We start from the raw sequence: 57,671 nt of genomic DNA on the forward strand, positions 1-57,671 counted from the left end.
CCATGATAAACAAGGAAAATTGACGGGTTATGATATCGATGTAACTAAAGCAGTTGCGAAAGAAATGGGTTACAAAGTCAAATTCAAAGAAACACAATGGGATTCAATGTTTGCTGGATTAGATTCAGGACGTTTTGATGTCATTGCAAACCAAGTAGGTATTAACAAAGACAGAGAGAAAAAATATAAATTCTCTAAACCTTATACTTACTCTAAAGGTGTGTTGGTAGTAGGCGAAAAGAATACTGACATTAAAAGTTTCGACGATGTTAAAGGCAAAAAAATGGCACAAACATTCACTTCTAACTTTGGCGAATTAGCTAAGAAAAAAGGTGCTGAACTTGTTAAAGTAGACGGCTTCAACCAAGCAATGGACTTGATTCAATCTAACCGTGCCGACGGTACATTCAACGATAACTTGTCATACTTAGACTATAAAAAACAAAAACCTAATGCGAAAATCAAAGTGATTGAAGGCAATGCAGAGAAAAGTCAATCTGCGTTCACTGTCTCTAAGAAAACAGATGATAAAACAATCAAAGATGTGAACAAAGCATTAGAAAAATTAGAGAAAAACGGCGAATTAGAAAAAATCGGTAAGAAATGGTTTGGTCAAGATGTTTCTAAACCTTAATGCGATTCTATTAAACGATCAGCAGCAGCACGCATTTGATGCTGCGAAACAAGCATTCTTGCCGATGTTAGAAGGTTTGGTCAAGTATTCCATTCCTATTACACTCGTCACTTTTGTATTAGGTTTGCTGATAGCGCTATTTACAGCTTTAATGCGCATATCAACCAGCAAAGTATTGCGCGGTATTGCACGTGTATATGTTTCGATTATCCGAGGCACACCGATGATCGTACAATTATTCATTATCTTCTATGGTTTGCCGGAACTCGGCAGATTGGTAACGAATAATCCCGATACCCAGTGGACATTACCGTCCGCAATTGCCGCAATCATAGGCCTTTCATTAAATGTCGGTGCCTATGCTTCTGAAATTATCCGAGGCGGTATTTTATCTATTCCAAAAGGACAGACTGAAGCAGCGTATTCTATTGGAATGAATTACAGCCAAACAATCAAACGTATTATTTTGCCTCAAGCTATCAGAGTGTCAGTACCTGCTTTAGGGAACACATTCTTAAGCTTGCTGAAAGATACATCGTTGCTTGGCTTTATCCTTGTTGCTGAGATGTTCAGAAAAGCCCAAGAAGTTGCATCAACAACATATGAATATTTAACAATTTATATTCTTGTTGCCTTAATGTACTGGGTTGTATGCTTTATCATTTCAGTGATTCAGTCATACTATGAAGCTTACTTAGAAAGAGGGTATCGTTCATGATTGAATTAAAGAATGTGAAAAAGTCATTCGGTGACAAAGAAGTTATCAAAGGTGTCGACCTTCATGTAGCAGAAGGCGAAGTCGTTACATTAATCGGGCGTTCTGGTTCAGGCAAGACGACATTGCTTCGTATGATGAATGCTTTAGAGCTGCCGACAGAAGGTCAAGTCTATGTCAACGGCGAAACGTATACGAATAATGATAAGAAGTCGCAAATTCGTGTGCGCAAACAATCAGGAATGGTATTCCAAAACTATAATTTATTCCCGCATAAGACAGCAATCGAAAATGTGATGGAAGGTCTTATAGTTGTAAAGAAATTATCAAAAGGCGAAGCAAGAAAACGTGCTGAACATCTCCTTGAAAAAGTAGGATTAACACACGTTAAGGATCAGCATCCTGGTGCTTTATCCGGTGGTCAGCAACAGCGTGTTGCGATTGCAAGAGCTTTAGCCATGAATCCTAAAGTGATGCTTTTTGATGAACCGACTTCAGCACTTGATCCGGAACTAGTCGTTGAAGTATTGCGTGTAATTAAAGAACTCGCAAAAGAGGGAATGACGATGGTCATCGTGACGCATGAAATGCGTTTTGCGAAAGAAGTATCAGATAAGACGGTCTTTATTAATGAAGGTGTGATTGGTGAAGCCGGTAAGCCTTCAGAGCTTTTCAATCATCCTAAAACACCTGAGTTGCAGAGATTTTTAAATGTGATTCAAGAACAATAAATACTATGAAGTCTTCGGTTAGCAGATAATCGAAGGCTTTTTTATGCTTTTGTTCATCAACTATTGGCAACGCAGTATGTTAGCGTGTATGATGTAGCTTGAGAGTACAAAATGAAGTGATTATAAAAGAAAGTTAGGATTCGATTCGCATCATCAACTATTAAACTCATGAATCGAGGCGTGTATCAATGAAAAAATGGTTCATACTTATCAGTATCATCTTATTAGCTGTAATTGTACAAGGATGTTCGCAAAAAGATCCTGAATTAGAAGGCAAAGGCAGCAAAATTAAAATTATAGAATTTGCGGATTATAAGTGTCCGTATTGCAAGAAGGTAGATAATCAAATCATGCCGAAGCTGCAAAAAGAATATATTGATAAAGGCAAAGCAGAATATCAAATGGTCAACCTTGCATTTTTAGGCAAAGACTCTATTATCGGTTCTCGTGCAGGACATGCGGTACAAATCTATGCACCGAAACAATACCTTGCCTTCCAACATAAAATCTTTAATCAGCAGCCAGATACAAAAGACCATAAAAAGCCATGGATCAATGAAAAGCTGCTAGACAGTTTGATTGATGAATTAGATATATCAGATGAAACGAAAGCAAAGATTAAAAAAGATTATAAAACGAAAGACAGCAAGTCGTATAAAGCCGCAAAACAAGACCAGAAATTTGCGAAAGAGAAAAAGATAGATACGGTCCCTGTCGTTTATATCGATGGCCAAGTAGTAAAAGATCCGTACCATATAAAAGACTATAAAACATTATTAGATGAAAAATAACAAGCAACAGACTGTGCACTGCGTGATAAACGTAGCAGCACAGTCTTTTTTCATGCTTCAACGTTGCATGCTTCTTGTGTTTGATGTAGGTAAGTGATAAAATACCTTGGTACAAAACGTAACAATAACGATTTACAAATATAGATTGAGAGAGATAAAGAAAGGAAGTAATAAGCTATGCAACATTATCGTGTGGCAATTATCGGAGCGGGAGCAGCAGGGATTGGAATGGCCATTGCGTTCCAACAAATCGGCTTAGATGACAATGATATGACAATCATTGATAAAGGCAAGGTTGGACAATCCTTCTTAAATTGGCCGAAGTCTACAAGAACAATTACACCTTCATTTACGACAAATGGATTTGGTATGCCGGATATTAATGCGGTCTCTACTGAGACATCTCCAGCTTATACATTTAATGAAGAACATGTTTCAGGCGCAACATATGCGGATTATTTACAAACGGTCGCACAGCACTACGAATTGCCTGTACAAGAAAATACAGCAGTAGAGAAAATCGACTTTGTGGATGGACATTATGAAATCAATACAGACCAAGGATTGATTACGAGCGAGTATGTCTTTATCGCAACAGGGGACTTCTCATTTGCGCGCAAGCCTTTCAAATATGGTCAACACTACAGCGACGTAGAAGACTTTACTCAAATGCCGGGTGATGAATATGTCATTATCGGCGGTAACGAAAGTGCGTTTGATGCTGCAATCTGTATGGCAGAACAAGGTAAACAAGTTAAAATCTATACGCACTCAACAGGTTTAGATGATAAACATGCAGATCCAAGTATCCGATTATCTCCTTATACGCAGCAGCGTCTGCGCAAAATCGTTGAAAACGGCGCAGAAATCGAATTGAATGTCGGCTACACAGCTTCTAAAGTCACTTACTCTGATATGGATAAAAAGTATGTCGTGCAATTCAACAACGGCAAACAAGCAACATCTAAAAACGAACCGATTCTTGCGACTGGATTTGATGCGACGACGAATCCTCTAGTCCAACAGCTCTTCAGTACACATGATGGTGAAATCGAACTTACAGAAGATGATGAATCTACACGTTACCCGAATGTGTTCATGATTGGACCGACAGTACGTCATGCGGATGCAATTTTATGCTATATCTATAAATTCCGTGCACGCTTTGCGGTATTAGCCGCAACAGTTTTAGAACGCGAAGCATTAGAAATTAATGAAGAAGCGGTAGAAGTGTACAAAGACAACAAAATGTTCCTTGATGATTACAGCTGTTGCGAAGTGGACTGCTCATGCTAGAAGTTAAATTCAATTTAGCAACAGGGCAGTATACTTCGATTCCTGACACACAGCATACATTGAAATTAACAGGTTTCAACAAATTAACAACTGCGCAGCAATTTTTGCTGCGCCAGTTTATTCTTAAGCAGCAAGTCAACGCTTCACCGTATCACGCTGTAACATCTGATTCGAAAACGACACAATCAGATATAAGAAAATTAAAAGCTTACGTAGAAGAAAGCCGTCAGCACCAGCCTAAGTTTCACGATACACTTTTAGGCTGGCTGATTATTTTCTTAATGTTTGCGCTGCCGATTTTTTTGGCGTATCACTTCTCAGATTGGCTTCAAAGCAATTATGTATCATTTTGGATTGAAATGATGATGCATCGTGCCCATACTTCTATTCATTGGATTGACCAAGTCCTTTATGGAGATTACGGTGTATTATCGCTTGGTATTTATTCACTCGTTTGGGCATTGCCGGTTGTCGTGATGATAGGGATTTCAACGGCAGTTATTGATCAAACACAGCTCAAACAGTTTGTTGTATGGTCGATTGAACCGACGATGCGCAAAGTAGGCTTAGACGGTCAAGATATTATTCCGGTACTTGAAGGCTTCGGTTGTAATGCGGCTGCGATTACACAAGCCAACAGTCAGTGCAGTGCATGTACAAAAGAAAATTGTATGAGTATTATCAGCTTCGGCTCATCGTGCAGTTATCAAATCGGCGCAACGTTATCGATTTTCAGTGCAGCACAACACTCATGGCTGTTTGTACCCTATCTGCTGTTAGTATTTATCGGAGGTATTATCCATAATAAATTATGGTATCGCAACAAGACACAATTTCATGTTACGCCTCCGATTTACCGTAATAAACTGCAATGGCCGAAACTAAAACCCTTGTTACAACAGATCTGGGGTACGATTGAAATGTTCTTACTCCAAGCTTTACCTATCTTTATCGGTATTTGTATTGTTGTCAGCTTGTTATCACTGACACCGATACTGAAAATCATTGCTTTGGTCTTTACACCATTGCTTTATCTGCTTCATATTCCAGATAGTATGGCACCAGGTATTTTATTCTCAATGATTCGTAAAGACGGCATGCTGCTGTTCAACTTCGGCAATGGAGCTGTCTTGCAATCATTAACACCTGCAAGCTTGCTTGTATTAGTCTTCTTCAGTTCAACATTCTCATCATGTATGGTTACAGTATCTATGATGGCGAAACATTTAGGACTGAAAAAGAGCGGTGCCCTTATCGGCAGACAAATGGCCACATCAATCGGTTTGACTTTAGTAATTGCGTTGCTCGCAGGTGTCTTAATTTAAACAAGTACTATAATCTTTGATAAGAAAGAGGCGTAGTAATGGATATAATTATTATCGGAGGCTTTTTAGGCGGCGGTAAAACAACGACTTTAAATCACTTGATTCAAAAGGCTTTAAATCAATCTATGCAGCCGGCAGTCATTATGAATGATTTTGGACAGGCAAGTGTCGACAGCTACTTAGTCGATCAATCTGTGCCGATGGATGAGATGATAGATGGATGTATCTGCTGTGCGATGAAAGCAGATGTTTCTAAACAGCTGCATCAGCTTTATTTACAATATCAGCCAGATGTTGTGTTCGTAGAATGCAGCGGTGTTGCAGAAACACAATCTGTGATTGACGCATGTTTAACACCTGTATTGGCACCGATTTCTAACATAGCAAGTGTCATCGGTGTGGTAGATGCATCGCTGTATCATCGCATTGACAACTATCCAGGGGACATGCAGAAGTTGTATTATGATCAACTGACGTATTGTTCGCATTTATGGGTGAATAAAATCGACTTGTGCGAACCGGATCAAATTGCAGAGATATTGTCTGATTTGAATGTCTTGAATGATGGTGCTGAAATTTCAGTAGGTACTTATGGACAGTTAGATTCTCAAACATTATTTTCACATCAAGCCGCCTCTATTGTACCGACACAAAAGGATGCGGATGCTTGTGCACATACACCGCACCATCAAGGTATCGGCCATCGTTATTTTGAATGTGTACATACGGTGGAACTAGAGGATTTAGTAAGATGGTTTGAAACATTGCCGCAATCGACTTATCGTGTGAAAGGATTTGTACAGCTGGCTGAACATCCGGATGTCCACTTGGTTCAATATGCGGCAGGACAATTAGAAATAGAACCGATACAGTTGGAAAATCTGGTGGACCGTTATTTAGTGGTCATCGGCAGTGATTTAAATCAAATAGAAACACCCAGCTTTTAACGCTGCACACGCTATCCAATCCGATAGCGTGTTTTTTCATACTTTCGTCACGTATAAATAGAAATGAAACGGGTATTTTAAAAATGGACCAAAGAAATGAACCTAAACGCTTGATATATAAAATATATGTAGTATACTAAGTATACAGATAAAAATTGGAGGTTTGTTTTATGACTAAATTTACTTTTGATGCAGCACATTCTTCTATCGGATTCCAAGTGAAACACTTAATGGTTTCTAAAGTGAAAGGCGGATTCGATTCATTCAACGTTGAATTATCAGGTGACTTAAATGACTTCAGTTCACTTAAAGGTGAAGCTGTAATTGATGTAAAATCAATCAATACTAACCAAGAAGACAGAGATAACCACTTACGTACAAACGATTTCTTCGGTGCAGATGAATATCCGGAAATCAAATTCGTAATCAAAGAAGCTTCTGAAAACAAAGTAACTGGTGATTTAACAATCAAAGGTGAAACACACGAAGAAACTTTCGATGTTGAATACGACGGCGTAAGCAAAAACCCATTAAACGATACAAACGTAGCTGGTTTCACAGTGTCAGGCAAAGTTGACCGTGAAAAATACGGCATGAGCTTTAACCAAAAATTAGAAACAGGCGGCGTATTAATCGGTAAAGATGTTAAATTCGAAGCAGACGTAGAATTTATCGTTGAAGACTAATTAATTATAGATATACTGGAATGCAGCAAGGGCTGTATTCCAGTTTTTTTATGTTTTGTTTTTATTACGGGAATGATTGGCAAATTGACTGGGAATATATACATAATAGAAGTATCCACTTTAACAGACAAAGGAGTCATGAATCATGACAGTAACGAGAAAAGGTAATCAAATCATCGGTACACGTACATTTGAAGCAAGTATTCAAAATGTATTCAATGCCTATACAACTAAAGAAAAGTTTGAACAATGGTTCTTTCCTAAAGGCGGATCATTGAAAGTATATGAATTTAATCCAAAACCAGGCGGAAAGAATTTCTTTAAAATTCAAATGCCTGATGCAGAAAGCTACACCGTTCAGCAATATGATGAAATTGAAGCACCGCATAAAATTATCTATCATGACTATTTTGCGGATGAAAAAGGCAATATCAATCCGGATATGAATGGAATGCGTGTGGAACTGTATCTTACATCTAAAGGCAGTTCGACGACAGAAGTGAAGTCTGTTTCTGTAATGCCTTCAGAAGAAGCGGCTAAACAATTAATGGAAATGGGTGTCGAACAAGGCATGGAAAGTACGCTGGAACAGTTAGAGGAATTGCTGAAAAGGTAGTGGGGGATTCCCTGATTTACGGCTTTTGACATATTTATCGGGGCTTAAAAGTGCTACACTGACTATGTAATCTAAAAGAGGTGAAAAGCATGAACGAACGTTATGTCAAAGTCGTAATTCTTTACGTATTAAGTACATTGATTCCATCTGCAGTCTTTCCGTCAAAATGTTTCTCTAATAGTGCATTGAGATGGTTCTTGCGTACCGTAGCAGGTTGCGGTATCTTCTCAGCTGGATTGAAATGGATGGTTAAACGTAAAGCGCAAAAAAATGCTTAATAGGTCAATGAATACTGCCGGGACAGTGCATATGCTGTTCCGGTTCTTTTTGGTTAATGTTTTGTACTCTCTTTAATTCTAACTGAATTTATCGTTAAGATAAATTTAATTCGATTAACATATATCAACACATTATTAATAAATTGTATAGGGAAAAATTTAAAATAAGGGTATGCATAGACTTAATTTAATAATATACTAGATGTATCTCAATGAGTGGATTGGAGGAAAGTAAGTCTATGGGCATGAAAAATCTTAAAACAGTAGAAGATACATACGCTTCACGCCAAACGATGGACGCAGTAGTCGGCTCGTCTCAAATGAAAGCCGTCATGTTAGAGAAAACGCCAGTGCGTTATTTCTTTAAAGCAATGATGTCAGGTTTCTTATTATCTATTGTCGCAGTCTTTATGCTTGCGATGAAAACACAACATACAGGTTTGAATGAAGGTGCAATCAACTTTATCGGTGCGGTTTCATTCAGTTTAGCCTTAGTATTAATCGTACTTACACAATCAGAACTATTAACAAGTAATTTCATGTATATGACAGCGGGCGCTTATTATAAATCAGTGCCTATCGGTAAAATCATTTGGTTATTCGTCTTTTGTTTTATCGGTAATATTGTGGGCGGATTTGTATTATTCGGTTTAATGAAGTTTACGCATGTAATGACACCGGAAATGATTAAAGCTTTAACAGGTATCGTGGATAAGAAAACAACTTTAGGAACTTGGGAAGGTATTTTAGTAAAAGGGATCTTCGCAAACTTCTTTATCAACATCGGTATCTATGTTTCAATGCAATTCAAAGACGGCTTATCTAAAGCATTCTTTATTGCATGCGGTGTTGTAGTCTTCGTGTTTATGGGATATGAGCACGTTGTATACAATGCGAACTTATTCTCAGGTATGATGTTTTATAATATCGGCGCATTATCTTGGTTAGACGTATTGAAAAATATTGTCTTTGCCTTTATCGGAAACTATATCGGCGGCGGTATTTTCGTAGGTTTGCTTTATGCATTCTTTAACGGTAAACGTAATCGTTATATTGAAGAACAAAAATAAACAGATTTCAGTTTTTACCGAGAAATTATTATTTTGAACAATCAAAACACATAAATAGTTGCATTATGTTAGGGAATCCCCTCAAGATTAAACTAAGGGGATTCCCTATTTTTATTAGAATTTTGTGAATGCATTCACATTAATACAAAAATTAAGGTACAATGCATATAAAGGGGGGAAATGCATATGACACAAACAATTGTCGTTATGCATGGAATGAGACGCGGTAAACAAAACCAATTATTGATGGAGGAGTTAGATAGGGTCGCAAGTCAAATTGACGGTACGTTTGATGTGGCATTTATTGAAAGCGATGAGCTTTCATTGCCTCAAATCATCCGCAAACATTTGTGGGAAGGCGAAACATCATTTGTGATTGTTCCGTTATTGCTGTTTTCGGGTAGACATTATTTACAAGACTTGCCGAAAGTGATGCATGAAATGCAGCTGATGTTTCCAAGTATTACGTATGAAATTCGTCAGCCCCTTTGCGATCATCCGAGCCTGACAAAATGGGTCAATCAGCGTATTGAAGCATGGTCAGATGCCCATACACCAGGCTCCGCTATTATACTTATTGGTCACGGCAGTCCGATTGTGACTGAACCAGACGATGAAATCGATACGTTAGCAGCACAAATTACGACAGAACTGCCGGTTTACACTATGATGTTTTACGGTAATAAACTATATGAAGATTTATTACCGCAAATGAAAGACAATTACGATCAGCTCTATGTGATACCTATTTTCTTCTATAACGGTTTCTTAGTAAACAAAATTAAGAAGAAAATCAATGCTATTAAAGGGGAGTCTGATATCACAATTGCCGATGCGTTGAATTTTGAACCTGAGTTAGACGAGATGTTAATTGATAGATTGAATCAGAAAGAGGCGGTTTAAATGTATTATCCTATACAACTAGACTTATCTAAAAAGCATGCAGTACTTGTAGGCGGCGGCAGAATAGGATATCGCAAGTTTAAACAACTTGCTAAAGCGAATTGCGGAGATGTAACAGTCATTTCTAAATCTTTTTTGCCAGAATTTTTTGAAGAGTCTTACCCTAATATGAAACTCATTACTAAAGACTACGATAAAGAAGACATTGCCGATGCGGATGTTGTCATTATTGCGACAGATTCGCCAGAAATCAATGATCAAATCAAAAAAGATACGACACCGAATCAACTTGTGAATCATACCGGGGATAAAGAACGCTCTGACTTTTTCAACATGAAAGAATTTGATTTTGAAGACTTGTCTATCAGTGTCCGCTCTAATGGCGGAGCTTATAAAAAGGCGAAGAAAGCAGCTCAAGCCATTCAGGAATTTTTAGAGAGAGAATACGGGAGGGAATAGGGATGTCAAAACAAAAATTAGTCATGATCGGTAACGGCATGGCCGGTGTCAGAACTATTGAAGAGATATTAGAACGAAATTCAGATAAATTTGAAATTACGATTATAGGTAAAGAACCATATCCTAACTATAACCGCATTATGTTATCCAACATTTTGCAAAAGAAAATGTCGGTAGATGAAACTATCATGAACCCTTATTCATGGTATGAAGAAAACAACATTACATTAATTACAGGAGAGCGTGCAACAGGCGTTAACCGTGAAAAGCAATTAGTTATGACTGAAAAAGGAAAAGAAATTCCTTATGATGTATGTATTTTTGCGACAGGTTCGAATGCTTTTGTTTTACCGCTTCCAGGCCACGACTTACCAAGTGTCATCGGCTGGCGTACAATTGAAGATACAGAACGTATGATTGAAATTGCGCAAACGAAAAAAGAAGCTATCGTCATCGGCGGCGGCTTGCTTGGTTTAGAATGTGCCAGAGGTTTGCTGGACCAAGGCATGAACGTTACAGTGGTACACTTAGCTGATTGGTTAATGGAAATGCAGCTGGACCGTCAAGCAGGCGAAATGCTGCGTGAAGATTTAGAAAGACAAGGTATGCGCTTTGAATTAGGTGCGAATACTAAAGAAATTCTTGGTGAAACTGACGTTGAAGGTATCCGCTTAGCAGACGGCAAAGAATTACCAGCTGATTTAGTAGTCATGGCTGTAGGGATTCGTCCCTTCGTACAAGAAGCGAAAGACTCTGGTTTAGAGGTTGAACGCGGTATTGTTGTAGATGACTTTATGCGTACTAGCGATGAAAACATCTATGCAGTGGGTGAATGTGCGCAGCATAACGGTAAAGTTTACGGCTTAGTTGCGCCGTTATATGAGCAAGGCAAAGTGTTAGCGGATTACTTAACAGACCGCGAAACAGAAGGCTACAAATGTTCAACAACATTTACTTCATTGAAAGTATCTGGCTGCGACTTATACAGTGCTGGTCAAATTCAAGAAGATGAAGAAGTTGAAGGCGTTGAAATCTACAACAGTCAAGATCATGTCTACAAAAAAATCTTCTTAAAAGGCGAACGTGTTGTAGGTGCAGTATTATATGGCGACACAGATGATGGTACACGTTTCTTCAATATGATGAAAAAACGCGAATCTATCGAAGACTACACACTAGTATCTCTATTAAGCAAAGCAGGCGAAGAAGACGGCTTGTCTGTTGTGGATATGGATAACGAAGAAACTATTTGCGGATGTAACGGTGTGACAAAAGGTACAATCGTCAACGCGATTGTAGAAGATGGATTAACATCTGTAGCAGAAGTCACAAAAGCTACAAAAGCAGGCAACTCTTGCGGTAAGTGTAAACCGCAAATCGGTGAATTATTAGAACATACATTAGGCGGTGCGTTTGTCGCATCTAAACCTGCAGGTATTTGCGAATGTACTGATTTGACACGTGATCAAATCGTAACGCAAATCCGTGCCAAAGTCCTTAAAACATCTAAAGAAGTACGTAATGTACTTGGATGGAAAACAGAAGGCGGTTGTCCGAAGTGCCGTCCTGCTATCAACTACTACTTGAACATGATTTATCCAAATGAACACGAAGATGAAAAAGCATCTCGTTTCGCAAACGAACGTTACCACGCGAACATTCAAAATGACGGTACATTCTCAGTCATCCCGCAAATGCGCGGCGGTGTAACGAACCCTGATCAATTGATCCGTTTAGGTGAAGTTGCGAAGAAATATGATGTACCATTGGTGAAAGTAACTGGTTCGCAGCGTATCGGTTTATACGGTATTAAGAAAGAAGACTTGCCGAAAGTATGGAAAGATTTAGGCATGCGTTCAGCATCTGCTTATGCGAAGAAAACACGTTCTGTTAAGAGCTGTGTAGGTAAAGAATTCTGCCGTTTCGGTACACAATATACAACACGTCTCGGTATTCGTTTGGAGAAAACATTCGAATATATTGATACACCGCATAAATTCAAAATGGGTGTTTCTGGTTGTCCAAGAAGCTGTGTAGAATCAGGCGTTAAAGACTTCGGTGTAATCGGTGTAGAAAACGGATTCCAAATCTATGTCGGCGGCAACGGCGGTACTGAAGTGGTGAAAGGTCAATTCTTAACAACAGTGGAAACTGAAGATGATGTTATCAAACTTTGCGGTGCCTACATGCAGTATTACCGTGAAACAGGTATTTACACTGAACGTACAGCACCTTGGTTAGAAAGAATGGGCTTTGATGTAGTTAAAGACTATGTACTGAACAAAGAAAACCAAGACGCATTATACGAACGTATCATGGAAGCGAAACGTGCAGTTGAACAAGAGCCATGGTCTGAAATTGTGAATGATCGCGAAGATCAAAAAATCTTTGAAGTAGAGAAGGTGTAAGGATGCATACGTTAGAAAAAATTAAAGTAGCGGCGTTAGATGACTTAACACCCTTAATCGGTAAAAAAGTCATTGTTAAAGATAAACAAATCGGATTGTTCCTCACAGAAGACGGTACAATTCATGCCATCAATAATGTGTGTCCGCATAAACAAGGGCCATTATCTGAAGGTACAGTGGCAGGACATACTGTGTTCTGTCCGCTTCACGACTCTCAAATCGACTTGAAAACAGGTCTTGTCCAAGATCCTGACGAAGGTTGTGTTGAAGTCTATACAGTAGAAGTTGAAGATGGAGATGTGTATTTATGGCTGTAAGCACGACCGGTCATGTGTATTTGGTCGGTGCAGGGCCAGGCAATCCTAACCTATTAACACGAAAAGCAGAACATCTGATTCGTACTGCAGATATTGTGTTGTATGACCGTTTAGTCAATCCGTTCATTTTACAACTGGCGGCACCTGGAATTGAAATTGTGGATGTCGGCAAGAAGCCGTACAGCCGCCATATTCAACAAGGTGAAATCAATGACATTATTGTAGAAGCAGCATATAAACATCAAAAGGTCGTACGTTTAAAAGGCGGCGACCCTGCGATATTTGCGCGTGTACAAGAGGAAGTAGAAGTATTGAAATCACATCAGATTCCATGTGAAATTGTGCCGGGGATTACGACTGCCAGTGCAGCTGCTGCAGCATTAGGTATCGGGTTAACCAGCCGCAATATTTCTAAAAGTGTCACGTTTACAATAGGAAGTTTCAAAGATTCTCAAGAACAAGAAATCGATATTGCGTCACTAATCGATGGCGGCACACTTGCAATTTATATGGGCATTAAACGTCTGCATACGATTATCAGCCAAATTTATAAACAAGTCGGCAAAGACTATCCGATTTGCGCAATCTTCAATGTTTCTTATTCGAATCAAGTGGTGATTCAAGGGAAACTTTCGACAATTGAAGATGATGTCAGAGAGGCAGCACCTGACGATGCGCCGGGTATTTTACTCGTTGGAGATGCGATGGCACTTACAGACGGTCCGACGTTTATTGAAACGGATCATCTGCCGGAATACTTCGGCAAACAATGTATTGTCACAGGAGACAGAGAAGCCGCAATCAATAAAGCATTTGAAATTTATGATGCTGGCGGCTATGCGATGATTGATCCGAATACAGGTGATGAATATCACCAAAGCCAGTTGGATTTAATCTATCGCTTTATGCAGATGGATGATATTACTGAAATTATTAAAGCTTAGTTACTGAACCGCTGAGCACACAAGACTAAAATTGAATTCAATATGTATAAAAGGACCGTGTACCTAGGTGAAATCCTAAGTATACGGTCCTTTCGTTCTATCAATAGTGATCTATTATTAAAGCTTGTCTGTTACTCCGCGTTTTCTTTTGTTAATGCGGCTTCTGCGTTTGCTTCTCTTTCTTGCATTTTATGAATATGGCCTTCGCCCCAGCTGCAAAGTGAAGTTAAGATATTGTTTAAGCTTGTGCCGTAGTCAGAGAGTTCATATTCGACTTTCGGCGGAATCTGTTGATACACAATGCGGTTGATAATTTGATCGTGTTCTAATTCTCTTAATTGCTGCGTTAACATTTTCTGTGTGATTTGAGGAATAGCACGTTTTAGTTCTGAGGTACGCATTGTTCCTTCATCTTTTAAATGACATAGAATAACAGGCTTCCATTTGCCTCCGATAACATCAATTGTTGCTTCTACACCGATATTATAATCTTTCATAGTTTCACGTCCTTTTTATAGGTACTTTTTGGTGCCTATAGTACTTTCAGGTACTTATAGCACAATAAAGTACGTACTTCCCAAAAAGAAACTCTGGTTTTATAATCAGATTAACTCAAAAAAAGGAAAGGATTTTGAAGATGAATAAAAATCGATTTGCCATACTTGCTTTAGCGGTTTCAGCCTTTGCCATCGGGATGACAGAATTTATCAGTGTTGGTTTATTACCTCTGATCCAACAAGAATATAATATTACTATCGCATTAGCAGGGTTGACGGTTTCTATGTATGCTATCGGTGTAACAATCGGTGCACCGCTGCTTACGCCATTAACGAATAAAATGAAAAGAAAACATTTGCTTTTGGGGATAATGCTGGTATTTATTATCGCAAATGGTTTAGCAGTTTTTTCAGTAACATTCGGTATGCTTTTGGCGATGCGTATTTTATCAGCGCTGATGCACGGGGTGTTCATGAGTGTAGCTACAGCAATCGCCAGCGACTTGGTTACACCGGATAAACGTTCTAGTGCGATTGCGATGATGTTTACCGGACTTACAGTTGCGACGATTACAGGGGTTCCCTTCGGAACATGGATTGGTCAGCAATTCGGTTGGCAAATGTCATTCATTGCGATAGCCTTCATCGGTTTATTAAGCTTAATCGCAAACTTGATTTTTGTGCCGAGCGACTTGACAGAATATGATCAAGCACCTATGTCGGTACAATTGAAAGTTTTCAAGAATAAATCATTATTAATGGTCTATTTGATTACAGCTTTAGGTTATGGCGGTACGTTTGTAGTTTATACGTATTTAACAACACTATTAACTCAATCTATGGGGTATAGTGATTCTGCAGTTGTGGTTATTTTAATCTTTTACGGTGTGATGGTTGCGATAGGCAATACATTAGGCGGTAAATTGACAAACACACAACCTGTACGTGCATTGATCGGTATCTTTGTGATGCAGGCACTGATTTTATTAATTGTAGGCTTTACAGCGCACTTGCATATTTTAGGACTGTTATCTGTAATGTTGATGGGCTTGTTCGCATTTATGAATGTGCCTGGTTTGCAGTTGATTGTCGTGCTGTTAGCTGAAAAAGATAATCCTGCGACGGTTAACTTTGCATCTAGTATCAATATTTCCGCCTTTAATATCGGTATTACATTAGGCTCAGTCATCGGCGGATATGTATTAGAACAATTCTCTATCGGCGCAACACCATACTTCGGTTTTGCGATGGTAATTATCGCAAGTATCTTCATGTATTGGCTTTACAAACAACCTAAAGTAGAAACAGCAGTTTAATAATAGAAAGAAAACATATTAAGGAGTGTATTGAAAGATGGAAATCAAAACTTTAAATAATAAAAATGAAATGCCTGGATTAGGCTTAGGTGTTTTCCGAGTAGAAAACGATGACACAGCGAAAAATGCGGTGAAACATGCGATTGTCAGCGGTTATAGAAGTATCGATGCCGCATTGATTTACGGTAATGAAGAAATGGTCGGTCTGGGTATCAAAGAAGGTATCAAAGCAGCGGGAATTTCACGCGAAGATTTATTTATTACTTCTAAACTATGGTTGGATGACTTCGGCCGCGATAACGTTGCTGCTGGTTATCAAAAATCATTAGATAATCTTGGCTTAGATTATTTAGATCTTTACTTGATTCACTGGCCAGGTACAGATGAAACATTAATGGTAGAAACTTGGAAAGGCATGGAAGATTTATACAATGCGGGCAAAGTGAAAAATATCGGTGTTTCTAACTTTAATATTGAACACTTAGAAACTTTAAAAGCACAAACTGATATCAAACCTGTGATTAACCAAGTAGAATTCCACCCGTACTTAACTCAAGATGCATTGAGAGATTATTTAAGTGATGAAAATATTCAAATGGAATCTTGGTCTCCATTAATGAACGGCGACATCTTAAAAGATGAAACAGTGAATCGTATTGCGGATGAATTAGGCAAATCACCTGCACAAGTTGTGATTCGCTGGAACATTGAAAACAATGTCATCACTATTCCTAAATCTATTACACCTTCACGTATCGAAGAAAACTTTGATGTCTTCAACTTTGAGTTAACACCAGAACAAGTCAAAGCCATTTCATCATTAAATGAAAATAAACGTATCGGGCCAGATCCGGCAAGTTTCAACGGTTAATAGCATAGTTATTTATAGGGCAGTATCTCACAAAATGGGATACTGCTTTTTTTCGTTTTCATAAAATGTAGGGAATACCCTTAGGCTTATAGGTGAATCCCTAATATCTCTTTGACATTATGAAACGTACAATAAAAGTAAGATGAAAACAGTAACTTTAGAAGTTAACAGCCTAGTACGCAGAGTAATTGAGATGAGAGGATGTTAGACATGGCAAAATTTGGAATGAATTTTTTTAAGCCTACAGAAAAATTTAATGGTAATTGGTCTGTATTAGAAAACAAAAGCAGAGAATGGGAAAAAATGTATCGTGAACGTTGGAGCCACGACAAAGTAGTCAGAACAACACACGGGGTGAACTGTACAGGTTCTTGTTCAAGGAAAGTATTCGTTAAGAATGGCGTGATTACTTGGGAAAACCAACAAATCGACTATCCAAGCTGCGGCCCTGATATGCCAGAGTTTGAACCGCGCGGATGTCCTCGCGGTGCCTCATTCTCATGGTATGAATACAGCCCGCTGCGTGTCCGCTACCCATATATCAGAGGTAAATTATGGGAACTTTGGACAACGGCTTTAGAAGAAAACAACGGAAATATGATTGCGGCATGGGCTTCAATCGTTGAAGATGAAGAAAAAGCGAAGATTTATAAAAATGCCCGCGGTAAAGGCGGACATATACGTGTAGCTTGGAAAGATGTCTTGCAGCTGATTGCAGCACAATTGCTTTACACAATTAAGAAAGACGGTCCTGACCGTATTGCTGGTTTCACACCAATCCCGGCAATGTCGATGCTGAGCTATGCATCAGGTGCACGTTTTATCAACTTATTAGGCGGAGAAATGTTGAGTTTCTATGATTGGTATGCCGATTTACCGCCAGCATCACCGCAAATTTGGGGTGAACAAACAGACGTACCTGAATCAAGTGACTGGTATAACGCAAACTACATTATTATGTGGGGTTCTAACGTACCGTTAACACGTACACCAGATGCCCACTTTATGACTGAAGTACGTTATAAAGGTACAAAAGTAGTATCTGTTGCGCCAGACTATGCAGAAAACGTTAAATTCGCAGATAACTGGTTAGCACCGAACCCTGGTACTGACGCAGCAATCGCACAAGCGATGACACATGTTATTTTACAAAAATATTATGTGGATGAACCTTCTGAAATGTTTATCAACTATGCGAAACAATATACGGATATGGCGTTCTTGATTATGTTCGATGAACATGAGGGTGGATACAAAGCAGGCCGTTTCTTACGTGCCAGTGATTTAGGCATGGAATCTGAAAATAACGAATGGAAACCAGTAATTTTAGATAATGAAACACATGAAATTATCGTTCCGAACGGTACAATGGGTCAACGCTGGGAAGAAGGCAAACAATGGAACTTGAAACTCGAAAATGAAGACGGTTCTAAAATTGATCCGGCATTAACAGTTGCGGACAGTGATTATGAATTAGAACTTATGAAATTCCCTTATTTCGATAATGAGGGAAACGGTATCTTCGAACGTCCGATTGCATCACGAACAGTGACATTAGCTAACGGCAAAACAGTAAAAGTTGCGACTGTATATGACTTAATGACAAGCCAATACGGTATTCGCCGTTTCGGTCATGAATTAGAAGCAAAAGGTTTCGACGATGCTTCTACACACTACACACCAGCATGGCAAGAAGCAGTCGCAGGCATTAAACCGAAAGTAGTCACACAAGTTGCGACTGAATTTGCGCAAAATGCGATTAATACAGGCGGCCGTTCAATGATTATCATGGGTGCCGGTATCAACCACTGGTTCAACTCAGATACGATTTACCGTTCTATTTTGAACTTAGTAATGCTTTGCGGTTGTCAAGGTGTTAACGGCGGAGGCTGGGCACACTATGTAGGACAAGAAAAATGTCGTCCGATTGAAGGCTGGAGCACAATTGCCTTTGCGAAAGACTGGCAAGGTCCGCCGCGTCTTCAAAACGGTACAAGCTGGTTCTACTTCACAACTGACCAATGGAAATATGAAGAATCAGGCGTTGATAAATTAGCATCGCCGTTAGCTGAAAATCTGAAACATCAGCACCCGGCTGATTACAACGTAACTGCTGCACGCTTAGGCTGGCTGCCTTCGTATCCGCAATTCGATACAAACAGTTTGAAATTCGGCGAAGAAGCGAAAGAATCGGGAGAGTTTACGAACGAAGCTATTTTAAAACGAGCTGTAGATTCAGTGAAAAACCGCGAAACGAAATTTGCGATTGAAGATCCGGATTTACGCAAAAACCATCCGAAATCATTATTCATCTGGCGTTCGAACTTATTATCAAGTTCAGCAAAAGGTCAAGAATACTTCATGAAACATATGCTCGGTACAAGCTCAGGATTGCTTGCAGAAGCAAATGAAACAGACAAACCAGAAGAAATGATTTGGCGTGATGAAGTACAAGGTAAATTAGATTTGATTGTAGCTTTAGATTTCCGTATGACATCTACACCATTAAAAGCAGATATCGTTTTACCAGCAGCAACTTGGTATGAAAAACATGACTTATCTTCAACAGATATGCATCCATTCGTACACCCATTCAATCCGGCCATTGATCCGTTATGGGAATCACGTTCTGACTGGGATATCTTCAAATCACTCAGCAAATCAATTTCAGAATTAGCGAAAGTGCATATGCCGGGTACATTCAAAGATGTAGTGACATCACCATTAGCACATGACTCTAAACAAGAAATTGCGACACCTTACGGTAAAGTCAAAGACTGGACTAAAGGCGAAGTAGAAGCGATTCCTGGCAAAACAATGCCTGGCTTCTCAGTAGTAGATCGTGATTACACATTAATCTTTGATAAATATGTGTCTGTCGGACCTTTACTTGAAAACAGCAAGCTAGGCGCACACGGTGTCAGCTTCTCAGTGAAGAAACAATACGAAGAAACAAAAGATATCGTAGGTACATGGAATGACGATACAGTGAAAAACGGCTTGCCGCGTATTGATACAGCAAGACGTGCTGCAGATGTTGTGTTAAACATCTCTTCAGCAACAAACGGTGAATTATCACAAGCGTCTTATAAAGATTTAGAAGAGAAAACTGGTATGCCTTTAACAGATATTTCAAGCGACCGCAGTGCAGAAAAGATTACATTCTTAAATATCACATCACAACCGCGTGAAGTGATTCCGACTGCAGTGTTCTCAGGTTCAAACAAAGGCAATAAACGTTATTCTCCATTCACAACAAATATTGAAAGATTAGTACCGTTCAGAACATTAACTGGACGTCAAAGCTACTATTTAGATCATGAAATCTTCCAGCAATTCGGTGAAAGCTTGCCGGTATACAAACCGACATTGCCGACGATGGTATTCGGTACGAAAGACAAACAAATTATCGGGGGTCAAGATAACTTAGTCTTACGTTATTTAACACCGCATGGTAAATGGAATATCCACTCAACTTACCAAGATAACCAGCACATGCTGACACTATTCAGAGGCGGTCCGGTTGTTTGGCTTTCTAAAGAAGATGCAGAAGTACATGATATCAACGATAACGATTGGTTAGAAGTCTATAACCGAAACGGTGTTGTAACTGCAAGAGCAGTGACATCGCACAGAATGCCGAAAGGAACAATGTTTATGTATCATGCACAAGATAAACATATTCAAACACCGGGTTCTGAAATTACAGGTATGCGCGGCGGTTCGCACAACGCACCGACTCGTATCCACTTGAAACCGACACAACTGGTTGGGGGGTATGCCCAAATCAGTTACAGCTTCAACTATTATGGTCCGATTGGAAACCAAAGAGATGTTTATGTAGCAGTGAGAAAGATGAAGGAGGTAGATTGGCTTGAAGATTAAAGCACAAGTAGCCATGGTATTGAACTTAGACAAATGTATCGGGTGCCACACATGCAGTGTCACTTGTAAGAATACTTGGACCAACCGTCCAGGTGCAGAATACATTTGGTTTAATAACGTAGAAACGAAACCCGGTGTCGGTTATCCGAAACACTGGGAAGACCAAGAACATTATAAAGGTGGATGGACACTGAATAAGAAAGGCAAATTAGACCTTAAAGCGGGCAGCCGCTGGTCTAAGATTGCTTTCGGTAAAATCTTCTACAATCCGGACATGCCTGTCATCAAAGACTACTACGAGCCTTGGACATACAACTACGAACATCTGACAACTGCAAAAGCAGGCAAACATTCTCCAGTTGCGACTGCACACTCAGTGATTTCCGGCGACAAAATGGATTTGCACTGGGGACCGAACTGGGAAGATGATTTAGCCGGCGGACATGTTACAGGACCAGAAGATCCGAACATCCAACGTATCGAAGAGAAAATCCAATTCGACTTCGACCAAACATTCATGATGTATTTACCGCGTTTATGCGAACACTGCTTGAACCCAAGCTGTGTAGCATCATGTCCATCAGGTGCAATGTACAAACGTGATGAAGACGGTATCGTTTTAGTAGACCAAGAAGCATGCCGCGGATGGCGTTACTGTATGACAGGCTGTCCTTACAAAAAAGTTTACTTCAACTGGAAAACAAACAAAGCTGAAAAATGTACATTCTGTTTCCCTCGTGTTGAAGCAGGCTTGCCGACAGTATGTTCTGAAACTTGTACAGGCCGTATGCGTTACTTAGGTGTCATGTTATATGACGCTGACCGTGTACATGAAGTAGCATCGACAGAAAATGAACAAGATTTATATGAAAAACAATGTGAATTGTTCTTAAATCCATATGACGAAGAAGTAATTGAACAAGCGTTGAAAGACGGCGTTTCTATGGAATGGATCGAAGCGGCACAAAACTCACCGGTGTACAAATTAGCGATTGAATATAAATTAGCTTTCCCATTACACCCTGAATACCGTACTTTACCAATGGTTTGGTACTGCCCACCGTTAAGTCCGATCATGAACTACTTCGAAGGTAAAGATTCAATCAAGAACCCAGATGCAATCTTCCCGGCTATCGAAGAGATGCGTTTGCCGATTGAATACCTTGCAAGTCTATTGACTTCAGGAGATACAAAATCTGTGAAAGAAGCCTTGCAGCGTATGGCTATGATGAGAAGTTATATGCGTGCACAAGTTACAGGCAAAGACTTTGATTTAGATCGTTTAGACCGTCTTGGTTTAACAGAACGTCAAACGAAAGATATGTATCGTCTGCTTGCGATTGCAAAATACGAAGATCGTTTCGTGATTCCGACATCGCATAAAGAACAATATATGGACACTTATGCAGCACAAGGCAGCCAAGGCTATGAATTCAGTGATAATCTTTACGGCGGCGGAAGCGGTTGTGAAGGCTGCGGTTCACCAGTCGCAATGAAACCGGGACAAACTGGACAAGAAGCATATAATGAAAGCTTCTATGGAGGGATTTTCCGTGATTAACCTGAAAAACTTTTATCAATTTCAAGAGTCAATTGGTTATTTTGCGCAGCAATTAAACTTCCCTGAAAAGTTGACATTCCATCCTAAGACATTTGATGAAGTTTTCGACAGCCGCCATCCAGCTTATGCTGAGATGGTGGAATATCGAGAACGCATCCAAAGTTACCCGTTGACTGAGATCAAACAACTTTACACAGATACATTTGATTTTAATAAACAAGCACCGCTGTATATGACTTATAACAAATTCGATACGCAGAAAGAACGCGGACAAATGCTCGCAAAGCTGAAAGTCTTATACGAAATGTTCGGACTTCAAATGGTAGACAATGAACTCTCTGACTTCTTGCCTTTAATGCTGGAATTTTTATATGCGGCACAATGGCAGAATGATGAACGTGCAGAAGGCAATATTGAGTTTATTATCATGGTCATTGAAGACGGTACGTATGCGATGCTTAACCAATTAAGAGAAATGGATAGTCCATATGCACCTTTAATTCAAGCATTAAGAAAGACATTAAAATTATGTTTACAACCCAGCGAAGAGGTGACTGCGCATGCTTAATCAATTTTTATGGGTCATTTACCCTTATTTATGTATTGCGATCTTTGTGATCGGCCATATTGCACGTTTTCGTTATGACCAGTTTTCTTGGACCGCAAAATCGAGTGAATTTATTGAAAAGAAACGTTTGAAATGGGGCAGTTTATTGTTCCATTTAGGTATTATTCCTGTTGCTGCAGGGCACTTTGTAGGTTTGGTTATTCCGCCTTCATGGCTTGAAGCATTAGGTGTGACACATGAAACTTATCATTTCGGAGCTGTTTATATCGGCAGTATCTTTGGTATAATGACTTTGATTGGAATGATTTTGCTAACGTCACGCCGTGTATCGGTTAAAAACATCAGACATCTTAGTACGGCTTCAGATATGGTCGTCAACTTCTTCTTGCTAATGCTTGTGTTTATGGGATGTTATGCGACATTAGTCACAAATGCAACAACACCGGATTTTGATTACCGCGCAACGATTTCAGTATGGTTCAGACATTTATTTATGTTTAATCCGGACGCAAATTTAATGACAACCGTTCCATTTTCATTTAAGCTTCATGTATTCTTAGGTTTTGGTATTTTCGCATTATGGCCGTTTACAAGATTGGTTCATGTGTGGAGTGTACCGCTAAGCTATGCGAACCGAAGCTATATTATTTATCGTAAGCATAAAGCTAAGTCTTAGATTGGAGGAGACAACTTGAATAGTGTAATTGCGACAGAATATTTTAATTATCAAGCTGCTTTGAATGATATCAGAGAAGAAGGCCAGTTTGATTTTGCAGCGATTGCCTTGCCTGAAGACAGTTCTCATAGTGCTGTCATTAAGTGGAAGTATGCCTCAGGCAATATCAATAACCGCTATCAACTGATCGTATTACGCCCTGGTAAAGGATTAGCAGGTCTTGTTATCCGTACAGGTTCCAGAATGGTTATTTATGATGTAGATACTGCATTAAGTTCTAATGACAAGTTAGGCTATCCCATTGTACTCAGCGAAGCATTGACTTCGATGGTTGCGATTCCGTTATGGAATAATAATCGTGTCTATGGTGCGTTACTGCTCGGCCAAAGAAACGGCCGTCCATTGCCTGAAGGCAGTGAAGATTTCCGCATTAAAGACAAACTAGGGAGTTTTAGAGATGAGTTCAACGCATAATCAAGAGAAGTTGAAAGAATTATTAACGCAGTATTATTTGAACACTAATGAAAAGATGGTATTTTTAAATAAGAAAGGCCAAGTCATTGCTTTAAATGAAGCTGCTGAAGAAGTCTTTTCCGAAGACAATGATTACAGTCAAATGACGCATGCAATCTGCCGAAGATGCGAAGGTTATTCAAACGAGTTTGACTTAATGTCATGTGAAAACTGCTTCTTAGAAGCGTTGGAAGTCGGCAATGGCAGCTTCCAAGTCTTTATGCGCACCAAAGATGATAAGATTGAACCTTTCACAGCATCTTATGAAGTCATTGATAAAACCAAAGAGATTTATGCATTTACACTGCACAATGTCTCGCCGCAAATCGAACGCCAAGATAGACGCTATCAGCGTCTGATGATGCAAAAAACAATCTCAGCTCAAGAGAATGAGCGCAAGCGTATTTCTCGCGAGCTGCATGATGGTATTGTACAAGAATTGATTAACGTAGATGTGGAATTGCGTTTATTGAAGTACCAGCAAGACAAGGATGAATTGATTGATAACTCTAAACGTATTGAAGGATTGATGTCGCGTTTAATCGATGATGTACGCAACCTATCTGTAGAACTGCGTCCTTCATCACTCGATGATCTGGGATTGGATGCTGCGTTTCGCTCTTACTTCAAACAATTCGAAAAGAATTACGGAATGCATATTGTGTATCATACCGATTTCTCATCGCAGCGTTTTGACAGCGAAATCGAAACCGTCATCTACCGCGTTGTTCAAGAAGCTATGTTTAACGCATTAAAATATGCGCAAGTAGACACAGTTTATATCTCGCTTTATCAAGGCGAAGCATCGATAATAGCTGAAGTCAGTGATCAGGGAATTGGATTTAAATTAGGAGATAAGGCGAAGGGCACAGGACTCGGTCTGTTCGGTATGAATGAACGTGCTGAACTGGTCAATGGTTCTGTCAATATTGATTCGCAAGCAGGACGCGGAACAATTGTAACGTTAGAAGTTCCAATAACTGATAAACGATAGGAGACTTGATGTTGAAAATTGTTATTGCAGATGATTATGCCGTGGTAAGAACCGGCTTCTCTATGATTTTGAACTTTCAAGAGGATATGGAAGTCGTTGCTACCGCAGCTGAGGGTGTTGAAGCATACCAAGAAGTGATGCAGCACCGCCCTGACGTATTAATAATGGATTTAAGTATGCCGCCAGGAGAATCAGGGTTAATTGCAACGAGTAAAATCGTTGAAAGTTTTCCGGAAACTAAGATACTCATCTTAACGATGTATGATGATGATGAGTATCTCTTCCATGTTTTAAGAAACGGAGCAAAAGGTTATATTTTAAAAAATGCTCCGGATGAACAATTGATTTCGGCAGTACGCACCGTTTATCGCGGTGATACTTATATCGACCCTAAGATGACAACATCTTTGGTTAATGAATTTGTAAATAATTCTGATCAAGATGCCAAACGTTCGAATGATCCGTATAGAATTCTTTCTAAACGCGAACTTGAAATCTTGCCGCTGATTGCGAAGGGTTACGGAAATAAAGATATCGCTGAAAAATTATTTGTATCTGTTAAAACAGTAGAGGCGCATAAAACGCATATTATGCAATAGCTGGAATTAAAATCGAAACCGGAATTAGTAGAATATGCCCTTAAGAAAAAATTACTTGATTTCTAAATCAAGGCTTATTGAACTCATCGTGATGATGGGTTCTTTTTTTATGCAAAAATTGTGGCTGTATTGTGAAAAATATAGGTGGAAATGAATAGAAAAGCTGTGTTGTTTAAACGTAAACAAGGGATTAGGGAAATGCCGAGGGATTTAAGGGAATGCCCTTATGTTCAATAATTCACCTAAAGACTAAAATATAAAGTGTAAGCAGTATTCCCAGCTGATAAATAAAATAACTTCGACTCAAAAAATATATCAGTGGGGTACTGCTCTTCTTATTAATTGATATGAAAAATGTTAGGGTGAAAAAAATGAACAAATCAAAAGGTGGTTTACAATTAACTGTCCAAACCTTGAGTTTGGTTGCTGGTTTCATGGTTTGGAGTATTATCGCTCCATTAATGCCGTTAATTTCACAAGATATTAAAATTACCAGCGGACAAATTTCTATTGTACTCGCGATTCCAGTTATTTTAGGATCTGTACTGCGTATTCCATTCGGCTATTTGACGAATATCATCGGTGCCAAATGGGTCTTCTTCTCCAGCTTTATTATTTTGCTCGTTCCAATCTTTTTATTAAGCCAAGCGCAATCTGTAAATATGTTAATGATTGCTGGATTCTTCTTAGGTGTCGGGGGCGCTATTTTCTCAGTAGGTGTTACATCTATTCCTAAATATTTCCCTAAAGAAAAAGTCGGGTTAGCTAACGGTATTTATGGTATGGGTAACCTCGGTACTGCGGTATCTTCTTTCTTAGCACCGCCGATTGCAGGTATGATCGGTTGGCAATCTACAGTAAGACTTTACTTGATTGTAATGGCAGTATTTGCGATTTTAATGTTCTTCTTAGGTGATGCGAAAGAACCTAAAGTTAAAATTCCTCTAATCGCACAAACAAAAGATTTAATGAAAGGCTTGCGTTTATACTACTTAAGCTTATGGTATTTCATCACATTCGGTTCATTCGTCGCATTCGGTATCTTCTTACCGAAATATTTAGTGGACCACTTCGAACTTACATCTGTCGATGCGGGTATCAGAGCAGGGGTCTTCATCGCAATTGCGACGACGCTTAGACCTTTAGGCGGTATTATCGGAGACAAAATCGATGCTGTCAAAGCATTGAAAATCGACTTCATTATTATGATTATCGGCGCTGCGATTTTAGGCTTTGCGGATGATATATTTTTCTTCACAGTCGGTTGTTTGATGATCAGTGCATGTGCGGGTATCGGTAACGGATTAGTCTTTAAATTAGTACCGCATTATTTCCAAAAAGAAGCAGGTGTCGCAAACGGTATTGTGTCTATGATGGGCGGACTTGGAGGTTTCTTCCCGCCATTAGTTATTACTTATGTGACAAGCTTAACAGGTACGAGTCACTTAGCATTTATCTTCCTAGCATTGTTTGGAGTCATTGCGTTAATTACAATGTGGCATTTAAGCAAAAGAAATCGTGCCTTAGTTTAACCCCATAATGGATGAATGAAAATGTAAATATTGAAGACAGCAGCACAATGGATGCAAGATGAGGCATCTGTTGTGCTTTTTCATTCAGTAAATGCAATGAAAAAAGGACTAGTCAATGCGCTAGTCCTAATCTTATTTAATAATGTATGGTTTTGTTTTAGCCGGGAGATTGCGGTCACGGTTGATTTTGCGTGTGGTCATGATCAATGCTGCAAATGCAATACTGACACTTAACATGGAAGAACCGCCGTAGCTTAATAGCGGCAATGTTACACCTGTTAATGGAATGACTCCAGAAACACCGCCGATATTGACGAAAGCTTGAATAAAGATATAGCTGCCGATACCAATACAAATCGATTTGTAGAAGTGGTTCTTCGTGCGGTTCGCATAGATTAAACACTTGGCTACGATAAAGCCGTAGAGTGCTAAAACAAAGAACACACCAATCAATCCCAATTCTTCGGATAAGACTGTAAAGATAAAGTCAGTATGAGGCTCTGGCAAATAACCGAGTTTTGAAATACCATTGCCGAGACCTTTGCCTAAGAATTTGCCGTTGCCGATAGATATTAAGGCATTGGTTAATTGATAGCCTTCACTGTTTTCATACTTGAATGGATTCAAGAAGACGTTAATCCGATTTAAGCGGTAAATGTTTTTCGCATCAAACAATAATGTGTAACTCAAATACATAACAATAGGTATCATCGCAATGCCGAGAATTTGAAGCTTTACTTTATTTTTGATATCAGAGTAAAGCAGTATACAAGCGATAATCGCGACAGTCAGCATCGTACCGCCTAAGTCGCCTTGAAGCAAGACGAGAACTAACCCGAAGCCCAGCAGCAGCAAGGGCGGAATCAAATGCTTAACTTTATAATCCCATCGTGAATTTAAGCGTCTGTCTATAATGTATGAGAAATAAAAGATTGAAGCGAGTTTTAAAAACTCTGAGGATTGAAGGCTGAAGAATCCTAAGCTGAGCCAGTTTTTCGAACCGTTGATTTCTTTACCGATTAATAAAGTTAAAGCGAGTAAGAAGAAGGTACCGAATAATAATACGATTTGAACATTGGATGATTTGAAAAAATCAATTCTGACAAACTGTGCAAAAAAGATGATAATCAAACCGATGAAAAAGTAGATGGCTTGGCGCTTCATAAAATGGTCGCTTGAAACAGGGAGACCGCCGGTCAAAGAGCCTTTTGAAGCAGGCACCATACTTGCACTGTAAACCATGACAATTCCTATTAAGCCGAGCAGGATAAAGGTCACAATCAAACTCAGGTCTACGCCTTTCATAGCAATCCGTGTGGATATGAGAAATTTCTTCACGTTAAGTCACCTCTATGTATATCTGTTTTGTACAAACGTGCAAAATATAAGCATTAAATATCTATTATATAGATTTTGTTAACAAGTATCCACTTTAAACAGGTGGAAATTTAATGAAATATGAAAAACATCAGCCATAAAAAAGAAGCCTTGAGCATAGCCAAGACTTCTAATTTCAAAACTTATCTTCTAACAAGCTTTATTTACTATTTTACGGTATCATAATAACGAATATTGTCTGAAACTTCTTTAAGGTAGAAATTACCTTTAGGTTCAACTTCTAATTCGCGATCATGATCAAATTCTAAATTGTCGAAGCGTTTGAAGAAAGTTTCATATTCTTCAACAGAAAGTGCTTTGCGGTTTTTCAGCATGGCTTGATGTGCTTCTACATCTAACGCATCTTTGAATCCATCTGAAAGTGTAGCAGTATAGAATTCGCCGACTGAACCTGAACCGTAACTGAACAATCCGATGTGATCGCCTGCGTTAAGGTCATGGTTTTCAAGAAGTGAAATCAAGCTGAGATATAATGAGCCTGTATAAATGTTGCCGACATAACGATTGTAATCGGTTGCAGATTTATAGCTGTCATTTAGTCTTGCTTGTGTATCTTCTGACGCTGTATCTGTTAGAATAGAATCAAGTGCTTTTTGACCCATCTTTGTGAAGGGAACATGGAAGCATAGCGCAGCAAAGTCAGACAATGATTTATGATAACGTTTCGCGTATTCGTTCCAGCTTTCTTGGAAAGAGTGGATATAAGCATCTTTAGATAATTTACCGTCAACAAGCGGGTAAATTTCACCAGATGGTCGCCAGAAATCGTAAACGTCTTCTGTAAATGCAACTGAATCATCATGTAATTCGGCGATGCGCGGGTTGTGGCTGATTACCATAGCGACTGCACCAGCACCTTGTGTCGGTTCACCGCCGCTGTTCAGTCCGTAACGCGCTGTATCACTTGCGATGACTAATACTTTTTCATTAGGACGTGGTACTAAATAATCTTTTGCCATTTGAATCGCTGGTGTCGCAGCATAACATGCTTCTTTCATCTCGAGACAACGTGCAAAAGGTTGAATTCCCAACAGATGATGAATTTGTACAGCAGAGGCTTTTGCGGAATCAATTGCAGATTCTGTCGCAACGATCACCATCGTAATATTTTTCTTGTCTTGTTCTGTTATGATAGGTTGAGCAGCGTTAGCACCCATAGACACAATGTCTTGACTGACCGGGCTTACAGCCATTTCAGTCTGGCCGATTCCAATCAGAAACTTGTTTGGGTCTACGTCGCGTGCTTTTGCTAATTCAGCCATATCTACGTAGAAGTTCGGAATATAAAAATTAAGTTGGTCGATACCAATTGTCATAAATAACCAACATCCTTTCTTGATATGTTAAATCACTTTAAATCATATCAAAAGAGAGTACAAAAATACAATTTTAAATTAGTAGCTAGTGATAAAAAAGGAGACTAAATTATGAGCAAAATCGCAATTGTAAGTGCAAAACGTACACCAGTAGGTAAATTCAGAGGGAAATTAAGAGATTATTCTGCAGTACAACTTGGCACCATCGCTCTAGAGGCAGCCATCGATGCTATCCAACTGCCGAAAGATCAAATTGAAAATGTTATTTTCGGTAATGTCTTGCAAGCAGGCAATGGCCAAAACCCTGCACGTCAGATTTTAGTGAATGCAGGTCTGCCTACAACCACTCCTGGAATGACTATTAATGAAGTATGCGGATCTGGTTTGAAAGCTGTAATTCTAGGCAAACAACTGATTCAATTAGGGGAAGCAAAAGTTGTTGCTGTCGGCGGTGTTGAAAGTATGACCAATGCACCGAAACTTGTTTTGCCGGGCCAAGAAAAACCTGTGCCGAGTTTCATGCATGACGGTTTAACAGATGCATTTGAAAATGTACCGATGGGTATTACAGCTGAACGTATTGCTGATCAATATAAAGTGACTCGCGAACAACAAGATGAATTTGCAGTCAAATCACATAAAAAAGCATTTGAAGCATCAGAAGCAGGCAAATATGACCAAGAAATGATTCCGTTAAAAGATGCTGATGGGGAAGAAATGACAACGGATGAAGGTATCCGCGGCAACAGCAATGTGGAAAAACTTGCGACATTGGATACAATCTTCAAAGAAGACGGTACAGTAACAGCAGGCAACGCTTCAAGTATCAATGACGGTGCTTCAGCACTGATTTTAATGGATGCGGACTATGCACGTGAAAACGGCTATGAAATTATGGGTATTTTAGGCGACTATGCAGAAGTAGGCTGTGATCCTGAAATTATGGGTATTGCACCATTCTACGCAGTATCTAAATTGCTTGAGAAAACAGGTCAAACGATTAATGATATCGACTTAGTAGAAATGACTGAAGCTTTCGCAGTACAAAGTATTGCAGTTCAAGATAATCTGCATATTCCGGATGAGAAATTGAATATTTACGGCGGTGCGGTCGCAATCGGACATCCGATTGGTGCTTCAGGTGCGCGTCTGGTAACTTCGCTTGTGCATGAATTGCATCAAGAAAACAAAAAGAACGGTATCGCAACAGCGTGTATCGGCGGCGGCTTAGGTTTAGCATTAGAAGTTGAAAAAGGAGAGTAGTCAGAATGAAAGCATTGGGAAAAGATTTTCGACATTTATCACGTCAAGATAAATTACAACGCTTAGAAGACAACGGCTGGATTTCATCAGAAAGTCATCAAGAATTATTAGACTTGCCGCTGCTTTCAGAAGAAGTTGCGGACAGCTTAATTGAAAATGTAATCACACAAGGCGCATTGCCTGTAGGCTTATTGCCAGAAATCATTGTAGAAGGCAAACACTATGCGGTGCCGATGATGGTAGAAGAACCTTCTGTTGTCGCTGCTGCTAGTTATGGTTCTAAACTTGTGAATAAAACAGGCGGATTCAAAGTCGAATCCAGCGAACGCTTAATGATAGGGCAAATCGTCTTTATGGACGTTAAAGACCCGAAAGCATTAGCTGAGCAATTATTAGATAAAGAGGATCAAATCCATCAAATCGCTGATACAGCGTATCCATCTATTCTTAAACGCGGCGGCGGTTACCGTAAAATCGATGTCGACACATTTGAGAATGAACAGCTTGTTTCATTGAAGGTTTATGTAGATACGAAAGATGCGATGGGTGCGAACATGATGAATACCATCTTAGAAGGCATTTCAGGCTTCTTGAAGGGCGAATGGCCTGAGATTAATGTATTAATGAGCATTTTGTCTAATCACGCTACAGCGTCGGTTGTGCGTGTCTCAGGAGAAATCGATATTGAGGATTTAGCACGCGGAGAAATGAGCGGTGCTGAAATTGCAAGACGCTTAGAAGCGGCTTCTGTATTAGCTTATGTAGATCCATATCGAGCAGTTACACACAATAAAGGTGTAATGAACGGTATTCATGCTGTCGTGCTTGCGACAGGCAATGATACACGCAGTGCAGAAGCGAGTGCACATGCTTATGCATGCAAAGAAGGGCAATACCGCAGTATGACTAAATGGGAATATCTTGAAGACAAAGGCCGTTTGAAAGGCACAATTGAGATTCCTATGACATTAGCAACGGTCGGCGGCGGTACGAAAGTCGTTCCGATTGCACGTCTTTCTCAAGAAATCTTACATGTAGATTCAGCACAAGAATTAGGCGAAGTCGCAGCGGCTGTAGGCCTTGCGCAAAACTTCTCTGCATGCCGCGCATTAGTATCTGAAGGCATTCAAGAAGGCCATATGAGTCTGCAATATAAATCACTTGCGATTGTCGCAGGTGCCAAAGGTGCAGAAATCGAACAAGTTGCGGATGCTTTAAAACAAGCAGAAACAGCAAATATGGCTAAAGCAGAAGCGCTATTAAAAGAATTAAGAGGATAATTATAAAGTCAGAAATATAATATAAAGCTGTAACCATAATAAAAGCAGCGCATCTTGTTAAACAGGATGCGCTGCTTTTACTTGCAACGTAAATCTATTAGTCGATTGAAATGTTTGAACCTGCGATGTCTTGTTCATCTTTTTTCGGCAATGTCACAGTAAGGACACCGTCTTTGTAAGATGCTGTGATACCGTCGCTTTCAATGTTGCTGAAAGAGAATTCACGGCTGACACTGTTTTCGCTGCGTTCTCTTTGGATTACGCGGCCTTCTTCATTTTCAGTGCGGCTTTCAATTGAACGTTTTGCACTGATTTTAAGTGTGCCTTCGTTGTAAGATAAGTTAATGTCCTTTTTATCAAATCCAGGTAAATCTGCTTTTACAATATATTGGTTATCTTTTTCTCTAATATCTGTTTTAACAGGATTGACCGTTGGAATTTGATCTATAAATTGGCGTCCGAATTCTTTAAAAATGTCAGTTGGTTTGCTTTCGAAAGGCATCTAAAATCTCTCCTTTTTCATTTAATAAAATCCCGCTTTCTTGTTCATTACCCTTGATTTTCAGGGATAATCCCAGTGAATCTTATGCGAGTTTCTATGATTCATTATACCAAATAGGAGAGGTGATAGATAATTAGAGGCTTTTCGTGTTATTCTTCAGTAAAGTTGTTAACGATAAATTTCGTAAGGACAGATTTAATTGTTTTAGCATCTTCCCATGAGATGTCTAAATCATTGAAAACTTCCATTGAAATCTTAGCAATTTCGTGTCTTGTTTTAACCCCTTGCTCTGTTAAAGAGACTAAAAGATTACGTTCATCTGTAGGCTTTCTTAGTCTTTTAACAAGGCCTTTAGCTTCAAGCTTTTTGATCATAGGTGTCAAAGTTCCCGAATCTAAATAAACACGCTGACCTAATGATTTGATATTAATAGATTCATCATCTTCTAACGCTAAAATGACAATATAAGCGGTATAGGTCAAACCGTACTTCTTTAGATGAGGTGTATAGCGTTTGATGATCTCTTTAGATGACACATAGAATAAAAAACATAATTGTTTTTCCAGAAAGTTGTTAGACTCATGCAATTAAATCACTCCTTATTTAAACCAACGATATTATGAACGCTATCACTTGTCAAGAAGTAATTTCATCCATATAATTTACTGTGTTTAAGAATGATGATTCAAATGAGCGAAATAACATATCTTTTGCAGACAAACATATATAAAGGAGATAGTTGAAAAGATGGAAAAACAATTATTTGATGATGTACTCAAAGCACGCAAATCGGTGAAAGTATACGACAAGGATGTCAAAATTTCACATGAAGAAATGGATGAAATGCTGGAGAAAGCAGCTTTAGCACCTTCATCTATCAATATGCAGCCGTGGAGAGTAGTGGTTGTTGAGAGCGAAGCAGGCAAAGAAAAGCTGCGTCCTATTATACAATTCAATACAAGACAAAATGATACTTCTGCCGCTATGGTTGTTATCTTCGGCGACCTTAAAAACTATGAATACGGCGAACAGATTTATCAAGGCAATGTAGATAAAGGCTATATGCCGAAAGAAACAAAAGAAGATTTATTATCGAAGTTCATTCCGTTTTATAAAGGTTTATCATTACCGCAAATGACATCAATCGTTAATATCGACTGCAGTTTGTTTGCGATGCAGTTTATGTTAGTAGCAAAAGCACATGGTTATGATACGAACCCTATCGGCGGTTTTGATAAAGAAAATATTGCGGAAGTATTAGGACTTGATTCTAACCGCTATTTACCGATTATGATTGTAGCAGTAGGTAAAGCAGACCAAGAAGCCCACCATACGTATCGTTTAGACCCTGATGCGTTCAGACGTTATTTCTAAGCGTATTATCGACAATTTTGTTACAATAATGGGAAATGTGTAACATTATTGAGCAATTTCATTCATACTTATACAGATAGAGATGTTTAAATGGTATGATTTTTAGGGCTAAAGGAGTCTAAAGATGAAGAAAAAAGTGTTTCATATTATCTTAATAATTATTGGTTCATTAATTGTCGCAACGGTTTTTTTCTTTGGTTTGAAAATGTATCAAGGAAAACAAAACTTGAAATTGGTTGATCAGTATATTGCGGAACATCATCTGCAAGACAAAATCAAATCTGAAGAAAAGAAATTTAATGCGAAAGACGGCGTTTACTATAAAGAAGTAGTGTTCAAAGATGAACCTGAATTGACGTATGTCATTCAGCCGATGGCTACTTCAAAAGGATTATTTGCACAAGCATTTGATACGCAAACAAGAAAACACATCAAAAAAGCCAAACATAATTTCTTTGATGACAATTATAAGCTTAAATAACCGAGCAAGTATGTTAGAATAAAAATGATTAAGACATTAAACACCATGTATTGTGTTTAGTGTCTTATTTGCGTTAAATTAAGATTGAATTCAAAAATTCGTGATAACAGTATGAAAAATGTATCACGACTTATTAATGTTTGATTAAGATTATCGAAATGGGATATAACACCTTTAGTATCAGCAGAGAGAAAAAACATGATAGGAGGGACGCCTGTGACACACAGAAATCAAAAACGTTGGCCAGGGTTTGTATTAGTGATTATCGGTTCAATCTTTTGGGGTGCTGGCGGGACAGTATCACAATGGTTATTTGAACATATACACTTGCCGGTCACGTGGTTCGTGGGTGTACGTTTATTAGTATCCGGATTACTATTAGTTATTATTTCATTCTTCTTAGAAGGTAAGAAGACCATTACAATTTGGGCAGATAAAAAAGATACGCTCAAATTATTTATTTATTCACTCATTGGAATGTTAGGTGTGCAGTACTGCTTTATGGCAACCATTCATTATGGTAACGCAGCAGTCGCAACGTTGCTCCAATATTTAGGTCCCGTAATTATTATTTTATATTTAGTAGCGGCTAAAGTGATTAATTTCAGATGGAAAGAAGGCATTGCTGTTACATTAGCGCTCAGCGGTACATTCTTACTGTTGACGAATGGATCGCTTGCGACTTTATCTGTACCGATGCCGGCCATCATTTGGGGTGTTATGTCTGCGTTTGCGATGGCATTCTATACTATCTTCCCAGTACAGCTGCTTGCTAAGTGGGGCACAGTCAATGTCGTCGGCTGGGCTATGTTTATCGCAGGGGTATTCTTGAACTTCCTGCATCCGTTTTGGAAAGTAGATATTTCAAACTGGGATTTTAAAGTTTTAGTTTATTTATTTATCGCAGTCATCATTGGTACGATGTTTGCGTTCTGGCTGTTTATATCCAGTCTTAAATTCTTATATCCGCAAGAAGCCAGTGTTCTAGGTACAATCGAACCGTTAACAGCGATTTTATTATCTGTTGTGTGGTTAGGCGTATCCTTCGGATTATGGCAAGTTGTCGGTGTTTCATTCATCGTATTGATGGTTATCTTCTTAGCAGTGGTCAAAGATTAACTTAAATAATTAGGATAGAAAGTAATCAGAGTCTATAGGTGTTTAATTCCACTTATATAGTATATAATTCTATACTATTGGTGTAAAATCATCTTAAACTTTTAAACTTTTCTATCCTGATTATTTTTTTTCTGATATAATTAAACAATGTCAGAAAAAGGGGAGATGCATCAATGGCTTTATTTAAGAGAAAAATAAGTTTACCAGTGCAGGTTATGATTGCGCTTGTTCTAGGTGTTGTTGTAGGACTATTACTATATGGACAAAAAGACATAGCGAATTACATTCAACCGCTTGGTGATATATTTTTAAACTTAATTAAAATGATTGTTATTCCGGTTGTATTTTGTTCGCTGGCCTTATCTATCTCAGGTGTAGGCGAATCTAAAACAGTCGGACGTTACGGACTTAAAACAATCATTTACTTTGAAGTGATTACAACTATCGCAATTGCATTAGGTGTTTTGTTCGCGAACATATTTAAACCGGGGACGGGATTAGATCCGAACAAATTACCGAAAGGTGATATTTCGAAATATGAGTCATCAGCGCATGCAGCTGAACATTCTACATATGGCAATCATTTTATTGATACCATTGTAAATATCATTCCGACGAACTTTTTCGAAGCATTAGCTAAAGGAGAATTGCTTCCAATCATCTTCTTCGCGGTATTCTTTGGTTTAGGTATCGCAGCAATCGGAGAAAAAGGTGAGCCTGTGAAAGCATTCTTAGGCGGAGTGTTAGAAGCGACTTTCTGGATGATCAATAAAATCTTAAAATTAGCGCCGCTTGGCGTGTTCGCATTTATCTGTGTAACTATTATGACATTCGGTGCTTCCGCATTAATTCCACTTGTGAAACTTGTACTTGTGGTAGTCGGCGCAATGGTCTTCTTCGTTGTCGTTGTCTTAGGCATTGTAGCTAAATTATGCGGCATCAGTGTATTTGATATTATAAAAGTATTGAAAAGTGAAATTTTATTGGCATTCTCAACTTCAAGTTCTGAAGCAGTATTGCCGGTAATGATGAAAAAAATGGAAAACTTCGGTTCGCCGAAAGATATTACGTCATTTGTTATTCCGATCGGATACACGTTCAACTTGGACGGTTCAGCGTTGTATCAATCGATTGCGGCTTTATTCGTAGCGCAAATGTACGGTATTCATTTAAGCTTAGGCGAACAATTAGTCTTAATCTTTACACTTATGATTACATCAAAAGGTATGGCAGCTGTACCAGGTACCTCTATCGTTGTTCTCTTGACGACATTAGGTTCTATGGGCTTACCGGCAGCCGGCTTAGCATTAATCATCGGTGTCGACCGTATCTTAGATATGGTACGTACATGTGTTAACGTCGTAGGTAACGCATTATCTACAGTTGTTATTGCTAGATGGGAAAATGTATTCGATAAGAAAAAATCAGAAGAGTACTTAAAATCGATTTAAGCAGTAATGCAAGTCAATAGGCATACAGCCTAAATCTAAATTTAATTTTCTGACATACTGATTTGTAAAAGAAGAACCACCGGTGCAAAAAAGCATCGGTGGTTTTATTCTTTCTTCATATTTCAGTGTTTAAATTAATGTTTCATGTCATGTATTTTCATCATCAAACCGTGCGGAATATCATCATGCTGCACGACTTTTTTCTTTGAAAATTCATCAGAATCTTTCTTTTTGACTAGTAAGACAAAGTCGCCTTTTTTCGGTTGGAATTGATCATCTGTTTGAATTTTGACGTTTTCCTCAATATGGTTATCTTTTTCACGTACCATTTTCTCAACTGTTTTAGAATCTTTCATGATACCGTAATATGTTTCTTTTTCGCCTGATGTCATCATTATTATGACTAAAACTATACATGCGATTGCAAGGACTGCAATTAATACGATACCGAGCGTTTTACCATTCTTTTTCATGTATGTAAAACTCCTTTCTTTTTCTTCTTTTATATATACCGAAAATCATAAAAAATTGCAACGAATCATAAATAGGACGTCTTTGTTATAATGAAATAAGCATAAGTTAAAGGAGACCAGCATATGAATTTTATTGTTTATTGCGGTGCCAGCGAAGGCAAAAATGAAATATATCGTCAAGCTGCACAACAAATAGGAGAATGGATGGCGCAAAAAGGCTATGGTTTAGTTTATGGCGGCGGCAATATCGGCTTGATGGGGAAACTTGCAGATACCATTAAGCAGCATCACGGCCATGTCATCGGTGTGATGCCGAGATTTTTAGAAGAAAAGGAAATTGCACATCAAGGTTTAGATGAATTGATTATTGTAGATACGATGGCTGAACGTAAAGCAGCTATGCTTGAAAAAGGTGATGCATGTATTGCATTGCCCGGAGGCCCCGGCACATTAGAAGAAATAACTGAAATGGTGTCATGGGCAAGAATTGGTCAAAATGATAATCCTTGTATCTTTTTTAATGTATCAGGGTATTATGACAAAATGGCAGCCTTTTATGATCAAATGGTGGAAGAAGGATTTGTCAGTCAAGCAGATCGCGATTTAATCTTGTTTACAGATGATTTTGATGCATTAGAAGATTTTATTCATCATTATGAAGCACCGCATGCACGTAAATATAATTAAATAAAAATAGACATCATGCATTAAAGCCTGTGCAGACTTTGATGCATGATGTCTATCGTTTGAAGCGATAATTTATATTTTGCCTTTTCTCCATAAGAATAAGAATACAATCGCGACAATAATCATGGAAATACCTAAGGTCGCAACCCAAGAGGTCGGACTATGGTCATTGAGCGGTAAAGGTACGTTCATACCGAAGAAGCTGAAGACCAATGTCGGTAAAGTTAAGAATACTGTAAACAACGTTAAAGTTTTCATAATGTTGTTCATATCATTAGATAGCAGTGATTCATATGAAGTTGTGATACTTTCTAAGATACGTGTATGCAATTCAGTTGTTTCGATGGCTTGGTTGGTTTCGACAAACAAGTCTTCGATTAAATCTTCATCTTCTTCAAAGCGTTTAATAGGCGGTAATTTAAAGAGTTTTTTGAAGACGTCTTCATTACCTTTCAACGCAGCTAAGAAGTATACCAGACTTTTTTCGACTTCCATGAGATTATACAGTTGTTTATTTGTGACTGTTTTTTTCAATTCACGTTCAATACGTAATCTTGATTTATTAAGCAAACGCAAGTTGCGGTTATAGTGATTAGAAATCGTGACTAAGATATTCAACGCAAACTGGCTGCGGTAATGCAAGTTCTGGCTGGATTTTGTGAAGGTGTCTAAAAACTCTACTTCATGATCGCAAACAGTAATCAGACGGCCGTGACCAATAATAATTCCCAGCGGAATAGTCATAAAGGATAGAATCTTATGATTATTTTTATTAACGATCGGAATGTCGATGATGATTAGAGAATATCCGGTTTCGTCATCAAATTCGACACGGGCACTCTCATCGGCATCCAAAGGGTCCTTTAAGAAGTCTTCTGGAATAGTGAAACGCTCAATCAATGATTCGACTTCTTCTCTTGAGGGCTCAGTGATATTAATCCACAAAGCGTCTTCTAAAGAAGTAGTATGAATATCGTGATGAACATTGTGTTTGTAAGCTGTAATCATTCTGAAGCTTCCTTTCTATGAATAAATCAAACAAGGTAATTTAAACGCAGTACTTTAAGTTAAAAATAAAGAGAACGTATTGTCCGATTTATTTATTATGTGCTACATAATAGTACCATAATTTACTGATTTGTGTAGTCTAATTATTAAAGGATGTGACGAAATGGCAACAACAATTCAATACTTGTTACGTATGATAACGAATGAAATGAAAGTGAAAGCTGACCATTTGTTAGAACCTTACGGGATTACTCAAGAGCAAGCGCAGACACTGCGCTATATTTATGAAAGTGATACAGGCAAAGTGGCACAAACTGATTTGATTCAAATTTTTAATCGCAAGGGTCCGACAGTAAGCAGTGCGTTAAGAAGCCTTGAAAATAAAAAGCTGATTGAACGTATCAGTGTGCCAGAAGATACACGTAAGAAAGAAGTCGTATTAACAGCATTAGCAAAGAAAGATGTCCGTGAAATCATTGCGATTTTGGATGAGGTAGAAGCGGTTTTATTTTATGAAATACCAAAAGCCGATCAAAATGCGTTAAAAGAAATTCTCTATAAAATGCAAGATAATCTGCGTACGCTTGATTCTGAGGCAGGACCTTTTTAAAAGGTTGTTCCGTGTGTCAATTTCATGACGATTTGTACATGACTTTCTGAAAGCATTGGCATCCTTTATAATAGAGAGGAATACTATTAGGAGGAAACAAAAATGCGCAGAATTTTGTATACATTTTTAACTTATACAATTATCGGCTTGCTCAGCGGTGTATATTATCGCGAGTTGACTAAAGCTTTTGAGTTCACAGGCAAAACGCAATTGTCGATTGTGCATACGCATCTGTTAATGCTGGGTATGTTCATGTTCTTGATTTTAATTGTATTTGAAAAACTATTCCAATTAAGCAAGTACTACTCATTTAATTGGTTTTATTATGTTTATAATATTGGGGTTATCGTTACAGTGGCACTACAAGCGATTAAAGGGACAATGCAAGTTACAGGAGCAAGTATTTCACCTGGAATTGCAGGTATCGCAGGATTAGGCCATATGACTTTATCAGCCGGGTTTATTATTTTGTTCTTCTTATTGAAGAAAGCTATATTAACCCATCCGATAGAAGGACAGCAAAAACACAAAAATTAAAAGTATATGCAAAAGACGCAACATGGTGCGATGTTGTGTCTTTTCTTTATAATTTGATAAAAGTTAATATCATCTCGCGACAATATCATGTAAAATATAGATGAGAACAATTTTCAATACGAATTATGCAGCACAAGAAAGAAATTAGGGGGCAAGCATAATATGAAAGATTTAACAATTATAGGCGGAGGACCTGCAGGCCTTTATGCGAGCTTTTATGCAGGACTTCGAGGCATGAGTGTGCGCTTAATAGATGTACAAGATCAGCTCGGAGGCAAGATGTGTCTGTATCCTGAAAAGATTATTTGGGATATCGGCGGTGTTGCGCCTAAACCGTGCTATCAAATTACGAAAGATTTGATTGAACAAGGGCTTCATTTTAATCCGGAAGTCCGTTTGAAAGAACGTGTCACAGACATTCATAAAGTCAAAGAACGTCATTTCAAAGTGACAACAGACCAAGGACAAGTTTATGAATCCAAGGCAGTAATCATTGCGATTGGCGGCGGTATTATTCAACCTAAGCCTTTAAAAATCAAAGATGCTGAGCGTTACCAAATTACAAACTTGCATTACGTCGTACAAAAGCTGTCTCGTTTTGCGGATAAAAATGTCTTGATTTCAGGAGCAGGCAATTCTGCGATAGATTGGGCATGTGAAATCGCACCTTATGCGAAAAGCGTGCGTTTAGTTTACCGTAAAGATAAATTAACCGGATTTGAGGCAATGCAGGATAAATTATCTGCATATGGTGTGATACAATATCCGAATAGCCAAATCACAGCGTTAATCGGTGATGAAAAGCAGGAGAATATTCAATCGGTTGTTGTGGAAAACAGTACAACAGGAGAAGCAGAAACCTTATCCGTAGATGATGTCATCATCAGTCACGGTTTTGATATTGAAAATCCGCTATTAGAAGAAGCCGCTACGAAACTCGAAATGATGAATGCCTATCAGATTAAAGGACAGGGCAATACGACAACGAGCGAGCCAGGTGTTTTTGCATGCGGCGACATTATTCATCACGATGCGAAAGTACACTTGATCGCAAGTGCCTTCAGCGATGCAGGCAATGCGGCGAACTTAGCCAAACAATATATTGAACCTGAAGCACCGGCAGAAGGTTATGTTTCAAGCCACAATGAGCACTTTAAAGAAGCAAACAAAGCCATCATTCAACAATATAATGAACAATAATGAAACAAAGGAAAAGCATTCAGAGCAAGCGTCTCTGAATGCTTTTTGCATGCAAAAAATGCCGCACTCAAAAGTACGGCATTTCAATGTGTTACTTATTGTCGAAGTTTGCAGTAGTTGCGGAAGTACGTTCGCGCAATTCTGCTTCGATTTCTTCTAAACTGCGTCCGCGTGTTTCTGGCAAGTATTTAGTCACAAAGATTGCGGCAAATACGCCAATCACTGCGAAGATCAAGAAGACGCCTTGTGTCGGCAATACTTCGTTTAACATAGGGAAAAATTGTGCAACGGCTAAACTTCCTAATGATAAGACAAGTGCTGCAATACCTGTTGCGGCACCACGTGCACGCATAGGGAAGAGTTCCGGCAGCATAACCCATAGGACAGGACCCCATGAGAAACCGAAGAAAATAATAAAGATTGTTAAGCATGCAATGATAATCCAAGCAGATGATTGGATACCCATTGACCAGATTAAGATAGCCATGATGACTAATGAAGCCACCATACCGATATTTCCGATTAACAATAATTTCTTACGGTCGATTTTATCAATAATCATAATAGCGACAATCGTTACAAGTACGTTGACCGTACCGATACCGACTGAACCTAAAATAGATGCTGAGTCACCTAAACCAGCTTTAACGAAGATGGAAGGTGCATAGTAAATAATTGCGTTGATTCCGATAATTTGCTGGAAGAGTGCGAACACACAACCGATAATAATCGTTGGGCGCAGCCAAGGTGATTTTAAAACATTCCATGTACTTTCTGAAATAGCATTGATTTCTTTCATTTCAGCAATTTCATGATCGATTTGGTTTTTAGGGAATGTTAAGCCCATCACTTTACGTGCCGCATTTTCACCGCGGTGTTCCAGCAGCCATCTTGGACTTTCCGGCATAAAGATAACGCCGATTAAAAGAATGACAGATGGTACAACTGCAAGTCCTAGCATCCATCTCCAACCTTCGATGCCCGCAAAAGCGTAACCTGTTAAATATGAAGCCAAGATACCGATAGTAATCATCAGTTGGTTTAATGAACTTAAAGAACCGCGTGATTCTGTTGGTGCCATTTCTGATAAATACACAGGAACGATAGCTGTAGAACCACCTACCGCGATACCGATAATAAAGCGGCCGAGAACTAATGTTGTTAAATTAGGTGCCAGTGCTAATACCAATGCGCCTACTATGTAGATAATCGCAATGATAAAGACAACACGTCTGCGCCCTAATTTATCTGATGACGGTCCGCTGAAACCAGAACCTAATATCGCACCGATTAACATGGCTGATACAACAAAGCCTTCTGTTGCGCCGGTTAACGGTATATCATCAGGAATATAAAGCAGGGCACCAGAAATAATACCCATATCATAACCATAGAGCAATCCGCCGAGTGCACCTATGAAGAAAATGAGGTTTTTGTTAAACTTCTTTCCCATTATGATAACCTCCTATATTAGAATTTAATGTAAATCAAGTATACGCTTTCATTAAATTAAAGTAAATAACAATATAATACGACTTGTCCAATAATATTTATTAAAATATATTGTAATTATGAAATTCAAATAAAAAAGCAGCAACTTCATTTGAAATTGCTGCGAAAAGGGAGGAGATTATTGCTGATCAGGGTTGATTTTAACGACAAAACGGCCGCTGGATTGATTATTCAACATCTGTTCCATAGCATCAGGTACGTCATCTAATGAAATGACCTGTTTGATAGAATGCAGAGGCTCTGGTTTTAAATCTGTCGCCAGTCTGCGCCAGATTTGTTTGCGTATTTTCATAGGTGTTTCTGCTGAATCGACCCCTAAAATACTATTGCCGCGTAAAATAAACGGTAAGACAGTTGTCTCGAAATCAATACCTGCAGTGTTGCCGATTAAAGCGATGCTGCCTCTGTTTTTTAAGCGTTTGATAATATCTCCGACATGTTTGCCGCCTACAGGATCAATGACTGCTTGCCATTCTCTTTTGCATAGCGGCTTTTCTGATTCTCTTTCGACACGAGGAATCACTTCATCAGCACCGATAGATTTTAAATAGTCTTCATTTTGCTGGTTACCGGTACTTGCGACTACTTTATAGCCGATGGCACTTAACATCATTGTTGCCAAGTTGCGGACGCCGCCGCTTGCACCGCGTACAAGGACAGGCGAACCTTCGACAGTTAATCCGTTGTCCTCAAGTTTTTGGATTGCTAAACCTGCGGTATAGCCTGCAGTACCATAAATCATTGCTTCTTCAAGTGTCAGATTTTTAGGAAGCGGGAGTACCCATTCTTCTTTGACACGTGCAAGTTCGCTTAAGCCGCCATGATGCGATACACCTAAATCATAACTTGTCGCAATCACTTCATCTCCAGGTTGGAAGGCGGAAGTTTCAGATTCAACTACTGTACCTGCTAAATCAATCCCTGGAATAATCGGATAATCTTTTACTACACCAGCACCTTTTTTGCTGCGAGTGCATCTTTATAGTTAATACTAGAATAGGCTACGCGTATTAATACGTCGCCTGATTCGATTGTTTCTATAGGTAATGTTTTTAATTGCGATTTGACTTGATGGTCATTCTTTTCTGCATAATATGCGCGGAATGTCTCTGTCATATCTTTCATTCCTTTCATTTTCATAATTAAAGAAATGTTAACACGAACATAGAACCAGCAACAAATAGAGTGGCTCAGTTTAATACATGACTTGTGTCATAATAATTTTTTGTTAAAAGAATTTTTACATTTTCAATGTTTATACAATATAATGGAAGTGTATAAGTTAAGAGATGATACCATCAAAACATTGAAAGTACATAAGGAGGAGAACGTATGAAAAAGTTATTTGCCGGAGCATTAACGTTATCATTAATTCTTGCCGCTTGTGGTAATGATGACAGCAAGAAAGAGGATGAAAACAAAGATAAAGACCAAACAACACAAGAAAGCAAGAGCAATGATAAAGAAAGCAGCAAGGATAAAGAAGCTAACAAAGATAAAGACAAAGCAAGCGAAGACAGCAATGCTTCTGACAGCGATCAATCAAGCGAAGACAAAAATGCCTCATCTAGTACAAGCGGTGAGGGTGCAAATTCATCTTCAAACAGCGAAGGAGCTTCTGATTCAAGTTCAAACAGCAGTGCTGACAACAAAGCAGCATCTTCAGGTGCAGCCGCAGGAGCTAACGGCGGACAAAGCGGAGATGCTAACAGTCAAGCAGCTCAAGGTCAAAATACACAGCAAACTGCAGGTCAAAACAGCACTCAAGGCAGCCAAGCACAACAAACGGGCTATGTAGCACCTTATCAAGGTCAAAATGCAGTACCAGCAGCAAGTACAATCGGACAAGCAGCTGTGAATGAATCTACATTACGCGTATTGCCGAACTTCCCGCAATCACTGCAAACAGCTCAAAATGCTGCAGATGCAATTAATGGACAATCTAATCCGTACAATGATTTTGGTGTACAAGATAACGGAAACGGCAGCTATTCATATGTATTCAGCTTCCGCAACCAATCACAACCAGGCACATATTCATTAGTCACTGTTAATCAGCAAGGTCAAGCGGCAGTCATTGATCCGGCATATGCTGCAGGTCAATAAAGCGATACGTTAGCATTTCAAAAGTATTGAAACAAGTATTAAGCAGATGAGAACAAATAAATGCTCAGCACATCTTCGTGCTGAGCATTTTTATCTTCTATTCAGGTTAATGATTTGCGGCGTTTCGAACGCTTTGGCAATTGCTGCACAATCAAACTGGAAATCGTTTCGAAAGAATGATTGTGACGATTGACAAACGGATGATTAATCAGTGGAATAGATTGGTTGATTAAGGCATTTGTCAATGCTTCTGCGCTGCTGTAAGCAACAGGTTCAAAAGGTTTCATAACTTCTTCATAAAGCCCGCGTTCTTGCTGGTAGTTGTCTAAATGCGGTGTATAAAGTGCTGCAGGTTTATCTATAGTTAATGCATCAAAGACAACAGAAGAGTAATCGCTGATTAAAATATCGCAAGCGAGTATTAAATCTTGTGTTTCCATATTGCTTGCTGGCTGAATCACTTGTTTTGAAAGTGATGTATCTTGTGTTTCATCGCTTTCGATATGTCCGCGGAATATCACATTATAATGCTGAAGCAGTTCTTCTGAAATAGACAAGTTATCATCCGGTTTTGGATTTGTTTTCCATGTCGGCAGATAAAGCAGTGTTGGTTTATTCGGATCAAGCTTAAGTGCTTGTTTGATAAATTGCACGTAAGGCTGATCGTTTTGTTTATCTAACAAGTAGCGTACTCTTGGATAACCGCAAGCTGCTATTTCCGTATATTGCATCGGAAAGGCGGTCTTGAAAAGCTCTGCTGCTTCTGAACTGTCGCAAATCAAATAATTCTGTTGGAGCCATTTATTATATTTGCGTGCACGGTAATTATAGATTTCTTGGTTTTGGTAAGGTTCTCGGCTGTCTAAGAACAGTTGTTTTAATGGTGTGCCGTGCCATAGCTGAATAATTGTTCCATTCGGTTTCAATGTATCAGGAATATAACTTTCGCTGATAACGACATTGGCATTTTCAATCAAATCTTTTGTGTCTTCATGTTCTGGAGAGACAAAATGCGGGCCTGTCGCATCATCTGTAATATAGAATGCAGGGTATTTTGAGTAATGTTTTGCAAAGTAATTGAATAAATAACGTGAATTACCTCTAAAGCCGTAATCAAACCCTAAAAAGACGACGGTGCCGTTTAACGCTTTCTCTTGTTTTTCGTATATATTACTCATGCTTTGATGATTTTCATAACTGCGATCTAATATCATGCTGGTGATAAAGTGGGGCAGTTTAAAGTGCGTCTTCCATAACCAGTTATCGACAAAGCGAACAGGTTCAGGCAATGTAGTATTTCTGAATTTGAAAGGCGGCTTTTGATGATGCAAGTATGCCAGTTTATTTAAATTAAATTGTGTAACTTTCGCATATTCATGATGTTTAATACTTTGATAAAACGATTGTGATGTTCTTAGATGCGTTTTAAAGTCGAAGACCACATGTCCGTTCGTTTCGACTTGTTCAGATAAAAGCAATGCGGCTGCTAAATCAAACGCTGTTTCGCATTGGAAGGTATTAAGTGCTGTGATAGATTGCTTAATACTAAAAATCATATTCGGGAAATGATTAATGTTATTCATCCATGTATCAAAGTCGACAGCAGTATTTGCAAAATAGCGGCAATCGTTTTGATAGTAAGAATCTACTGTGTAATCTACAACAATAGATTGTGAAGTATTGTGTGTTTTCAGCGCTGACAATTGGTCGGGATAGATATCTATATTTAAGTCAGAGGGGATAAAATGCGTATATCCTTCTTCAAGGGCTGTTTTAAGTGTAAACAACATTTTATCGCCTGATTGATATTCTGTTGTTAGTATTTCCATAGTATGACCTCAGTTTTATAATATTAAACTATATTTTAACATTTTGTTCATTAACTGTGAAAGAGAATCTTTTAACATTTATGCGACATCTTGCAAGTAAAGTTGGAACTGTACTATTATTTAAAAATATTGTATTATAACAGTTTGTTTTCTGAAAATAATATGTAAGCGTATACATTGGTGCATATGCGTTTAACGCGAAAAAACAGTTTGAAAAAATTTCTGAAAAAGAATTGAACAGCTCGTAAAAACATGTTATATTATATGTGAAATAAATCACAAACTATTGTGTGATTCAATTTAAAGGCCTACTAAATTAAAATTGAAAGAGAAGAGGAAAGTATATGTTAGTATCTTCGTTTGATCCGTTCCACAATTTAGTCTTATCGAGTATTGTGGCTGCAGTACCGATCATATTATTCTTGTTATGTTTAACTATCTTTAAAATGAAGGGGATTTATGCAGCATTAACAACTTTAGTTGTGACTTTGATTGTAGCAGTAGTCATATTTAAATTACCGGCTGTTATGGCAGCGGGGGCAGTAGTAGAAGGAATATTCCAAGGCTGGTTGCCGATTGGTTATATCGTTATCATGGCGGTTTGGTTATACAAACTTTCTACCAAAACTGGACAATTTGCGATGATTCAAGACAGTATCGCAAACATTTCTCAAGACCAGCGTGTACAGTTATTATTAATCGGTTTTTGTTTTAACGCATTCTTAGAAGGTGTGGCAGGATTCGGGGTTCCTATCGCAATCTGTTCTATTTTATTAATCTATTTAGGATTCAAACCACTTCAAGCAGCAATGTTATGTTTAGTTGCTAACTCAGCAGCAGGGGCATTCGGAGCAATCGGTTTACCGGTAGCTGTTATTGATACATTGAACTTGCAAGGCGGTATCACTGCACACCAAGTATCTAGTTATTCAACATTTACATTAGCGTTTATCAACTTCTTTGTACCATTCTTATTAATTTTCATTATTGATGGATTCAGAGGTATTAAAGAAACATTACCATTTATTTTATTAGTATCAGTAATCTTTACAGTGTTCCAAGGTGCATTGACTTTATTCCAAGGTCCGGAACTTGCGGATATTTTACCTCCGCTCGCAAGCATGGGTGCACTAGCGCTTTTAAGCCGCAAAGTTCAACCGAAACATATTTTCCGTTTGGAGAAAGATTCAAAACCGCCAGTCACTCAGAAATTAACAGTGAAACAAATCCTATATGCATGGAGCCCATTCTATATCTTAACAATCTTAGTTATGTTATGGAGCATGCCATTCTTTAAAGCACTCTTCTTGCCTGGCAAACCATTGCATTTCTTAGCAGTACAATTACCATTGCCTGGTACATTCAGTGAAGTGACTAAGAAAGCTATTACACTCAACTTGAATGTAATTGGACAAACGGGTACAGCGATTTTAATTACAATTATTATTACAGTATTATTATCTCAAACAACTACCTTTAAAGATGCAGGACAATTATTAGGTGAAACATTCAAAGAGTTATGGATTTCTGTTATTACAATTTGTTTCATCTTAGCCGTTTCAAAACTTACAACATACGGCGGTCTAAGTGCTGCAATGGGACAAGGTATCTCTAAAGCAGGCGGTATCTTCCCATTATTCTCACCAGTATTAGGATGGATCGGTGTGTTCATGACAGGTTCTGTTGTTAACAACAACTCACTCTTTGCGCCGATTCAAGCATCAGTTGCAGGTCAAATCGGTGTCAAAGGCGGTATGTTAGTTGCTGCGAATACAGCAGGCGGGGTAGCTGCGAAAATTATTTCACCGCAATCTATCGCCATTGCGACTGCAGCTGTTAAACAAGTCGGTAAAGAATCAGAACTCTTGAAAATGGCATTGCGTTACAGTGTAGGTATGGTCATCTTCATCTGTATCTGGACATTTATCTTATCTTTATTCTTATAATTACAGAAGTTGTAAATATAAAAAACGGAGCCGAAATTTCGGTTCCGTTTTTTTAATGTAACTACTTATTCTGTTTCTTCAGTTTCAGGTTGAGGTGCATGAATTGCTTTCATAAAGTCTTCATATACTTTATCAGGCGAATATTTTGCGACCGTTTCAAATGCACTTTCAATTATTTTGCCTTGTTCAGAAGGCGGTGCAGTCATCACATTTAAAATATGTTCTGACAGTGAAACAATGCTTTGATACTCTGCAAGGAAACCATTGCGATTGGATTGAATTAAGGTTTCCGGGCCCGTATTGCCTTTATAACTGATGACAATACTGCCTTGATTCATAGCTTCTAATATCACCAAACCAAAACCTTCATTGCGTGAAGGGACAACTGTAATGGTACTTTCAGCTAAACGCAGCGGCAGATGCATTGTCGCTGGATAAAGCTGAACAATATCATTGAGTTGATGCTGCTGGATAAATTCTTCAAGATCGTGTTTTTGCTGGCCGTCGCCGTAGATATGCACTGTATAGTTCATATCACGCAAGCTGTCTTGTATATGTTCGACACTGCGCAGCAGCAAGTAGAAGCCTTTTTCATATTCTAAGCGTCCCGCCGCAATAATCTGCGGCTTTTTAGGGATTTCGATTCTCGGTTCATTCATCATATTAGGTACGATATAAACCGGTGTTTGAATGACTGATTGGAATGCTTTGCGGTCTGCGTCTGTTAACACAGTGATACAATCTAAATCTTGATATGCGGCTTGGATTTCTTGGCGATAGCTTTTTGAATAAGCATCCCAATTCATATGTTCCATACCGACAGTTAAGACATCTTTCGGTGCATAATCTGCGACCAGCAGGTTATAGCTTGCACGTGTGCCGACTAAGACGTCTGTATCGGTTTCACTCACAGCGGTTACGATTTTCTTTTCGACATAGCTTGAAAACTGCGCTAAACCTGGTTCGTTTTCAGTAATAATCTGCGGTTTGATAAATGGTGTCCATTTGCGGATACGGTTCATGAAAATATCCATCAGATTTTGCGGGCTGAGATTATAGTCGACCAGCGGCTGTACTTCGATATCTTGATGAAGTTTAAAATAAGGTGCTTTGCTGCCTTTGAATACAGAGATGATTTTTACCTTATGTCCTTTGGCTGTCAATACATTAGCAAGTTGTGTGACGGCTTTGACAGTGCCACCCATGGAATAAATATTATGCATTAAAAAAGTGATTGATTGCACGTGGTGTCACTCCTCCCATTGAATTCCTTTAATTATATCATAGTCCAGGGATCACTATGCAAAGGTAGATGCTTTGATATATGTTTTGTGCATCAATTTAAACACGAAAAAATAATAATCTATTGAATAACTATCCTTACCCCTTTTGTCTGAGCATAAATACGTATATAATAAGAGAATAGAACGAAATACTTAGCAACACTATTTTGACATAACTTAGGTATGTTATTTTTTTAAGACTGTGGTAAAGCGCTTTCTCAAGAAAGGGTTGAGGTCATGCTTAAGCAGATGTCATCTTCATTATTAAAAAGGGGGCTGTATTTGTTATGAGTTCAGAACATAGCAAAACAGATGTCATCTTAATCGGTGGCGGAATTATGAGTGCGACATTGGGTACATTATTGAAGAAAGTTGCACCAGAAAAAGAGATAAAAGTATTTGAAAAGTTAAGCGAATCAGCACAAGAGAGTTCTAATGCATGGAACAATGCGGGCACAGGGCATTCAGCATTATGCGAAATGAACTATACAAAAGAAATGTCGGATGGTTCTTTAGATGTTTCAAAAGCTATGAAAATCAACGAGCAATTCCAAATTTCTAAAGAATTCTGGTCTTATTTAGTGAAACATGGCAACTTGGATCATCCTGAAGAATTCATTCACACTGTACCGCACATGAGTTTTTGTATCGGTGTACGTAATGTCGACTTCTTAAGACGCCGCGTTAAAGCTTTAAAAGAAAATGCATTATTCAACGAAATGACAATGACAGAAGATAAAGACCAAATCGCACAATGGCTTCCTTTAATGATGGAAGGGCGTAATAACCATATTCCAATCGCAGTAAGCCGTGACGAAACGGGTACTGACGTCAACTTCGGAGCATTGACTCATAAATTATTCGACTTCTTGCAGCAAAACCAAGTAGATGTTGAATATGAGCACCAAGTGACTGATTTAAAACAACAAAAAGACGGCACTTGGAAAGTGAAAGTCAAAGATTTAACTACTGAGGAAACAACAACATATATTTCTGACTTCGTATTTATCGGAGCTGGCGGTGCGAGCTTGCAGCTATTACAAAAAACGCATTTGCCGGAATCTAAACATATCGGCGGTTTCCCAGTCAGCGGTTTATTCTTAGTATGCCAAGATCCTGAAGTGGTCAATCAGCACGATGCTAAAGTGTACGGCAAAGCAAAAGTCGGTGCACCGCCGATGTCAGTACCGCATTTGGATACGCGTTATATCGACGGCAAAAAATCATTGTTATTCGGACCATTCGCCGGTTTCTCACCTAAATTCTTGAAGACAGGTTCAAACATGGATTTATTCAAATCTGTGAAACCGAATAACTTGTTGACGATGTTATCTGCAGGTGCAAAAGAAATGAAATTGACGCAGTACTTGATTTCTCAATTAATGCTTTCTGATGATGAACGTATTGAACAATTACGTGAATTCATTCCGAATGCGAAGAAAGAAGATTGGGAGATTGTCGTTGCCGGACAACGTGTACAAGTGATTAAAGATACAGACAAAGGCAAAGGTACATTGCAATTCGGTACAGAAGTTATCTGTTCTGAAGACGGCAGTCTTGCGGCATTATTAGGTGCGTCACCAGGTGCATCAACTGCAGTAGATGTGATGTTAGATATTTTACAACGCAGTTATAAAGATGAATTCCCAGAATGGGAAGCACGCATCAAAGAAATTATCCCGTCATTCGGCAAGAAATTAGCAGATGAACCTGAATTATACAAAGACATTAAAACAGATGTTGAAAAGTATTTGAAATTAAATTAAGGCATTCAAGCTATAATATAAAAAATGCTTCGGCAGGAGAAATTTTCCTTACCGAAGCATTTTTGTTTTGTCTTAGTAATTGTAAATTATAGTTTAGAAGGGTGCATGTCGTCTGTTTCAGCTGTTGGCAATGTGAGAATAAAGGTACTGCCTTCGCCTATAGTACTTTCTACTTTGATTTCGCCGCCATGAAGCTGAACAATCATTTGTGCAATAGCTAAACCTAAGCCGTTGCTTGTGGCAGACGTATTGCCTTTATAAAATCTTTCGAATAGATGGGCTTGAACCGCATCTGACATTCCCGGACCGTCATCAGCAATACGGCACTCGACTGTATGATTTGATTGTGTAAGCTCTATATCGATACTGCCGCCTGCTTCTGTATATTTAATGGCATTCGTTAAAATGTTGCTAAAGGCTTGGTATAGCAGACGGTAATTCCCTTTAATTGTAATCTCTTGCAAGTCAGTCATTATCAGCAAGTCTTTATCATCAATTGCATATTGTTCATGACGTACCATCACTCTCAGCATTTGTGCGATATCAATCTCATCGTCGTAATCCAAATGGTCATGGTTATCGAGTTCAGCTAACAATAAGAGGGCACGTGTCAAATTGCTTAATCGGCTGGTTGTTGTATGAATCTCGTCTATATAATACAGACGGCTTTCTTTATCTTGTGCTTGGCTGAGACGATCTAGTAATTGATGAATATGAGTCAGCGGTGTTTTGATTTCATGCGAAACATTCTGTACGAAGTGCTGGCGCATGTCATCGAGCTGTTTTAAGGAAATACGCATTTGGTCGAAGCGGTATTGCAGCGTACCTAATTCATCATGGCGTGTCACAGCAATCGGTGTTTTAAAGTCGCCGTCCATTAATCTGTTCGTCGCATGTTTCAACTGCGTAATCGGTTTGATTAATGTATATGTTGAACTGATAATCAGCAGCATAGAAATGATTAACAGTAATGCGATGAGGACAGCTAAGAAGATACGGAATTCACTGAAGGATTTACCGATATCCGGTCTGATAAAGACTGCAACAGGACCTTCTGAAGTGTTAAAACGCGTGCCGACTGTATTCTTTGATTCATTATCAAAGAAACCTGTCACAAAGAGCTGATAGGGATGATTTTTAATACCATGATAATCGTTGCCTTTAAAGACCTTATCAATATTTTCTTTAGTCAGGTTTTCTCTTCTGAATGCTTCGCCGTAAAATGTTTTCTTATAAGATGTATCAATAGTTACGACTTGGAAGTTAAGGTCGCTTAAATGTTTAAAGTAAGCTTTCATATCTGTTGTATGGGATGCTTTTTGATAGGCCTTAGCTTCTTGCAAGGTTCTCATAATCTTTTGGTCATTAGAAGGTTTTAATGCGACATGATAATACATATTCGTCAAAATAAAACTGAGCACAGCACTGAACAGCATAATGACAATCGTATAAATCGCAATTCTCGAATACAGCGACTTAAACATGGACTTCTACCTTATAGCCTAAACCGCGTACTGTTTCAATAATGACATTACTGCCGATCTTTTTTAAACGGTTGCGCAGTCTTCTGATGTGTACATCGACGGTACGATCATCACCTTCATAATCAAAGCCCCATACACGTTCAATACATTCTTCTCTTGAGAACACTTGCTTTTCATGACTGGCTAACAAAAAGAGTAAATGAAATTCTTTATTCGGCAAGGTCATAGTCTTCGTATCGCAAGTCATTTCCAAATAAGACTGGTTTAATTTTAAATTACCGATTTCAAGTTCATTTTCTGCGTTGATTTGATAACGGCGCAAAACGGCTTTAATACGAAAGATTAATTCCTGTACTTCAAACGGCTTCGTTACATAATCATCTGTTCCTGTTAAATAGGCTTCTTCTTTATCGCTTAAAGCATCCCGAGCTGTAAGCATAATCACAGGCATTTCATAATCTGCTTTGATAGCGTTGCATAATTCAAATCCATCCATACCATCCATCATAATATCCACAATCGCAATATCTGCCTGATTGGTTTCTAAATAGTTTAATGCATCTTCGGCATTAGAATGGGTTGCGGTTTTAAATCCATCACGCTCTAAATAGGAAGAGACGTAATGAAGGATTTGATAATCATCATCTACTATTAAACAAGTTGTCATCCTCACCACTCCTAACAATCATTTAGATTAATTATACATTTTGCGAATCGGCTAAGACAAATTTGTTAGTTCTAAAGAAAAGTGAACGTTGTTCATATTCAGTTCACAATGTGTGCATACAATATAAGTATCATAAAAGAAAAAGGAGTCATGGAAATGAAATTAGCATGGAAAGAAATGGTATTTTACAAATTCAAATACATTTTAATAATGCTGATTATCTTGCTGCTTGCAAGCATGGTGTTATTCATAAGCGGTCTTGCTCAAGGACTCGGACGTGAAAACATTTCAATGCTTGATAACATGAATGCAGAGAAATTCGTGGTGCAAGATATGAAGGAACCTGTCATTGAGAAATCAGTCATCAATGACGAAAAACAAAAAAAGGTTGAGGATGTCACAAATGCTGAACCTTTCAAATTAGCACCTCAGACATTAAAAACAGATAATTCAAATGACCAAGATATACTGCTTATCAATCCTGGTAAAGATTTCAAACCTTCATTAGCAGAAGGACATTATCCATCCCAAGATAATGAAATTGCAGTTAATAAAAAATTAACAGCAGAAGGCCTTAAAGTAGGCAGTAACGTAGAATTCAAGGACAGCAATAAAACGTATAAAATTGTCGGGTTAATGGACGATGCAATGTATTCTCATAGTTCAACAGTAATGACGAATAAGCATACATTCGATCAACTCGGTAAAAAAGCCGCAACGTTTTATCCATTAAAAGATGTATCTAAAGCAGATGAGAAAAAAATCAACGATATTTCAGGTGTGCAAGTGGTAACACAAACAGACTTAACGGATAATATTCCAAGCTATAACGCTGAGCAAGCACCATTGAATATGATGATTGTCAGTCTATACTTGATTTCAGCAATTGTCTTAAGTGCATTCTTCTATGTTATGACAATTCAAAAAATCTCTGAAATCGGTATTTTGAAAGCAATCGGTATTAAAACAAAACACTTATTGTCTTCATTAGTTTTCCAAATCTTATTAGTGACAATGATCAGTGTGGTACTGTCAGTCTTGATTATCAGCGGACTCAGCATAGTGATGCCAGTCAGCATGCCGTTCCACTTAACAACGAATAATATGCTGCTTGTCGTAGGTGTATTCATTGTTGTTGCAATTATCGGTGCGACATTATCATTCATTAAATTAATTAAAGTCAATCCTATTCAAGCAATCGGAGGTGAAGGTTAATGACTTTAGAAGTAAAAGATATTAAAAAATCATTTGGTACTGGGGAAGCCAAAACAGATGTATTAAAAGGTGTAGATTTTGAAGTTAAACAAGGTGAGTTTATTATTTTAAGCGGTGCCTCTGGTTCAGGAAAATCAACGCTGCTCACAATTTTAGGCGGCCTTCAAGATCAAGATTCAGGAGAATTGCTGTATAACGGTTCGCCTTTATTTACAAAAGCAAAATCAAAATCAGATATGCGTCTGACAGAAATCGGATTTATTTTCCAAGCTTCGCATTTAGTCCCATATCTACCAGTGATTGACCAATTGACAATTGTAGGTCAAGAAGCGGGATTATCTAAAAAAGAAGCGAAAACACGTGCAGAACAATTATTAGATCAAATCGGTTTAACACATCGTCTTAAAGCATTTCCGTATATGTTATCAGGCGGTGAGAAACAACGTGTTGCTATCATGCGTGCATTTATGAATAACCCTAAAATTATTTTAGCGGATGAACCGACAGCAAGCTTAGATGCGCATCGTGCGACAGAAGTCACAAAAATGATCAGTGACCGTATTAAAAATGAGAATATGGTCGGCATCTTAATTACACATGACCGTCGTCTTTTTGAATATGCAGACCGTGTTGTAGATTTATTCGATGGTAAAATCATCAATAAAGAAGATGAAAGTGAACTAGGATAATATTAATTGAGTTGAAGCAGGATATAGGGAATGAAAAAAGTTGGGGAGCAGCCCCAACTTTTTGTTTATATTCAGGTATATTTCTATTTATATAGAAGGTTATTTTAAATGCAGAAGATGAAGCAAAGATGGGTGTTTAATGAGCATGCTGGCGATAAATAAAGCGCCGAAATAAAAAGTTAACAATAACTTATAGCAATACATCAAAGCAAAGAAATCTCTGATTAAAGCAGTATCGAAAAATGGATAAGGTGTACGGCTGCCGACACCGACAGCTTTGATATTTAAGATTTGAGCAAAACGTAAAGCACGCAAAATATGAAATTGACTTGTTACGATGGCGATTTTAGAAAATACATGGTCTTTTAAAATGTCTTTAGTGTAAGCTAAATTTTCATACGTACTATGCGATTGATCTTCTAATAGAATACGCGAGCTTGGGATATGTTGTGCGATTAAATAATCACGCATGGCTTCTGCCTCTGATACACGTTCGCCTTCGCCTGTACCGCCGCTGACAATAATATAGGGTGTGCCTTTATGATTTTGGTAAAGTGCTGCGGCACGATCTAAACGCCATGCCAGCATTTGTGTGACTTGTTCACGATATAATCCGGCGCCTAAGACGATAATGGCATCAATAGGATCATCTAGTGTCAGCATACTAAAAGCAGAAGACCAGCTGAGATAATGCACAAAAGCAAAAAGTGTTGTGACTGTAATCCATCCTATCCATAAAAACAAAGCATTCATAACAGGGACAGGAATATGGCTTAATAGATTCAAAGCGACGGCTAAAAATGCAATAGCCAATGTCAGTGCGCAAATTCTGGCAAAAAACATTCTGGCACTTTTCCATTCCAAAATCACACGATGTTTAAACAGCAGCAACCCTGCACCAATGACTGACACAATAGCCAAATCAAATGGGAGACTTGAAGTGATTAAATGAATTAAAAGTACGATAAATCCGCTAACTAGTGTGATAAAGAATGATATGATATTCAATCTGCGATACGGATTAAAAAATAAATAAATGTAACTGCATAAAATCAAAAGACTTAATATTATTGATAGTAGTAGCATTTCAAACCTCTATTTGTAAAAAATTAATTACTTTCATATTACCCTATTTTTCCTTATGTTTCTTCAGATATGATATGATGGTTTCGACACATTGAAAAAGTGTAAAATAAGTCATACTGTCAAAGTAGTGAATTTAACGAATACTTATCATAAGAAGGAGACCATAATGAAGAATATAGAACAGCATATGCAGTTTATGGGGATGTTCATTGAAGATGTTAATACGTTAATGGCGAATCTTTTAGAAGATTTGCGCA

At 38.4% G+C, this 57,671-nt stretch carries 54 protein-coding genes and 2 pseudogenes (2 of these 56 running past the window's edge); 42 read left to right on the forward strand and 14 right to left on the reverse strand.

Features of this window, described 5'->3' with window-relative positions; genetic code table 11:
- From MUA90_RS02980 to cobA, 16 genes are all read left to right on the forward strand, one after another.
- On the forward strand, positions 1 to 634 hold the 3' portion of the coding sequence (locus MUA90_RS02980) for an amino acid ABC transporter substrate-binding protein (protein WP_262588254.1). Its footprint begins 146 nt before the window's first position; only the last 634 of its 780 coding nucleotides appear in the window; its start codon lies beyond the left edge, outside the window; the stop codon is at positions 632 to 634.
- Positions 618 to 1,352: an amino acid ABC transporter permease gene (locus MUA90_RS02985; protein WP_105993147.1), complete on the forward strand. Its 735-nt coding sequence runs from the start codon at positions 618 to 620 to the stop codon at positions 1,350 to 1,352. The genes MUA90_RS02980 and MUA90_RS02985 overlap by 17 nt, the downstream gene beginning before the upstream one ends.
- Positions 1,349 to 2,080: an amino acid ABC transporter ATP-binding protein gene (locus MUA90_RS02990; RefSeq protein WP_262588256.1), complete on the forward strand. Its 732-nt coding sequence runs from the start codon at positions 1,349 to 1,351 to the stop codon at positions 2,078 to 2,080. Before MUA90_RS02985 ends, MUA90_RS02990 begins: the two co-directional genes overlap by 4 nt.
- Positions 2,081 to 2,268: 188 nt before the next feature.
- Positions 2,269 to 2,871, forward strand: a complete 603-nt coding sequence (locus tag MUA90_RS02995) for a DsbA family protein (RefSeq protein ID WP_262588258.1) — start codon at positions 2,269 to 2,271, stop codon at positions 2,869 to 2,871.
- 177 nt (positions 2,872 to 3,048) lie between these two features.
- A complete protein-coding gene (locus MUA90_RS03000) occupies positions 3,049 to 4,167 on the forward strand; it encodes an NAD(P)/FAD-dependent oxidoreductase (protein WP_262588260.1) in 1,119 nt (372 codons plus the stop codon).
- Positions 4,161 to 5,492 (forward strand): nucleoside recognition domain-containing protein, encoded by a 1,332-nt coding sequence (locus tag MUA90_RS03005; RefSeq protein ID WP_262588262.1) that lies wholly within the window; start codon positions 4,161 to 4,163, stop codon positions 5,490 to 5,492. Before MUA90_RS03000 ends, MUA90_RS03005 begins: the two co-directional genes overlap by 7 nt.
- A 38-nt stretch (positions 5,493 to 5,530) precedes the next feature.
- Positions 5,531 to 6,439 carry a CobW family GTP-binding protein gene (locus MUA90_RS03010; RefSeq protein WP_262588263.1) on the forward strand — a complete coding sequence of 303 codons (909 nt, stop codon included), beginning with the start codon at positions 5,531 to 5,533 and terminating at the stop codon, positions 6,437 to 6,439.
- Positions 6,440 to 6,609: 170 nt separating this feature from the next.
- Positions 6,610 to 7,125, forward strand: a complete 516-nt coding sequence (locus MUA90_RS03015; RefSeq protein ID WP_262588265.1) for a YceI family protein — start codon at positions 6,610 to 6,612, stop codon at positions 7,123 to 7,125.
- Between the two features lie 145 nt (positions 7,126 to 7,270).
- On the forward strand, positions 7,271 to 7,741 hold the full coding sequence (locus tag MUA90_RS03020) for an SRPBCC family protein (RefSeq protein WP_262588266.1): 471 nt from the start codon (positions 7,271 to 7,273) through the stop codon (positions 7,739 to 7,741).
- Positions 7,742 to 7,830: 89 nt separating this feature from the next.
- Positions 7,831 to 8,019, forward strand: coding sequence for a hypothetical protein (locus tag MUA90_RS03025; protein ID WP_262588267.1), 189 nt, complete (start codon positions 7,831 to 7,833; stop codon positions 8,017 to 8,019).
- Between the two features lie 239 nt (positions 8,020 to 8,258).
- Positions 8,259 to 9,089, forward strand: coding sequence for a formate/nitrite transporter family protein (locus MUA90_RS03030; protein WP_262588269.1), 831 nt, complete (start codon positions 8,259 to 8,261; stop codon positions 9,087 to 9,089).
- Positions 9,090 to 9,275: 186 nt separating this feature from the next.
- Entirely contained in the window at positions 9,276 to 9,992 is a 717-nt protein-coding gene (locus MUA90_RS03035; protein ID WP_262588271.1) for a sirohydrochlorin chelatase, read from the forward strand.
- Positions 9,993 to 10,451: a precorrin-2 dehydrogenase/sirohydrochlorin ferrochelatase family protein gene (locus MUA90_RS03040; RefSeq protein WP_262588273.1), complete on the forward strand. Its 459-nt coding sequence runs from the start codon at positions 9,993 to 9,995 to the stop codon at positions 10,449 to 10,451.
- 2 nt (positions 10,452 to 10,453) lie between these two features.
- The gene (gene nirB / locus MUA90_RS03045) at positions 10,454 to 12,859 is read left to right on the forward strand and encodes a nitrite reductase large subunit NirB (RefSeq protein ID WP_262588274.1); all 2,406 of its coding nucleotides are present in this window, start codon (positions 10,454 to 10,456) and stop codon (positions 12,857 to 12,859) included.
- Positions 12,860 to 12,861: 2 nt separating this feature from the next.
- Positions 12,862 to 13,176, forward strand: a complete 315-nt coding sequence (gene nirD / locus MUA90_RS03050; protein ID WP_002479734.1) for a nitrite reductase small subunit NirD — start codon at positions 12,862 to 12,864, stop codon at positions 13,174 to 13,176.
- Complete coding sequence (gene cobA / locus MUA90_RS03055; protein WP_262588275.1) at positions 13,167 to 14,120, forward strand: uroporphyrinogen-III C-methyltransferase; 954 nt, start codon at positions 13,167 to 13,169, stop codon at positions 14,118 to 14,120. Before nirD ends, cobA begins: the two co-directional genes overlap by 10 nt.
- 131 nt (positions 14,121 to 14,251) lie before the next feature.
- Here cobA and MUA90_RS03060 read toward each other — a convergent pair whose 3' ends face one another.
- Positions 14,252 to 14,617, reverse strand: a complete 366-nt coding sequence (locus MUA90_RS03060) for a winged helix-turn-helix transcriptional regulator (protein WP_105993161.1) — start codon at positions 14,615 to 14,617, stop codon at positions 14,252 to 14,254.
- Between the two features lie 140 nt (positions 14,618 to 14,757).
- Between MUA90_RS03060 and MUA90_RS03065 the strand changes: the two genes are divergently transcribed.
- The 10 genes and pseudogenes from MUA90_RS03065 (at position 14,758) to MUA90_RS03110 (ending at position 27,132) form a co-directional block, all read left to right on the forward strand.
- Positions 14,758 to 15,933, forward strand: a complete 1,176-nt coding sequence (locus MUA90_RS03065) for an MFS transporter (protein ID WP_262588277.1) — start codon at positions 14,758 to 14,760, stop codon at positions 15,931 to 15,933.
- A 37-nt stretch (positions 15,934 to 15,970) separates the two neighbouring features.
- Complete coding sequence (locus tag MUA90_RS03070) at positions 15,971 to 16,804, forward strand: aldo/keto reductase (RefSeq protein ID WP_262588279.1); 834 nt, start codon at positions 15,971 to 15,973, stop codon at positions 16,802 to 16,804.
- Between the two features lie 210 nt (positions 16,805 to 17,014).
- Positions 17,015 to 20,689 carry a nitrate reductase subunit alpha gene (locus tag MUA90_RS03075; RefSeq protein ID WP_262588281.1) on the forward strand — a complete coding sequence of 1,225 codons (3,675 nt, stop codon included), beginning with the start codon at positions 17,015 to 17,017 and terminating at the stop codon, positions 20,687 to 20,689.
- A complete protein-coding gene (gene narH, locus MUA90_RS03080; protein ID WP_262588284.1) occupies positions 20,679 to 22,250 on the forward strand; it encodes a nitrate reductase subunit beta in 1,572 nt (523 codons plus the stop codon). Before MUA90_RS03075 ends, narH begins: the two co-directional genes overlap by 11 nt.
- Complete coding sequence (narJ, locus tag MUA90_RS03085; protein ID WP_114602738.1) at positions 22,243 to 22,818, forward strand: nitrate reductase molybdenum cofactor assembly chaperone; 576 nt, start codon at positions 22,243 to 22,245, stop codon at positions 22,816 to 22,818. Before narH ends, narJ begins: the two co-directional genes overlap by 8 nt.
- Positions 22,811 to 23,494, forward strand: coding sequence for a respiratory nitrate reductase subunit gamma (gene narI / locus MUA90_RS03090; RefSeq protein ID WP_262588285.1), 684 nt, complete (start codon positions 22,811 to 22,813; stop codon positions 23,492 to 23,494). Before narJ ends, narI begins: the two co-directional genes overlap by 8 nt.
- Before the next feature lie 15 nt (positions 23,495 to 23,509).
- Positions 23,510 to 23,968, forward strand: coding sequence for a nitrate respiration regulation accessory nitrate sensor NreA (gene nreA / locus MUA90_RS03095; RefSeq protein WP_262588287.1), 459 nt, complete (start codon positions 23,510 to 23,512; stop codon positions 23,966 to 23,968).
- Complete coding sequence (gene nreB / locus MUA90_RS03100) at positions 23,952 to 25,001, forward strand: nitrate respiration regulation sensor histidine kinase NreB (protein WP_262588289.1); 1,050 nt, start codon at positions 23,952 to 23,954, stop codon at positions 24,999 to 25,001. The genes nreA and nreB overlap by 17 nt, the downstream gene beginning before the upstream one ends.
- A gap of 11 nt (positions 25,002 to 25,012) precedes the next feature.
- Positions 25,013 to 25,666, forward strand: a pseudogene (gene nreC / locus MUA90_RS03105) (nitrate respiration regulation response regulator NreC).
- 305 nt (positions 25,667 to 25,971) lie between these two features.
- Positions 25,972 to 27,132, forward strand: a complete 1,161-nt coding sequence (locus MUA90_RS03110) for a nitrate/nitrite transporter (RefSeq protein ID WP_262588290.1) — start codon at positions 25,972 to 25,974, stop codon at positions 27,130 to 27,132.
- A gap of 132 nt (positions 27,133 to 27,264) precedes the next feature.
- On the opposite strand, the gene MUA90_RS03115 is transcribed toward MUA90_RS03110, so the two are convergent.
- The gene (locus tag MUA90_RS03115; protein ID WP_262588291.1) at positions 27,265 to 28,470 is read right to left on the reverse strand and encodes an FtsW/RodA/SpoVE family cell cycle protein; all 1,206 of its coding nucleotides are present in this window, start codon (positions 28,468 to 28,470) and stop codon (positions 27,265 to 27,267) included.
- Between the two features lie 206 nt (positions 28,471 to 28,676).
- Entirely contained in the window at positions 28,677 to 29,846 is a 1,170-nt protein-coding gene (locus tag MUA90_RS03120; protein ID WP_262588293.1) for a hydroxymethylglutaryl-CoA synthase, read from the reverse strand.
- Between the two features lie 111 nt (positions 29,847 to 29,957).
- Here MUA90_RS03120 and MUA90_RS03125 point away from each other — a divergent pair, with 111 nt between their 5' ends.
- Positions 29,958 to 31,109 carry a thiolase family protein gene (locus tag MUA90_RS03125; RefSeq protein ID WP_114602744.1) on the forward strand — a complete coding sequence of 384 codons (1,152 nt, stop codon included), beginning with the start codon at positions 29,958 to 29,960 and terminating at the stop codon, positions 31,107 to 31,109.
- A gap of 5 nt (positions 31,110 to 31,114) precedes the next feature.
- Positions 31,115 to 32,389, forward strand: coding sequence for a hydroxymethylglutaryl-CoA reductase, degradative (locus tag MUA90_RS03130; protein WP_262588295.1), 1,275 nt, complete (start codon positions 31,115 to 31,117; stop codon positions 32,387 to 32,389).
- Between the two features lie 97 nt (positions 32,390 to 32,486).
- Here the strand turns inward: MUA90_RS03130 and MUA90_RS03135 are convergent, their stop codons facing one another.
- Entirely contained in the window at positions 32,487 to 32,891 is a 405-nt protein-coding gene (locus MUA90_RS03135) for an Hsp20/alpha crystallin family protein (protein ID WP_114602746.1), read from the reverse strand.
- A 149-nt stretch (positions 32,892 to 33,040) separates the two neighbouring features.
- Complete coding sequence (locus MUA90_RS03140) at positions 33,041 to 33,478, reverse strand: MarR family winged helix-turn-helix transcriptional regulator (RefSeq protein WP_114602747.1); 438 nt, start codon at positions 33,476 to 33,478, stop codon at positions 33,041 to 33,043.
- 160 nt (positions 33,479 to 33,638) lie between these two features.
- Here MUA90_RS03140 and MUA90_RS03145 point away from each other — a divergent pair, with 160 nt between their 5' ends.
- The 4 genes from MUA90_RS03145 (at position 33,639) to MUA90_RS03160 (ending at position 37,316) form a co-directional block, all read left to right on the forward strand.
- Positions 33,639 to 34,265: a nitroreductase family protein gene (locus tag MUA90_RS03145; RefSeq protein WP_262588297.1), complete on the forward strand. Its 627-nt coding sequence runs from the start codon at positions 33,639 to 33,641 to the stop codon at positions 34,263 to 34,265.
- A gap of 124 nt (positions 34,266 to 34,389) precedes the next feature.
- A complete protein-coding gene (locus MUA90_RS03150) occupies positions 34,390 to 34,746 on the forward strand; it encodes a DUF3139 domain-containing protein (RefSeq protein ID WP_105993178.1) in 357 nt (118 codons plus the stop codon).
- A 216-nt stretch (positions 34,747 to 34,962) separates the two neighbouring features.
- Positions 34,963 to 35,865, forward strand: coding sequence for an EamA family transporter (locus MUA90_RS03155; RefSeq protein ID WP_114602749.1), 903 nt, complete (start codon positions 34,963 to 34,965; stop codon positions 35,863 to 35,865).
- Positions 35,866 to 36,038: 173 nt separating this feature from the next.
- Complete coding sequence (locus tag MUA90_RS03160) at positions 36,039 to 37,316, forward strand: cation:dicarboxylate symporter family transporter (RefSeq protein WP_114602750.1); 1,278 nt, start codon at positions 36,039 to 36,041, stop codon at positions 37,314 to 37,316.
- A gap of 134 nt (positions 37,317 to 37,450) precedes the next feature.
- Here the strand turns inward: MUA90_RS03160 and MUA90_RS03165 are convergent, their stop codons facing one another.
- The gene (locus MUA90_RS03165) at positions 37,451 to 37,789 is read right to left on the reverse strand and encodes a DUF4889 domain-containing protein (protein WP_262588298.1); all 339 of its coding nucleotides are present in this window, start codon (positions 37,787 to 37,789) and stop codon (positions 37,451 to 37,453) included.
- A 123-nt stretch (positions 37,790 to 37,912) separates the two neighbouring features.
- Between MUA90_RS03165 and MUA90_RS03170 the strand changes: the two genes are divergently transcribed.
- Positions 37,913 to 38,476, forward strand: coding sequence for an LOG family protein (locus MUA90_RS03170; RefSeq protein ID WP_262588299.1), 564 nt, complete (start codon positions 37,913 to 37,915; stop codon positions 38,474 to 38,476).
- A 72-nt stretch (positions 38,477 to 38,548) separates the two neighbouring features.
- Here MUA90_RS03170 and MUA90_RS03175 read toward each other — a convergent pair whose 3' ends face one another.
- On the reverse strand, positions 38,549 to 39,484 hold the full coding sequence (locus MUA90_RS03175; protein ID WP_105993183.1) for a magnesium transporter CorA family protein: 936 nt from the start codon (positions 39,482 to 39,484) through the stop codon (positions 38,549 to 38,551).
- A gap of 163 nt (positions 39,485 to 39,647) precedes the next feature.
- On the opposite strand from MUA90_RS03175, the gene MUA90_RS03180 reads away from it, so the two are divergent.
- The 3 genes from MUA90_RS03180 to MUA90_RS03190 all read left to right on the forward strand — a co-directional run bounded on the left by MUA90_RS03180 (position 39,648) and on the right by MUA90_RS03190 (position 41,831).
- Positions 39,648 to 40,094 carry a MarR family winged helix-turn-helix transcriptional regulator gene (locus tag MUA90_RS03180; protein WP_105993184.1) on the forward strand — a complete coding sequence of 149 codons (447 nt, stop codon included), beginning with the start codon at positions 39,648 to 39,650 and terminating at the stop codon, positions 40,092 to 40,094.
- A gap of 102 nt (positions 40,095 to 40,196) precedes the next feature.
- Positions 40,197 to 40,631 (forward strand): DUF2871 domain-containing protein, encoded by a 435-nt coding sequence (locus tag MUA90_RS03185; protein WP_262588300.1) that lies wholly within the window; start codon positions 40,197 to 40,199, stop codon positions 40,629 to 40,631.
- Between the two features lie 162 nt (positions 40,632 to 40,793).
- Positions 40,794 to 41,831 (forward strand): NAD(P)/FAD-dependent oxidoreductase, encoded by a 1,038-nt coding sequence (locus tag MUA90_RS03190; RefSeq protein WP_262588301.1) that lies wholly within the window; start codon positions 40,794 to 40,796, stop codon positions 41,829 to 41,831.
- Positions 41,832 to 41,922: 91 nt separating this feature from the next.
- Here MUA90_RS03190 and MUA90_RS03195 read toward each other — a convergent pair whose 3' ends face one another.
- Together MUA90_RS03195 and MUA90_RS03200 are read right to left on the reverse strand one after the other, a co-directional pair.
- A complete protein-coding gene (locus tag MUA90_RS03195) occupies positions 41,923 to 43,284 on the reverse strand; it encodes a glucose transporter GlcP (RefSeq protein ID WP_262588303.1) in 1,362 nt (453 codons plus the stop codon).
- Positions 43,285 to 43,461: 177 nt separating this feature from the next.
- A pseudogene (locus tag MUA90_RS03200) lies at positions 43,462 to 44,459 on the reverse strand (acryloyl-CoA reductase).
- 216 nt (positions 44,460 to 44,675) lie between these two features.
- On the opposite strand from MUA90_RS03200, the gene MUA90_RS03205 reads away from it, so the two are divergent.
- Complete coding sequence (locus MUA90_RS03205; RefSeq protein WP_262588304.1) at positions 44,676 to 45,449, forward strand: hypothetical protein; 774 nt, start codon at positions 44,676 to 44,678, stop codon at positions 45,447 to 45,449.
- Positions 45,450 to 45,550: 101 nt separating this feature from the next.
- Here the strand turns inward: MUA90_RS03205 and MUA90_RS03210 are convergent, their stop codons facing one another.
- Positions 45,551 to 47,278, reverse strand: coding sequence for a CDP-glycerol glycerophosphotransferase family protein (locus tag MUA90_RS03210; RefSeq protein WP_262588305.1), 1,728 nt, complete (start codon positions 47,276 to 47,278; stop codon positions 45,551 to 45,553).
- Positions 47,279 to 47,622: 344 nt separating this feature from the next.
- Here MUA90_RS03210 and MUA90_RS03215 point away from each other — a divergent pair, with 344 nt between their 5' ends.
- The gene (locus MUA90_RS03215) at positions 47,623 to 49,224 is read left to right on the forward strand and encodes an L-lactate permease (RefSeq protein ID WP_262588307.1); all 1,602 of its coding nucleotides are present in this window, start codon (positions 47,623 to 47,625) and stop codon (positions 49,222 to 49,224) included.
- 65 nt (positions 49,225 to 49,289) lie between these two features.
- On the opposite strand, the gene MUA90_RS03220 is transcribed toward MUA90_RS03215, so the two are convergent.
- On the reverse strand, positions 49,290 to 50,468 hold the full coding sequence (locus tag MUA90_RS03220) for a glycosyltransferase (RefSeq protein ID WP_262588308.1): 1,179 nt from the start codon (positions 50,466 to 50,468) through the stop codon (positions 49,290 to 49,292).
- Positions 50,469 to 50,794: 326 nt separating this feature from the next.
- Here MUA90_RS03220 and mqo point away from each other — a divergent pair, with 326 nt between their 5' ends.
- Positions 50,795 to 52,273 (forward strand): malate dehydrogenase (quinone), encoded by a 1,479-nt coding sequence (mqo, locus tag MUA90_RS03225; RefSeq protein WP_262588309.1) that lies wholly within the window; start codon positions 50,795 to 50,797, stop codon positions 52,271 to 52,273.
- Positions 52,274 to 52,359: 86 nt separating this feature from the next.
- Here the strand turns inward: mqo and MUA90_RS03230 are convergent, their stop codons facing one another.
- Both MUA90_RS03230 and MUA90_RS03235 read right to left on the reverse strand, forming a co-directional pair.
- Positions 52,360 to 53,757 carry a HAMP domain-containing sensor histidine kinase gene (locus MUA90_RS03230; protein ID WP_262588310.1) on the reverse strand — a complete coding sequence of 466 codons (1,398 nt, stop codon included), beginning with the start codon at positions 53,755 to 53,757 and terminating at the stop codon, positions 52,360 to 52,362.
- On the reverse strand, positions 53,750 to 54,424 hold the full coding sequence (locus tag MUA90_RS03235) for a response regulator transcription factor (RefSeq protein WP_262588312.1): 675 nt from the start codon (positions 54,422 to 54,424) through the stop codon (positions 53,750 to 53,752). Before MUA90_RS03235 ends, MUA90_RS03230 begins: the two co-directional genes overlap by 8 nt.
- Before the next feature lie 156 nt (positions 54,425 to 54,580).
- Here MUA90_RS03235 and MUA90_RS03240 point away from each other — a divergent pair, with 156 nt between their 5' ends.
- Both MUA90_RS03240 and MUA90_RS03245 read left to right on the forward strand, forming a co-directional pair.
- A complete protein-coding gene (locus MUA90_RS03240; RefSeq protein ID WP_262588313.1) occupies positions 54,581 to 55,639 on the forward strand; it encodes an ABC transporter permease in 1,059 nt (352 codons plus the stop codon).
- Complete coding sequence (locus MUA90_RS03245) at positions 55,639 to 56,328, forward strand: ABC transporter ATP-binding protein (RefSeq protein ID WP_232167765.1); 690 nt, start codon at positions 55,639 to 55,641, stop codon at positions 56,326 to 56,328. Before MUA90_RS03240 ends, MUA90_RS03245 begins: the two co-directional genes overlap by 1 nt.
- 99 nt (positions 56,329 to 56,427) lie before the next feature.
- Here MUA90_RS03245 and MUA90_RS03250 read toward each other — a convergent pair whose 3' ends face one another.
- The gene (locus tag MUA90_RS03250; protein WP_262588315.1) at positions 56,428 to 57,414 is read right to left on the reverse strand and encodes a YdcF family protein; all 987 of its coding nucleotides are present in this window, start codon (positions 57,412 to 57,414) and stop codon (positions 56,428 to 56,430) included.
- A 166-nt stretch (positions 57,415 to 57,580) separates the two neighbouring features.
- On the opposite strand from MUA90_RS03250, the gene MUA90_RS03255 reads away from it, so the two are divergent.
- On the forward strand, positions 57,581 to 57,671 hold the beginning of the coding sequence (locus tag MUA90_RS03255) for a MarR family transcriptional regulator TcaR (RefSeq protein ID WP_105993199.1). 368 nt of this gene lie beyond the right edge of the window; only the first 91 of its 459 coding nucleotides appear in the window; the start codon lies at positions 57,581 to 57,583; its stop codon lies off the right edge, out of view.

The sequence above is a fragment of the Staphylococcus sp. IVB6181 genome, assembly GCF_025561445.1.
GTDB classification, from domain to species: Bacteria; Bacillota; Bacilli; order Staphylococcales; family Staphylococcaceae; genus Staphylococcus; species Staphylococcus simulans_B.

What these genes read in the sequence shown, in the direction of transcription:
- MUA90_RS02985 (WP_105993147.1), top strand. Translation starts at nt 618, where the DNA reads ATGTTTCTAAACCTTAATGCGATTCTATTAAACGATCAGCAGCAGCAC.
- MUA90_RS02990 (WP_262588256.1), top strand. Translation starts at nt 1,349, where the DNA reads ATGATTGAATTAAAGAATGTGAAAAAGTCATTCGGTGACAAAGAAGTT.
- MUA90_RS02995 (WP_262588258.1), top strand. Translation starts at nt 2,269, where the DNA reads ATGAAAAAATGGTTCATACTTATCAGTATCATCTTATTAGCTGTAATT.
- MUA90_RS03000 (WP_262588260.1), top strand. Translation starts at nt 3,049, where the DNA reads ATGCAACATTATCGTGTGGCAATTATCGGAGCGGGAGCAGCAGGGATT.
- MUA90_RS03005 (WP_262588262.1), top strand. Translation starts at nt 4,161, where the DNA reads ATGCTAGAAGTTAAATTCAATTTAGCAACAGGGCAGTATACTTCGATT.
- MUA90_RS03010 (WP_262588263.1), top strand. Translation starts at nt 5,531, where the DNA reads ATGGATATAATTATTATCGGAGGCTTTTTAGGCGGCGGTAAAACAACG.
- MUA90_RS03015 (WP_262588265.1), top strand. Translation starts at nt 6,610, where the DNA reads ATGACTAAATTTACTTTTGATGCAGCACATTCTTCTATCGGATTCCAA.
- MUA90_RS03020 (WP_262588266.1), top strand. Translation starts at nt 7,271, where the DNA reads ATGACAGTAACGAGAAAAGGTAATCAAATCATCGGTACACGTACATTT.
- MUA90_RS03025 (WP_262588267.1), top strand. Translation starts at nt 7,831, where the DNA reads ATGAACGAACGTTATGTCAAAGTCGTAATTCTTTACGTATTAAGTACA.
- MUA90_RS03030 (WP_262588269.1), top strand. Translation starts at nt 8,259, where the DNA reads ATGGGCATGAAAAATCTTAAAACAGTAGAAGATACATACGCTTCACGC.
- MUA90_RS03035 (WP_262588271.1), top strand. Translation starts at nt 9,276, where the DNA reads ATGACACAAACAATTGTCGTTATGCATGGAATGAGACGCGGTAAACAA.
- MUA90_RS03040 (WP_262588273.1), top strand. Translation starts at nt 9,993, where the DNA reads ATGTATTATCCTATACAACTAGACTTATCTAAAAAGCATGCAGTACTT.
- nirB (WP_262588274.1), top strand. Translation starts at nt 10,454, where the DNA reads ATGTCAAAACAAAAATTAGTCATGATCGGTAACGGCATGGCCGGTGTC.
- nirD (WP_002479734.1), top strand. Translation starts at nt 12,862, where the DNA reads ATGCATACGTTAGAAAAAATTAAAGTAGCGGCGTTAGATGACTTAACA.
- cobA (WP_262588275.1), top strand. Translation starts at nt 13,167, where the DNA reads ATGGCTGTAAGCACGACCGGTCATGTGTATTTGGTCGGTGCAGGGCCA.
- MUA90_RS03060 (WP_105993161.1), bottom strand. Translation starts at nt 14,617, where the DNA reads ATGAAAGATTATAATATCGGTGTAGAAGCAACAATTGATGTTATCGGA.
- MUA90_RS03065 (WP_262588277.1), top strand. Translation starts at nt 14,758, where the DNA reads ATGAATAAAAATCGATTTGCCATACTTGCTTTAGCGGTTTCAGCCTTT.
- MUA90_RS03070 (WP_262588279.1), top strand. Translation starts at nt 15,971, where the DNA reads ATGGAAATCAAAACTTTAAATAATAAAAATGAAATGCCTGGATTAGGC.
- MUA90_RS03075 (WP_262588281.1), top strand. Translation starts at nt 17,015, where the DNA reads ATGGCAAAATTTGGAATGAATTTTTTTAAGCCTACAGAAAAATTTAAT.
- narI (WP_262588285.1), top strand. Translation starts at nt 22,811, where the DNA reads ATGCTTAATCAATTTTTATGGGTCATTTACCCTTATTTATGTATTGCG.
- nreB (WP_262588289.1), top strand. Translation starts at nt 23,952, where the DNA reads ATGAGTTCAACGCATAATCAAGAGAAGTTGAAAGAATTATTAACGCAG.
- MUA90_RS03110 (WP_262588290.1), top strand. Translation starts at nt 25,972, where the DNA reads ATGAACAAATCAAAAGGTGGTTTACAATTAACTGTCCAAACCTTGAGT.
- MUA90_RS03120 (WP_262588293.1), bottom strand. Translation starts at nt 29,846, where the DNA reads ATGACAATTGGTATCGACCAACTTAATTTTTATATTCCGAACTTCTAC.
- MUA90_RS03125 (WP_114602744.1), top strand. Translation starts at nt 29,958, where the DNA reads ATGAGCAAAATCGCAATTGTAAGTGCAAAACGTACACCAGTAGGTAAA.
- MUA90_RS03130 (WP_262588295.1), top strand. Translation starts at nt 31,115, where the DNA reads ATGAAAGCATTGGGAAAAGATTTTCGACATTTATCACGTCAAGATAAA.
- MUA90_RS03135 (WP_114602746.1), bottom strand. Translation starts at nt 32,891, where the DNA reads ATGCCTTTCGAAAGCAAACCAACTGACATTTTTAAAGAATTCGGACGC.
- MUA90_RS03145 (WP_262588297.1), top strand. Translation starts at nt 33,639, where the DNA reads ATGGAAAAACAATTATTTGATGATGTACTCAAAGCACGCAAATCGGTG.
- MUA90_RS03150 (WP_105993178.1), top strand. Translation starts at nt 34,390, where the DNA reads ATGAAGAAAAAAGTGTTTCATATTATCTTAATAATTATTGGTTCATTA.
- MUA90_RS03160 (WP_114602750.1), top strand. Translation starts at nt 36,039, where the DNA reads ATGGCTTTATTTAAGAGAAAAATAAGTTTACCAGTGCAGGTTATGATT.
- MUA90_RS03165 (WP_262588298.1), bottom strand. Translation starts at nt 37,789, where the DNA reads ATGAAAAAGAATGGTAAAACGCTCGGTATCGTATTAATTGCAGTCCTT.
- MUA90_RS03170 (WP_262588299.1), top strand. Translation starts at nt 37,913, where the DNA reads ATGAATTTTATTGTTTATTGCGGTGCCAGCGAAGGCAAAAATGAAATA.
- MUA90_RS03175 (WP_105993183.1), bottom strand. Translation starts at nt 39,484, where the DNA reads ATGATTACAGCTTACAAACACAATGTTCATCACGATATTCATACTACT.
- MUA90_RS03180 (WP_105993184.1), top strand. Translation starts at nt 39,648, where the DNA reads ATGGCAACAACAATTCAATACTTGTTACGTATGATAACGAATGAAATG.
- MUA90_RS03185 (WP_262588300.1), top strand. Translation starts at nt 40,197, where the DNA reads ATGCGCAGAATTTTGTATACATTTTTAACTTATACAATTATCGGCTTG.
- MUA90_RS03190 (WP_262588301.1), top strand. Translation starts at nt 40,794, where the DNA reads ATGAAAGATTTAACAATTATAGGCGGAGGACCTGCAGGCCTTTATGCG.
- MUA90_RS03195 (WP_262588303.1), bottom strand. Translation starts at nt 43,284, where the DNA reads ATGGGAAAGAAGTTTAACAAAAACCTCATTTTCTTCATAGGTGCACTC.
- MUA90_RS03205 (WP_262588304.1), top strand. Translation starts at nt 44,676, where the DNA reads ATGAAAAAGTTATTTGCCGGAGCATTAACGTTATCATTAATTCTTGCC.
- MUA90_RS03210 (WP_262588305.1), bottom strand. Translation starts at nt 47,278, where the DNA reads ATGGAAATACTAACAACAGAATATCAATCAGGCGATAAAATGTTGTTT.
- MUA90_RS03215 (WP_262588307.1), top strand. Translation starts at nt 47,623, where the DNA reads ATGTTAGTATCTTCGTTTGATCCGTTCCACAATTTAGTCTTATCGAGT.
- mqo (WP_262588309.1), top strand. Translation starts at nt 50,795, where the DNA reads ATGAGTTCAGAACATAGCAAAACAGATGTCATCTTAATCGGTGGCGGA.
- MUA90_RS03230 (WP_262588310.1), bottom strand. Translation starts at nt 53,757, where the DNA reads ATGTTTAAGTCGCTGTATTCGAGAATTGCGATTTATACGATTGTCATT.
- MUA90_RS03235 (WP_262588312.1), bottom strand. Translation starts at nt 54,424, where the DNA reads ATGACAACTTGTTTAATAGTAGATGATGATTATCAAATCCTTCATTAC.
- MUA90_RS03240 (WP_262588313.1), top strand. Translation starts at nt 54,581, where the DNA reads ATGAAATTAGCATGGAAAGAAATGGTATTTTACAAATTCAAATACATT.
- MUA90_RS03245 (WP_232167765.1), top strand. Translation starts at nt 55,639, where the DNA reads ATGACTTTAGAAGTAAAAGATATTAAAAAATCATTTGGTACTGGGGAA.
- MUA90_RS03250 (WP_262588315.1), bottom strand. Translation starts at nt 57,414, where the DNA reads ATGCTACTACTATCAATAATATTAAGTCTTTTGATTTTATGCAGTTAC.